This is a genomic window from Bradyrhizobium sp. CFUWI, assembly GCF_056429085.1.
The window spans coordinates 1-55544 of record NZ_JBWJZE010000018.1 but is presented as its reverse complement, the minus strand read 5'-3'; the positions used below and the strand labels follow the sequence as shown (position 1 = coordinate 55544).

Annotated in this window: 57 protein-coding genes and 2 pseudogenes (1 of these 59 running past the window's edge); 39 read left to right on the top strand and 20 right to left on the bottom strand. The window is 65.4% G+C overall.

Annotation, left to right across the window (positions count from 1 at the left end; translation table 11 throughout):
* The 3 genes from AC066S_RS30165 to AC066S_RS30155 all read left to right on the top strand — a co-directional run.
* A protein-coding gene (locus AC066S_RS30165; RefSeq protein ID WP_478271346.1) for an ABC transporter permease crosses the window boundary here: on the top strand, positions 1-460 show its final stretch. 2111 nt of this gene lie to the left of the window's left edge; 460 of the gene's 2571 nt are visible here — the last part of the coding sequence; the start codon falls outside the window, past its left edge; the stop codon is at positions 458-460.
* 281 nt (positions 461-741) lie between these two features.
* A complete protein-coding gene (locus AC066S_RS30160; protein ID WP_126261301.1) occupies positions 742-1533 on the top strand; it encodes a Bax inhibitor-1/YccA family protein in 792 nt (263 codons plus the stop codon).
* A gap of 217 nt (positions 1534-1750) precedes the next feature.
* Positions 1751-2281: an N-acetyltransferase family protein gene (locus AC066S_RS30155; protein WP_478271345.1), complete on the top strand. Its 531-nt coding sequence runs from the start codon at positions 1751-1753 to the stop codon at positions 2279-2281.
* Positions 2282-2429: 148 nt separating this feature from the next.
* On the opposite strand, the gene AC066S_RS30150 is transcribed toward AC066S_RS30155, so the two are convergent.
* The 3 genes from AC066S_RS30150 to acnA all read right to left on the bottom strand — a co-directional run bounded on the left by AC066S_RS30150 (position 2430) and on the right by acnA (position 7089).
* Positions 2430-2798, bottom strand: a complete 369-nt coding sequence (locus AC066S_RS30150) for a DUF2794 domain-containing protein (RefSeq protein ID WP_135171523.1) — start codon at positions 2796-2798, stop codon at positions 2430-2432.
* A 557-nt stretch (positions 2799-3355) separates the two neighbouring features.
* Positions 3356-4132 (bottom strand): DUF1223 domain-containing protein, encoded by a 777-nt coding sequence (locus tag AC066S_RS30145; RefSeq protein ID WP_126261305.1) that lies wholly within the window; start codon positions 4130-4132, stop codon positions 3356-3358.
* A 236-nt stretch (positions 4133-4368) separates the two neighbouring features.
* On the bottom strand, positions 4369-7089 hold the full coding sequence (gene acnA, locus AC066S_RS30140; RefSeq protein ID WP_126261306.1) for an aconitate hydratase AcnA: 2721 nt from the start codon (positions 7087-7089) through the stop codon (positions 4369-4371).
* A gap of 239 nt (positions 7090-7328) precedes the next feature.
* On the opposite strand from acnA, the gene ccmA reads away from it, so the two are divergent.
* The 5 genes from ccmA to AC066S_RS30115 all read left to right on the top strand — a co-directional run bounded on the left by ccmA (position 7329) and on the right by AC066S_RS30115 (position 10517).
* On the top strand, positions 7329-7931 hold the full coding sequence (gene ccmA / locus AC066S_RS30135) for a heme ABC exporter ATP-binding protein CcmA (RefSeq protein WP_478271344.1): 603 nt from the start codon (positions 7329-7331) through the stop codon (positions 7929-7931).
* A gap of 259 nt (positions 7932-8190) precedes the next feature.
* Entirely contained in the window at positions 8191-8859 is a 669-nt protein-coding gene (gene ccmB, locus AC066S_RS30130; RefSeq protein ID WP_478271343.1) for a heme exporter protein CcmB, read from the top strand.
* A 91-nt stretch (positions 8860-8950) separates the two neighbouring features.
* The gene (locus AC066S_RS30125) at positions 8951-9742 is read left to right on the top strand and encodes a heme ABC transporter permease (protein WP_135166913.1); all 792 of its coding nucleotides are present in this window, start codon (positions 8951-8953) and stop codon (positions 9740-9742) included.
* On the top strand, positions 9739-9924 hold the full coding sequence (gene ccmD, locus AC066S_RS30120; RefSeq protein WP_126261308.1) for a heme exporter protein CcmD: 186 nt from the start codon (positions 9739-9741) through the stop codon (positions 9922-9924). The genes AC066S_RS30125 and ccmD overlap by 4 nt, the downstream gene beginning before the upstream one ends.
* Positions 9921-10517, top strand: coding sequence for a DsbE family thiol:disulfide interchange protein (locus tag AC066S_RS30115; protein ID WP_478271342.1), 597 nt, complete (start codon positions 9921-9923; stop codon positions 10515-10517). The genes ccmD and AC066S_RS30115 overlap by 4 nt, the downstream gene beginning before the upstream one ends.
* A 155-nt stretch (positions 10518-10672) precedes the next feature.
* On the opposite strand, the gene AC066S_RS30110 is transcribed toward AC066S_RS30115, so the two are convergent.
* Both AC066S_RS30110 and ftsY read right to left on the bottom strand, forming a co-directional pair.
* The gene (locus AC066S_RS30110) at positions 10673-11275 is read right to left on the bottom strand and encodes a septation protein A (RefSeq protein WP_478271341.1); all 603 of its coding nucleotides are present in this window, start codon (positions 11273-11275) and stop codon (positions 10673-10675) included.
* Positions 11276-11401: 126 nt separating this feature from the next.
* Positions 11402-12349 (bottom strand): signal recognition particle-docking protein FtsY, encoded by a 948-nt coding sequence (ftsY, locus tag AC066S_RS30105; RefSeq protein ID WP_126261311.1) that lies wholly within the window; start codon positions 12347-12349, stop codon positions 11402-11404.
* A 60-nt stretch (positions 12350-12409) separates the two neighbouring features.
* On the opposite strand from ftsY, the gene AC066S_RS30100 reads away from it, so the two are divergent.
* Positions 12410-13111, top strand: a complete 702-nt coding sequence (locus AC066S_RS30100) for an RluA family pseudouridine synthase (protein WP_167767805.1) — start codon at positions 12410-12412, stop codon at positions 13109-13111.
* Between the two features lie 244 nt (positions 13112-13355).
* Positions 13356-14465, top strand: a complete 1110-nt coding sequence (locus tag AC066S_RS30095) for a DUF2336 domain-containing protein (protein ID WP_478271340.1) — start codon at positions 13356-13358, stop codon at positions 14463-14465.
* Between the two features lie 133 nt (positions 14466-14598).
* Here AC066S_RS30095 and mtaB read toward each other — a convergent pair whose 3' ends face one another.
* Complete coding sequence (gene mtaB / locus AC066S_RS30090) at positions 14599-15852, bottom strand: tRNA (N(6)-L-threonylcarbamoyladenosine(37)-C(2))-methylthiotransferase MtaB (RefSeq protein ID WP_478271339.1); 1254 nt, start codon at positions 15850-15852, stop codon at positions 14599-14601.
* Positions 15852-16727: a diaminopimelate epimerase gene (gene dapF / locus AC066S_RS30085; RefSeq protein ID WP_478271338.1), complete on the bottom strand. Its 876-nt coding sequence runs from the start codon at positions 16725-16727 to the stop codon at positions 15852-15854. The genes mtaB and dapF overlap by 1 nt, the downstream gene beginning before the upstream one ends.
* A gap of 249 nt (positions 16728-16976) precedes the next feature.
* On the opposite strand from dapF, the gene AC066S_RS30080 reads away from it, so the two are divergent.
* Together AC066S_RS30080 and AC066S_RS30075 are read left to right on the top strand one after the other, a co-directional pair.
* On the top strand, positions 16977-17744 hold the full coding sequence (locus AC066S_RS30080; protein ID WP_126261316.1) for a GyrI-like domain-containing protein: 768 nt from the start codon (positions 16977-16979) through the stop codon (positions 17742-17744).
* 5 nt (positions 17745-17749) lie between these two features.
* Complete coding sequence (locus tag AC066S_RS30075; protein WP_167767806.1) at positions 17750-18466, top strand: SIMPL domain-containing protein; 717 nt, start codon at positions 17750-17752, stop codon at positions 18464-18466.
* A gap of 150 nt (positions 18467-18616) precedes the next feature.
* On the opposite strand, the gene AC066S_RS30070 is transcribed toward AC066S_RS30075, so the two are convergent.
* Complete coding sequence (locus AC066S_RS30070; RefSeq protein WP_164719046.1) at positions 18617-19681, bottom strand: MBL fold metallo-hydrolase; 1065 nt, start codon at positions 19679-19681, stop codon at positions 18617-18619.
* A 446-nt stretch (positions 19682-20127) separates the two neighbouring features.
* On the opposite strand from AC066S_RS30070, the gene ffh reads away from it, so the two are divergent.
* The 7 genes from ffh (at position 20128) to AC066S_RS30035 (ending at position 26200) form a co-directional block, all read left to right on the top strand.
* Entirely contained in the window at positions 20128-21675 is a 1548-nt protein-coding gene (gene ffh, locus AC066S_RS30065) for a signal recognition particle protein (RefSeq protein ID WP_126261318.1), read from the top strand.
* A gap of 85 nt (positions 21676-21760) precedes the next feature.
* Complete coding sequence (rpsP, locus tag AC066S_RS30060; protein WP_126261319.1) at positions 21761-22093, top strand: 30S ribosomal protein S16; 333 nt, start codon at positions 21761-21763, stop codon at positions 22091-22093.
* Between the two features lie 9 nt (positions 22094-22102).
* Complete coding sequence (gene rimM / locus AC066S_RS30055) at positions 22103-22660, top strand: ribosome maturation factor RimM (RefSeq protein WP_126261320.1); 558 nt, start codon at positions 22103-22105, stop codon at positions 22658-22660.
* Positions 22661-22786: 126 nt separating this feature from the next.
* Positions 22787-23542 carry a tRNA (guanosine(37)-N1)-methyltransferase TrmD gene (gene trmD / locus AC066S_RS30050; protein WP_126261321.1) on the top strand — a complete coding sequence of 252 codons (756 nt, stop codon included), beginning with the start codon at positions 22787-22789 and terminating at the stop codon, positions 23540-23542.
* 110 nt (positions 23543-23652) lie between these two features.
* Positions 23653-24033 (top strand): 50S ribosomal protein L19, encoded by a 381-nt coding sequence (gene rplS, locus AC066S_RS30045; RefSeq protein WP_011083318.1) that lies wholly within the window; start codon positions 23653-23655, stop codon positions 24031-24033.
* Positions 24034-24489: 456 nt separating this feature from the next.
* Complete coding sequence (gene leuC / locus AC066S_RS30040) at positions 24490-25896, top strand: 3-isopropylmalate dehydratase large subunit (RefSeq protein WP_126261322.1); 1407 nt, start codon at positions 24490-24492, stop codon at positions 25894-25896.
* Positions 25897-25990: 94 nt separating this feature from the next.
* A complete protein-coding gene (locus AC066S_RS30035) occupies positions 25991-26200 on the top strand; it encodes a hypothetical protein (protein WP_126261323.1) in 210 nt (69 codons plus the stop codon).
* Between the two features lie 122 nt (positions 26201-26322).
* Here the strand turns inward: AC066S_RS30035 and AC066S_RS30030 are convergent, their stop codons facing one another.
* The gene (locus AC066S_RS30030; RefSeq protein ID WP_478271337.1) at positions 26323-26871 is read right to left on the bottom strand and encodes a hypothetical protein; all 549 of its coding nucleotides are present in this window, start codon (positions 26869-26871) and stop codon (positions 26323-26325) included.
* 178 nt (positions 26872-27049) lie between these two features.
* On the opposite strand from AC066S_RS30030, the gene AC066S_RS30025 reads away from it, so the two are divergent.
* Positions 27050-27343, top strand: coding sequence for a DUF1330 domain-containing protein (locus tag AC066S_RS30025; RefSeq protein ID WP_126261325.1), 294 nt, complete (start codon positions 27050-27052; stop codon positions 27341-27343).
* Positions 27344-27347: 4 nt separating this feature from the next.
* On the opposite strand, the gene AC066S_RS30020 is transcribed toward AC066S_RS30025, so the two are convergent.
* Both AC066S_RS30020 and AC066S_RS30015 read right to left on the bottom strand, forming a co-directional pair.
* Positions 27348-27605 carry a hypothetical protein gene (locus AC066S_RS30020; protein ID WP_478271336.1) on the bottom strand — a complete coding sequence of 86 codons (258 nt, stop codon included), beginning with the start codon at positions 27603-27605 and terminating at the stop codon, positions 27348-27350.
* A 28-nt stretch (positions 27606-27633) separates the two neighbouring features.
* Entirely contained in the window at positions 27634-27915 is a 282-nt protein-coding gene (locus tag AC066S_RS30015; protein WP_167772360.1) for a hypothetical protein, read from the bottom strand.
* A 251-nt stretch (positions 27916-28166) separates the two neighbouring features.
* Here AC066S_RS30015 and AC066S_RS30010 point away from each other — a divergent pair, with 251 nt between their 5' ends.
* The 4 genes from AC066S_RS30010 to AC066S_RS29995 all read left to right on the top strand — a co-directional run bounded on the left by AC066S_RS30010 (position 28167) and on the right by AC066S_RS29995 (position 30894).
* On the top strand, positions 28167-28565 hold the full coding sequence (locus AC066S_RS30010) for a metallopeptidase family protein (protein ID WP_478271335.1): 399 nt from the start codon (positions 28167-28169) through the stop codon (positions 28563-28565).
* A gap of 167 nt (positions 28566-28732) precedes the next feature.
* Positions 28733-29338: a 3-isopropylmalate dehydratase small subunit gene (gene leuD, locus AC066S_RS30005; RefSeq protein WP_027573022.1), complete on the top strand. Its 606-nt coding sequence runs from the start codon at positions 28733-28735 to the stop codon at positions 29336-29338.
* 80 nt (positions 29339-29418) lie between these two features.
* Positions 29419-30204, top strand: a complete 786-nt coding sequence (locus AC066S_RS30000; RefSeq protein WP_478271334.1) for a glycosyltransferase family 32 protein — start codon at positions 29419-29421, stop codon at positions 30202-30204.
* A 270-nt stretch (positions 30205-30474) separates the two neighbouring features.
* Complete coding sequence (locus tag AC066S_RS29995; protein WP_478271333.1) at positions 30475-30894, top strand: hypothetical protein; 420 nt, start codon at positions 30475-30477, stop codon at positions 30892-30894.
* A gap of 18 nt (positions 30895-30912) precedes the next feature.
* Here AC066S_RS29995 and AC066S_RS29990 read toward each other — a convergent pair whose 3' ends face one another.
* Both AC066S_RS29990 and AC066S_RS29985 read right to left on the bottom strand, forming a co-directional pair.
* Positions 30913-32394: a caspase family protein gene (locus AC066S_RS29990; RefSeq protein ID WP_478271332.1), complete on the bottom strand. Its 1482-nt coding sequence runs from the start codon at positions 32392-32394 to the stop codon at positions 30913-30915.
* A gap of 208 nt (positions 32395-32602) precedes the next feature.
* Entirely contained in the window at positions 32603-33484 is an 882-nt protein-coding gene (locus AC066S_RS29985) for an HpcH/HpaI aldolase/citrate lyase family protein (protein ID WP_478271331.1), read from the bottom strand.
* A gap of 111 nt (positions 33485-33595) precedes the next feature.
* On the opposite strand from AC066S_RS29985, the gene AC066S_RS29980 reads away from it, so the two are divergent.
* A complete protein-coding gene (locus AC066S_RS29980; RefSeq protein ID WP_478271330.1) occupies positions 33596-34237 on the top strand; it encodes a carbonic anhydrase in 642 nt (213 codons plus the stop codon).
* A 40-nt stretch (positions 34238-34277) separates the two neighbouring features.
* Here AC066S_RS29980 and AC066S_RS29975 read toward each other — a convergent pair whose 3' ends face one another.
* Complete coding sequence (locus AC066S_RS29975; protein WP_126261333.1) at positions 34278-35312, bottom strand: aspartate-semialdehyde dehydrogenase; 1035 nt, start codon at positions 35310-35312, stop codon at positions 34278-34280.
* A 116-nt stretch (positions 35313-35428) separates the two neighbouring features.
* On the opposite strand from AC066S_RS29975, the gene AC066S_RS29970 reads away from it, so the two are divergent.
* Together AC066S_RS29970 and AC066S_RS29965 are read left to right on the top strand one after the other, a co-directional pair.
* On the top strand, positions 35429-36223 hold the full coding sequence (locus tag AC066S_RS29970) for a hypothetical protein (protein ID WP_126261334.1): 795 nt from the start codon (positions 35429-35431) through the stop codon (positions 36221-36223).
* 156 nt (positions 36224-36379) lie between these two features.
* On the top strand, positions 36380-36769 hold the full coding sequence (locus AC066S_RS29965) for a hypothetical protein (protein WP_126261335.1): 390 nt from the start codon (positions 36380-36382) through the stop codon (positions 36767-36769).
* A gap of 298 nt (positions 36770-37067) precedes the next feature.
* Here the strand turns inward: AC066S_RS29965 and leuB are convergent, their stop codons facing one another.
* Positions 37068-38180 (bottom strand): 3-isopropylmalate dehydrogenase, encoded by a 1113-nt coding sequence (gene leuB, locus AC066S_RS29960; protein WP_478271329.1) that lies wholly within the window; start codon positions 38178-38180, stop codon positions 37068-37070.
* A 229-nt stretch (positions 38181-38409) separates the two neighbouring features.
* Between leuB and AC066S_RS29955 the strand changes: the two genes are divergently transcribed.
* Positions 38410-39597: a YbfB/YjiJ family MFS transporter gene (locus AC066S_RS29955; RefSeq protein WP_478271328.1), complete on the top strand. Its 1188-nt coding sequence runs from the start codon at positions 38410-38412 to the stop codon at positions 39595-39597.
* A gap of 112 nt (positions 39598-39709) precedes the next feature.
* On the opposite strand, the gene AC066S_RS29950 is transcribed toward AC066S_RS29955, so the two are convergent.
* From AC066S_RS29950 to AC066S_RS29935, 4 genes are all read right to left on the bottom strand, one after another.
* Positions 39710-40492 carry a molybdopterin-binding protein gene (locus tag AC066S_RS29950; protein ID WP_478271327.1) on the bottom strand — a complete coding sequence of 261 codons (783 nt, stop codon included), beginning with the start codon at positions 40490-40492 and terminating at the stop codon, positions 39710-39712.
* Positions 40493-40502: 10 nt separating this feature from the next.
* On the bottom strand, positions 40503-41132 hold the full coding sequence (locus AC066S_RS29945; protein WP_126261340.1) for a cytochrome b/b6 domain-containing protein: 630 nt from the start codon (positions 41130-41132) through the stop codon (positions 40503-40505).
* A gap of 195 nt (positions 41133-41327) precedes the next feature.
* Entirely contained in the window at positions 41328-41882 is a 555-nt protein-coding gene (locus tag AC066S_RS29940; protein ID WP_135171698.1) for a fasciclin domain-containing protein, read from the bottom strand.
* A gap of 454 nt (positions 41883-42336) precedes the next feature.
* Entirely contained in the window at positions 42337-43098 is a 762-nt protein-coding gene (locus AC066S_RS29935; RefSeq protein WP_478271326.1) for an SDR family oxidoreductase, read from the bottom strand.
* A gap of 115 nt (positions 43099-43213) precedes the next feature.
* On the opposite strand from AC066S_RS29935, the gene AC066S_RS29930 reads away from it, so the two are divergent.
* Positions 43214-44743: a malonate--CoA ligase gene (locus tag AC066S_RS29930; RefSeq protein ID WP_478271325.1), complete on the top strand. Its 1530-nt coding sequence runs from the start codon at positions 43214-43216 to the stop codon at positions 44741-44743.
* 167 nt (positions 44744-44910) lie between these two features.
* Here the strand turns inward: AC066S_RS29930 and AC066S_RS29925 are convergent.
* Positions 44911-45038: pseudogene (locus AC066S_RS29925) on the bottom strand (sulfite exporter TauE/SafE family protein); the annotation flags it as partial.
* Between the two features lie 379 nt (positions 45039-45417).
* Here AC066S_RS29925 and sdhC point away from each other — a divergent pair.
* The 10 genes and pseudogenes from sdhC to AC066S_RS29875 form a co-directional block, all read left to right on the top strand.
* A complete protein-coding gene (gene sdhC / locus AC066S_RS29920; RefSeq protein ID WP_028133330.1) occupies positions 45418-45816 on the top strand; it encodes a succinate dehydrogenase, cytochrome b556 subunit in 399 nt (132 codons plus the stop codon).
* A complete protein-coding gene (gene sdhD, locus AC066S_RS29915) occupies positions 45813-46229 on the top strand; it encodes a succinate dehydrogenase, hydrophobic membrane anchor protein (protein WP_126261344.1) in 417 nt (138 codons plus the stop codon). Before sdhC ends, sdhD begins: the two co-directional genes overlap by 4 nt.
* Before the next feature lie 3 nt (positions 46230-46232).
* Complete coding sequence (gene sdhA, locus AC066S_RS29910) at positions 46233-48068, top strand: succinate dehydrogenase flavoprotein subunit (protein WP_126261345.1); 1836 nt, start codon at positions 46233-46235, stop codon at positions 48066-48068.
* A gap of 107 nt (positions 48069-48175) precedes the next feature.
* Positions 48176-48958 (top strand): succinate dehydrogenase iron-sulfur subunit, encoded by a 783-nt coding sequence (locus tag AC066S_RS29905; protein WP_126261346.1) that lies wholly within the window; start codon positions 48176-48178, stop codon positions 48956-48958.
* A gap of 189 nt (positions 48959-49147) precedes the next feature.
* Positions 49148-51343, top strand: a complete 2196-nt coding sequence (locus AC066S_RS29900) for a hybrid sensor histidine kinase/response regulator (protein WP_478271324.1) — start codon at positions 49148-49150, stop codon at positions 51341-51343.
* A gap of 52 nt (positions 51344-51395) precedes the next feature.
* A complete protein-coding gene (locus AC066S_RS29895) occupies positions 51396-53351 on the top strand; it encodes an ABC transporter ATP-binding protein/permease (protein WP_478271323.1) in 1956 nt (651 codons plus the stop codon).
* Positions 53352-53519: 168 nt separating this feature from the next.
* A complete protein-coding gene (locus tag AC066S_RS29890; protein WP_478271322.1) occupies positions 53520-54344 on the top strand; it encodes an FkbM family methyltransferase in 825 nt (274 codons plus the stop codon).
* Positions 54345-54368: 24 nt separating this feature from the next.
* Positions 54369-54755 carry a VOC family protein gene (locus AC066S_RS29885; RefSeq protein WP_126261350.1) on the top strand — a complete coding sequence of 129 codons (387 nt, stop codon included), beginning with the start codon at positions 54369-54371 and terminating at the stop codon, positions 54753-54755.
* Positions 54756-54837: 82 nt separating this feature from the next.
* Positions 54838-55080 (top strand): hypothetical protein, encoded by a 243-nt coding sequence (locus AC066S_RS29880; RefSeq protein ID WP_478271321.1) that lies wholly within the window; start codon positions 54838-54840, stop codon positions 55078-55080.
* A gap of 184 nt (positions 55081-55264) precedes the next feature.
* A pseudogene (locus AC066S_RS29875) lies at positions 55265-55544 on the top strand (OmpA family protein); the annotation flags it as partial.

Sequence of the window (55544 nt, the reverse complement as noted above, 5' to 3'; positions counted from 1 at the left end):
CGACGCCTATCCGATGGTGACGAGCGTGCGGGTGCGCGAGGTGATGGAGACGGTCGGCTCGGTGGTGACCAATCTGGCGCTGGCGATTCGTGGCGCCAGCGCGGTGACCCTGATCTCGGCGATCCTGGTGCTGGGCGGGGCGCTCGCCGCCGGTCATCGCCACCGGGTCTACGATGCCGTGATCCTGAAGACGCTGGGCGCGACGCGGCTGCGGCTGCTGGGCGCCTATGCGCTCGAATACCTCCTGATCGGGCTCGCCACCGCGTTGTTCGGCGTGATCGCCGGCAGCGTCGCGGCCTGGATGATCGTGACGCGGCTGATGACGCTGAGCTTCGTCTGGCAGGCCGGCAGCGCGGCCGGGGTCGTGGCGGCCGCGCTCGTCGTCACCGTCGGGCTCGGGCTCGCGGGCACGCTGCTGGCGTTGAACAAAAAGCCCGCCACGGTGTTGCGGAATTTGTGACAAAATGTAGCGGGGGGCTGCACGGATGCGGAATCGCACGATTCCCGCGATTAACCACGACTGCTCGTCAGGTTCGCGTCAGGATTGCCGCCAAGGGCGACATTCAGCCGCGCGTGGAAGGTTGCAGTGAATGTGTTAGTTTCCCACATATCGAGTGGGTTCGGAGCCCCGATCGTTAGCCAAAATTTAGTCGGCTGGTGTCGGTATCCGAGATAGAATTTGACGAACCGGCGGCATGGCGACCCTCGTGCCGGACCGGACCAACCAACGGGAATTCGACCATGTCGGACCTAGACCGTAACTACGCTTCTCCTTTCGGCAGGGCCGCCGGGCGTGTTGACGCCGCGACGGTCGATGCCGGCCTGCGCGCCTATATGCTGCGCATCTACAATTACATGAGCATTGGCCTGGCCATCACCGGCCTTGCCGCGCTCGGCGTCTACATGGCCGCCGTGACCGACGTTCCGACGGCGGACGCGGTCCGCGTCGGCAAGCTGTTCCTGACGCCGTTCGGCTACGCCATGTTCGTCAGCCCCCTGAAGTGGCTGTTCATGCTCGCGCCGCTCGCCATGGTGTTCGTGATCTCGGCGGGCATCAACCGTCTCGCCCCCTCGACCGCCCAGGTCCTGTTCTGGGTGTTCGCGGCGCTGATGGGCATCTCGCTGTCGTCGATCTTCCTGGTGTTCACGCACACCTCGATCGTGCGGGTGTTCTTCATCACCGCGGCGACCTTCGGCGCGCTGAGCCTCTACGGCTACACCACCAAGCGTGACCTGACCGGCATGGGCTCGTTCCTGTTCATGGGCCTGATCGGCATCGTTCTCGCCAGCCTGGTGAACCTGTTCCTGGCCAGCTCGATGCTGCAGTTCATCGTGTCGGTGGTCGGCGTGCTGGTGTTCTCGGGCCTCACCGCCTGGGATACCCAGCGGCTGAAGAACGACTACATCTACGGCTATGCGTCGGCCGGCGGTGACATCGCAGAGCGTTCGGCCATTACCGGCGCGCTGTCGCTGTACCTGAACTTCATCAACCTGTTCACGCTGCTGCTGCAGCTGCTCGGCCAGCGCGAGTAGGCGACGGACCAGAGCGAACGACACCAACCCCGGCCGCGAGGCCGGGGTTTTTGTTTGGGCTGTGGTCTATCCCCGTCATTGCGAGGAGCCCTCGCGACGAAGCAATCCAGAGTCCCTCCGCGGATGCATTTCTGGATTGCTTCGCTTCGCTCGCAATGACGGTGCTGAGGCCGCCGGGGCCCTTCCAGCGCCTCCCGGAACCCTCTAATCTCCCCCCATGTCCGCACCCGAAATCAGGCCCACCACCGAGGCCGACCTTCCCGCCATCACCGCCATCTACCAGCAGGCCGTCCGCGAGGGCACCGCGACGTTCGAGTTGGAGCCGCCCGACCTCGCGGAGATGACGCGCCGCTACCGCACGCTGATCGACGGCGGCTATCCCTATTTCGTCGCCATTCTCAAGGGACGGGTGGCCGGCTACGCCTATGCCGGCGCCTATCGGCCGCGGCCGGCCTATCGCTTCACGGTCGAGAACTCGATCTATCTCGATCCTTCTTTCCACCGCCGCGGTATCGGCTCGTTGCTGCTGGAGCGGCTGGTTGCCGAATGCGAGGCGCGCGGCTTCCGCCAGATGATCGCGGTGATCGGCGATTCCGCCAATGCCGGATCGATCGGCGTGCACACCAGGGGCGGTTTCAAGATGATCGGCACCCATCCCAATGTCGGGCTGAAATTCGGCCGCTGGCTGGATACGGTGATGATGCAGCGCGACCTCGGCGAGGGCGCGACAACGGTGCCGGGGAAGTAGGTCTCGCAGGGTGGGCAAAGCGACTTGTCCGCCGTAGCTCGAAGAGCGAAGGCGGAAGCGTGCCCACGATTTGCGGCGATCGAAAAAGGACGTGGGCACGGCGCTTTGCGCCTTTGCCCACCCTACGCCACTACGGCACTTTGTCCGTCTAAACCACCGCCAGCTTCCGATCGATCACCAGCAGCACCCGCTCCAGCTCGTGGCCGCGGCGCAGGATCAGGCCCGTTGCCGAGATCACGCTGTACATGCCCTGCTTGCGCGCCAGGCGCGGGTCCTTCTCGATGCGATAGATCGGCACTTCCGAGGCGCGGCGATAGACCGAGAAAACGGCGCGGTCCTTCAGGAAGTCGATGGCGTAGTCGCGCCATTCGCCGTCGGCGACCATGCGCCCATACAGATTGAGAATACGGTGCAGCTCGAGCCGGTTGAACGTCACCCTGCTCGGTTGCGCATTCGCGGCGGGGCGCGCCGCCGCGCGCTGCTCGCTCGGATCGGCATCCTCCGACATCAGACTCATGGAGAGCCTCCTCATCGCACACGACTTTACCCCGGTCCCGCGAACCGTCCCCGGAACCGGATCATGACAAGGACATGATTGCGCCAACCGTTCCTCGCCGCAAGGGCCCTAGATGGAACTCGGTGCCTGCTTTCAACCGGTCGAATCGGGTGCGATTTCCGGCACACGCAAAGGTGGAACTCTGTCGCGGCAAACCGTCACGGGATCGTTAGCAGGAATCATAGTATCGCCGCTTTTCCGCCTAGCGACTGCCGCCCTGCACTGCGAAAAGATTCGCGTGCGTTGACCCGGTCCTTTCGGTTCCGGATTCCTCAGCCCCCAGCCCCCCGGGGTCGAACAGGATCGGGTCTGTACGCACGACAAGGAGGGCCAACGCAAGTTGGTCCTTTTTTGTTTGTGGCGGGAGGTTTCCGTTGTCTCAGTCATTCCGGGGCGCACGAAGTGCGAGCCCGGAATCCATTTCTCGTCTCAGCAAGTGGATCGATGGATTCCGGGCTCGCGCCAAGTGGCGCGCCCCGGAATGACGAGAGGCTGATTGTCTTGAGACCTCTGCGCCTTCAATGCAGCGACGTGTACGCTGCGCCGAGCATCGGGCCCGGTCGTTCGCGGCTGCCGTCCTGGACGTAGACCACCGCGCCGTCGACGCCATCGCGCGTGAGGTTCTCGATCGGTACCGTCCAGCTTTCCGGACGGCCGGTCCAGTCACCGACCTTGAGCAGGTTGCGCACCACGTTGTGATAGGTGACCTGCTGTCCGCGATTCTCGCCGCGGGTGATCGCGATCGGCACCGACTTGGCGATCGAGCAGATCCAGACCTCGCCATGCGAGACGGCCGGCTCGTTGCTCGCGGCGACCGACACGTTGATCTGCTTGCCCGCGAGCGACATCGTCACCGGCACGCTCATCACGCCCGTCCCCTTGTCGGTCTTGCCGATCGCATTCTCGATGCCGGCACGATCGCTGCCGACGACATGGGTGGAGCCGTTGACCACGACCTGCGGGGTATAGACCTCGCGGTCGCCGCGCATCTTCGAATAGGCGCGCTGCCGCGCAGAGAAACGCGAATCCGCCAGCGTGTCCTTCCAGCCGAGATAGTCCCAATAATCGATCGGCATGCTCAGCGCGATGATCGACGGATCTTTCGAGAGATCGCCGATGATCTGGTCGGCGGGCGGACAGGACGAGCAGCCCTGCGAGGTAAACAATTCGACAACGGCGCGGGGCTCGGCTTCGGCAGGACGAATGACGGCGACGATCGCACAGATGCCGAGAGCGCCCGACCAGAGAGCACCGGACCAACGTGAAACCAGATGAGAAGCCGTCATTGTTGTCATGTCGAACGCCGCACACCATTGCTCGTGGGAAGGGAGATCTTATCGCCGGATGGTCACCGTAGTCTTACGGGGCGCAGCACACCCGACCGTCCGGGCGAACCGTCCAAAGGGGAGGTTTTCCGCCCGGCGGGCCCATCTGGAGCATGCCGCAAACGCGCGAAGGCGGCCTTGTGATAGGCCGCCTTCGTTCAGTCTTCTACTCACTTCGCAGTGAGCCATCGTTCACAAATCCGCGCTTACGCCGCGAGCTTGCGCAGCACGTAGTGCAGGATACCGCCGTTGCGGTAGTAGTCGAGCTCGTCCAGCGTATCGATGCGGCAGAGCAGCGAAACGCGCTGCAGCGAGCCGTCGCCGGAGACGATCTCCGCGGTCAGCTTCTGGCGCGGCTTGAGGTCGCCGACGAGGCCGCGCAGCGTGACCTTCTCGTCGCCCTTCAGGCCGAGCGAGGACCAGGAGGTGCCGTCCTCGAAGGTCAGCGGCAGCACGCCCATGCCGACCAGGTTGGAGCGATGGATGCGCTCGAAGCTCTGGCAGATCACGGCGCGCACGCCGAGCAGACGCGTGCCCTTGGCCGCCCAGTCGCGCGAGGAGCCGTTGCCGTATTCGGCACCGGCGAACACAACCAGCGGCACCTTCTCTTCCTGATACTTCATCGCGGCGTCGTAGATCGACATCTGCTCGCCGTCGGGCCAGTGCTTGGTGAGGCCGCCTTCCGGAATGTTGCCGTCGGCGCCCTTGAGCATGAAGTTCTTGATGCGGATGTTGGCGAAGGTGCCGCGCATCATCACTTCGTGGTTGCCGCGGCGCGTGCCGTACTGGTTGAAGTCGGCGGGACGCACCTGGTGCTCGCTGAGATATTTGCCCGCGGGCGAGGTGAGCTTGATCGAACCGGCCGGCGAGATGTGGTCAGTGGTGATCTTGTCGCCGAACATGGCGAGGATGCGCGCCTCGACGATATCGGTGACCGGCTCCGGCTCCTTTTTCATGCCGTCGAAATAGGGCGGGTTCTGCACGTAGGTCGAAGACATGTTCCAGCGGTAGGTCTCGCTCTCGACCGTCTTGATCTTGCGCCAATTGGTGTCGCCCTTGAACACGTCGGCATATTTCTTCTTGAAGATCGACGCGGTCACGAACTTCTTCATGAAGGCGTTGATCTCCTTCGTCGTCGGCCAGATGTCCTTCAGGTACACCGGCTTGCCGTCCTTGCCCTCGCCGAGCGGTTCGCTGGCTAGGTTCTTGGTGACGCTGCCGGCAAGCGCGTAGGCAACGACCAGCGGCGGCGAGGCCAGATAGTTGGCCTGCACGTCCGGCGAGACGCGGCCTTCGAAGTTGCGATTGCCGGAGAGCACGGCGGCCGCGACAACGCCGTTGTCGTTGATCGACTTCGAGATCTCCTCAGGCAGCGGACCGGAATTGCCGATGCAGGTGGTGCAGCCGAAGCCGACCAGGTTGAAGCCGACCTTGTCGAGATGGGGCTGCAGGCCGGAATTGGCGAGATATTCCGCAACCACCTGGCTGCCCGGGGCGAGCGAGGTCTTCACCCACGGCTTGGCCTTGAGGCCCTTCGCCGCGGCGTTGCGCGCGAGCAGCCCGGCGCCGATCAAGACGCTCGGATTCGAGGTGTTGGTGCAGGAGGTGATCGCGGCGATCACGACGTCGCCATGACCGATATCGAAATTCTTGCCTTCGACCGGGAAGCGCTTGGTGGGCTCCTCGGCCTTCTTGTACTCGCTGCCGAGCGCAAGCGAGAAGCCCTCCGCGACGGTCGGCAGCGCGATGCGGCCTTCGGGACGCTTCGGGCCCGCCATCGACGGCACGACGTCGCCGAGGTCGAGGGTCAGCGTTTCCGTGAACACCGGATCGGGCGACTTGGCGGTGCGGAACAGGCCCTGCGCCTTGGCATAGGCCTGCACCAGCGCGACGCGCGCCGAGGCGCGGCCGGAGGTCTTGAGGTAGTCGAGCGCGGCGGCGTCCACCGGGAAGAAGCCGCAGGTCGCGCCGTATTCGGGCGCCATGTTGGCGATGGTCGCCTTGTCGGCGACGGAGAGATGGTCGAGGCCGGGGCCGAAGAACTCGACGAACTTGCCGACCACGCCGAGCTTGCGCAGCATCTGCGTCACGGTCAGCACGAGGTCGGTGGCGGTGACGCCTTCCTTCAGCGCGCCCTTCAGCTTGAAGCCGACGACGTTGGGCAGCAGCATCGACAACGGCTGGCCGAGCATGCAGGCTTCCGCCTCGATGCCGCCGACGCCCCAGCCGAGCACGGCCAGACCGTTGACCATGGTGGTGTGGGAATCGGTGCCGACGAGCGAATCGGGATAGGCGACCTCGAAAGTGCCGGTCTTCTTGCCGACCGTCATCTTCTCCTTCTTGGTCCAGACCGTCTGGGCCAGATATTCGAGATTGACCTGGTGGCAGATGCCGGTGCCGGGCGGCACCACGGAGAAGTTCGAGAACGCCTTCTGGCCCCACTTCAGGAACTCGTAGCGCTCCTGGTTCTGCTTGTATTCCTCGGTGACGTTCTTGCCGAAGGCCTTGTTGTCACCGAAAAAGTTCACGATCACGGAGTGGTCGATGACGAGGTCGACCGGCACCAAGGGATTGATCTTTTCGGCATCACCGCCGAGCTTCTGCATGGCGTTGCGCATCGCGGCGAGATCGACCACCGCCGGCACGCCGGTGAAATCCTGCATCAGCACGCGCGCCGGGCGGAACGCGATCTCATGCTCCAGCGACTTCTTGCGCAGCCATTTGGAGACGGCGACGATGTCCTCTTTCTTGACCGAACGGCCGTCCTCGTTGCGCAGCAGGTTCTCGAGCAGGACCTTCATCGAATAGGGAAGTTTGGAAATCCCCTTCAGACCATTCTTCTCGGCCGTGGGCAGGCTGTAATAGACGTAGGTCTTGGCGCCGACCTTGAGGGTCTTTTTGCATTTGAAGCTGTCGAGCGAGGTCATGTAGGAATCCCAATTGTTAGCTATACCCGGCAGGGTATCTTAACACCGTCAGCGTATCAGGCTGGGCCGCTTGCAGGGGCAGGTTGAGTTGCTGCATCAAGTAGTTCCGGGCTTATAGAAGCTTTCTAACCGCGCCGCCACAGCCACAATCGTGCCGCAGCAATCGCGAGCCAAAAATTCCCATGCGCTACCCCAAGTTTTCCTGAGGCCCGGCTTTGACTGAATTGAAACGAGGCGAGATGCGGCTCTCCGGACACGGAGTCGCCTGCGTGCGGGGCGGCCGCCCGGTGTTTGCCGGGCTCGATTTCGCCGCGGTCTCCGGCGAGGCCGTGGCGGTCGTCGGCCGCAACGGCTCGGGCAAGACCTCGCTGCTGCGGCTGATCGCGGGCCTGCTGGTGCCGGCGGGCGGCCAGATCGCGCTCGCGGGCGGCGATGCCGAGCTGACGCTGCCCGAGCAGTGCCATTATCTCGGCCACCGCGATGCCCTGAAGCCGGCCCTCAGCGTCGCTGAAAATCTGACCTTTTGGGCTGATTTCCTGGGCGGCGAGCGCGGTGACGCCGCCGCGACCCTCGCCACCGTCGGGCTCGACCATGCCACCCATCTGCCTGCGGGCTTCCTCTCCGCGGGCCAGCGCCGCCGGCTGTCGCTGGCGCGCCTGCTGACCGTCCGCCGCCCGGTCTGGCTGCTGGACGAGCCGACCAATGCGCTGGACGTTGCCGGCCAGGACATGTTCGGCGGCCTGATGCGCGAGCACCTGTCGCGCGGCGGCCTCATCGTCGCAGCGACCCATGCCCCGCTCGGAATCGAATCGCGGGAGCTGCGGATCGGGGGTGTGGCGTGATTTCAGGGCACCCTCAGCTTTCCGAGCGGCTGGGCACCGGCCTCTCCGTTCCCTCCCCCCTTGTGGGGGAGGGCCAGGGAGAGGGGTGCCACACGGCGTGCTCTGTCGCTTCAAGCCCTTCGGAAGACCGCCCCAAACGGACGTCTCGCCCGGGGCCACCCCTCTCCCCCGCCCTCCCCCGCAAGGGGGGAGGGAGCGCAGCTTGCCGGCGGGGAGAGCCGGGCTCACAAGGCTACCCAACGGCCGGAAGGCGCACCCGATGACCGCCCTGTCCGCCCTCATTCGCCGGGACATCCGGATCGCGCTCCGCGTCGGCGGCGGGGCGCTGATCGGGGTGCTGTTCTTCCTGACCGTGGTGGTGCTGATGCCGTTCGCGGTCGGGCCGGATCTGGCGCTGCTGTCGCGGCTGGGGCCGGCGATCCTCTGGCTCGGCGCGCTGCTGGCGAGCCTGCTGACCCTGGACCGGCTGTTCATGGCCGACCACGAGGACGGCTCGCTCGACCTGATCACGATGAGCCGGACGCCGTTGGAACTCGCCTGTGCCGCCAAGGCGCTGGCGCATTGGCTGGCGGCGGGCCTGCCGCTGATTGTCGCAACCCCCGTGCTCGGCCTCCTGCTCAACCTCGACTTGGTCGCGACCGGGGCGGTGGCGCTGACGCTGCTCGCGGGCACCCCGGCGCTGACGTTCACCGGCATGATCGGCGCGGCGCTGGCGGTGACGCTGCACCGCGGCGGCCTGCTGATGGCGGTGCTGGTGCTGCCGCTGTCGATCCCGGTGCTGATTTTCGGCGTGGCGGCCTCGCAGGCCGTGATCGTCGGTCCGATGACGTTCGGCGCGCCGTTCTCGATCCTGTGCGCGCTGTCGCTGGTCAGCCTCGTGATCGGCCCCTTCGCAGCCGCAGCGAGCCTGCGGCACGGGCTCGATTGAGATGCGCGCGACCGGCCTTGACCCCGATCAACTTTCGCCCCTCGCTTTCGTGCTGATTGCCTGAGCGGCCATCGATGATTATCAGGGTACCATGACACTGATCGACCTCGCCAACCCCACGCGGTTCCTCGCGCTGACAGCGCGGGTCCTGCCGTGGCTCGCGGCCGCGACCGTCGTCCTGCTCGCGATCGGTCTCTATCAAGCCGCGCTCGCGCCCGACGACTACCAGCAGGGCGCGACGGTGAAGATCATGTTCATCCACGTGCCCAATGCCTGGCTGTCGATGTTCGTCTGGGGCGTGATGAGCATCGCTTCGCTGGGCACGCTGGTGTGGCGGCATCCGCTCGCCGACGTCGCCGCCAAGGCGGCGGCGCCGATCGGCGCCGCCTTCACCTTCCTGGCGCTGCTCACCGGCTCGCTGTGGGGCCGGCCGATGTGGGGCACCTATTGGGAATGGGATGCGCGGCTGACCTCGGTGCTGATCCTGTTCCTGATGTATCTCGGCCTGATGGCGCTGTGGCGCGCGGTCGACGATCCCTCGCGCGCGGCACGCGCGGCCGCGGTGCTGACCCTGGTCGGCGCGCTGAATTTGCCGATCATCAAATTCTCGGTGGACTGGTGGAACACGCTGCACCAGCCGGCCTCGGTGATGCGCATGGGCGGATCGGCGCTCGACAAATCGTTCCTGATTCCGCTCCTGGTGATGGCGATCGCCTTCACGCTGCTGTTCGTCACGCTGCATCTGGCGGCGATGCGCAACGAGATCCTGCGCCGCCGGGTCCGCTCCCTGCAGATGATGCAGGCGAGCCGCGTCGCGTTCTCGAGCGAGATGGGCACCGGCTCGCGCGGACAAAACGCGTCGAACGAAGTTGGGGCCGCATGATCATGTCGCTTGGTCCCTATGCATCCTTCATCGTGACGTCCTATGCGGCGGCGGCCCTCGTGGTCGCGATCCTGATCGGCTGGATCGCGCTCGACTATCGCAACCAGACGCAGCGGCTGCGCGAGCTGGAGGAGCGCGGCATCACGCGCCGGTCCGGCCGTAGCGCGACGGAGCTGCGATGAGCGATCAACCCGCCGCCGCAGGGCCGCAGCGCCGCACCTTCCTGATGGTGCTGCCGCTGATCGCCTTCATCGCACTTGCGCTGCTGTTCTGGTTCCGGCTCGGCAGCGGCGATCCCTCGCGGATTCCCTCGGCGCTGATCGGCCGTCCCGCGCCGCAGACCGCGCTGCCGCCGCTGGAGGGATTGCAGGACAACGGCGCCCAGGTGCCCGGCCTCGATCCCGCCGCGTTCAAGGGCAAGGTCAGTCTCGTCAATGTCTGGGCGTCCTGGTGCGTGCCGTGCCACGACGAGGCGCCGCTGCTGACCGAGCTGGCAAAAGACAAGCGCTTCCAGCTGGTCGGCATCAATTACAAGGACGCATCCGACAATGCGCGGCGCTTCCTGGGGCGCTACGGCAACCCGTTCAGCCGCGTCGGCGTCGACGCCAACGGCCGCGCCTCGATCGAATGGGGCGTCTATGGCGTGCCCGAAACATTCGTCGTCGGCCGCGAGGGCACGATTCTCTATAAGCTGGTCGGCCCGATCACGCCGGACAATCTGCAGAAGGTGCTGCTGCCGCAGATGGAGAAGGCGTTGAAGGCTGCCGGAAGCTAGCGCCGCCCTCGTGCCACAGGCTCAACTGTCATCGCCCGACTTGATCGGGCGATCCAGTATTCCAGAGACGTCAGTCGTATACGGAGAAGCTGCGGCGTACTGGATGCCCCGGTCAAGCCGGGGCATGACGGCGGAATGGGGAGCCACGTTTCGTCCTACCCCTTGCTGATGTCCCCCGCCTCGGCCTCGCTCCTCTCCAGCGACACCGGCGCGAGGTGGTAGCGCTTGGTCAGCGGCATCTGGGCGATGGCGAAGATCATGGTCAGCGGGGTGACGCCGAACACCTTGAAGTTCACCCAGAAGTCCGTGCTCTGCGTGCGCCAGATGATCTCGTTCAGCACCGCCATGCCGGCGAAGAACAGCGCCCAGCGCAGCGTGAGGATGCGCCAGCCCTGCGGCGTCAGGTTGAACACCTGGTCGAACATCACGGCGATGAAGGAACGGCCGAACAACAGGCCGCCGCCGAGGATCGCCGCGAACAGGCCGTAGATGATGGTCGGCTTGAGCTTGATGAAGGTCTCGTCGTGCAGCACCAGGGTCAGCGTGCCGAACACCAGCACGATCACGCCCGTCACGATCGCCATGACCGGGATGTGACGCGTCACCACGTAGGACGCGATCATTGCCGCCACGATCGCGACCATGAAGGCGCCGGTGGCGGCAAACAGGTTGAACTTCGCGTTGACGAAGAAGAACACGAGCAGCGGACCGAGCTCGGTCGCCAGTTTGAACAGCGGATGCGGCTGGGTCTTGTCCATTACCTGACCTTCTTTGCTGTCATCCCCCGCGAAAGGCGGGGGATCCAGTATTCCAGAGGCAGCTCGGCTGAACCGAGAAGCTGCGGCGTAGTGGATGCCCGCCTTCGCGGGGCATGACGAGGAAACCTACGACTCGATTCCGGCGATGGCGCGGGCGAAGTCGCGCGCGGTGAACGGCGCGAGATCGTCGACGCCTTCGCCAACGCCGATGAAATGCACCGGCAGCTTGAACTTCTCGGCGAGCGCCACCAGAATGCCGCCGCGCGCGGTGCCGTCGAGCTTGGTCATCACCAGGCCGGTGACCCCGGCGGTGCGGTGGAAGGCCTCGACCTGCGACAGCGCGTTCTGGCCGACGGTGGCGTCCAGCACCAGCAGCACCGCATGCGGCGCGGTCGCATCCACCTTGCGGATCACGCGCACGACCTTTTCGAGCTCGTTCATCAGCTCGGCCTTGTTTTGCAGACGGCCGGCGGTGTCAATCAGCAGCACGTCGACGTTCTGCTCCTTGGCCGCGGTGAGCGCATTGAAGGCAAGGCTTGCGGAGTCCGAGCCTTGCGCGCCCGCGATGACGGGCGTCCTGGTCCGCTCGCCCCACACCTTGAGCTGCTCGATCGCCGCTGCGCGAAAGGTGTCGCCGGCGGCCAACATCACCTTGCGGCCTTCGGATGCGAATTTTTGCGAGAGCTTGCCGATCGTGGTGGTCTTGCCGGAGCCGTTGACGCCGACCACGAGGATGACGAACGGCTTTTTGGCCGCATCGATCTCGAGCGGCTTCGCCACCGGCGCCAGCACCTTCTCGACCTCGGTGGCGACGACGTCCTTGACCTCGTCGGCCGAGATCGCCTTGTCATAGCGGCCGGTGCCGACCGCGTCCGCAATTCGGACCGCGACGGAGGTGCCGAGATCGGCGCGCAGCAGCACGTCCTCGATGTCGTCGAGCATGGCGCGGTCGAGCTTGCGCTTGGTGACGAGGTCGGCGACCGCGGTCCCGAGCGAGGACGAGGTGCGCTTCAGCCCGTTGGACAGGCGGCGCCACCAGCTCAGCTTGGGGGGATCTGACGTGGTATCGTTCATGGCGGGGGTGTGTTAGCCGTTCCGGCCCATAAACGAAAGTCTTGACCGAAAGTCCTGCGATTGCTCGATGTTCCCCAACTGACGGCTGACGAGATCCTGGCCCGCGTGCTCCATCGCGACGGCCTGATGCTGGTCATCGACAAGCCGGCCGGCCTGCCCGTGCATCGCGGCCCCAAGGGCGGTCCCAATCTGGAGGATTCCTTCGACGCGCTGCGCTTCGGCCTGCCGCGGCCGCCGGTGCTGGCCCACCGGCTGGACAAGGACACCTCCGGCTGCCTCGTGCTCGGCCGCCATCGCAAGGCGACCGCCTCGCTCGGCCTGCTGTTCAAGCACGGCAAGATCGGCAAGACCTACTGGACAGTGGTCGAGGGCGGTCCCACTGAAGACGAAGGCACCATCGACTTAGCCCTGGGACGGCTCAACGCCGAGCGCGGCTGGTGGCAGAAGCCGGATCCGGAAGGCCAGAAGGCCGTCACGAATTGGAAGGTGATGGGCCGCGGCGACGGCTTCACCTGGCTTGCCATGGAACCGGTGACGGGACGGACCCATCAATTGCGGGTGCATTCGTCAGCCACCGGCTGGCCGATCTTCGGCGACAACATTTACGGCAACGGCCCGCGCTTCGGCGAGCCGAAGCTGCACCTGCATTCCCGCGAGATCGTGGTGCCGATCTCCCGGAACAAGGAGCCGATCCGCGTCGTGGCGCCGGCCCCGCCGCATATGCATGAGAAGCTGAGGGCTTGCGGGTGGAACGGGGAATAGGTGCCTTTCCTCATGGTGAGGAGGCCGCGTAGCGGCCGTCTCGAACCATGAAGGCCCCAATCGTTGCCGCCATCCTTCGAGACGCCCGCTTTCAGCGGGCTCCTCAGGATGAGGAGCGGTGGTTGGAAGGAGCGTCGCGCTCAGCTACCGCCCCATGGTTTACGAAACCTTCAGTCCTCGTCCCTCATGATCGCGGTTGCTTAGAACAAGCTTCCGTCACTTCGCTCAGGACGAGCAACGCGTCATGTCCACGGCCGGGCTATCGATCATCGACGAGGTCGAATCCGCGATTCGCGCCGGCTCACCGGAAAAAGGCCTGGCAACGGCCCGCCGGGTCACCGATCTGTTCCTCACCTCCGCCGGCAGTTTCGACGACGAGCAGATCGCGCTGTTCGACGAGGTGCTCGATCGCCTGATCGGCACCATCGAGCTGCGCGCGATCGCCGACATGGGCGCACGCATCGCGCTCGCCGAGATCAGCGCGCAGCTGGCGCCGGTCGCGCAGGCGCCGCCCTCCGTGATCCGCCGCCTCGCCGGCAATGACGAGATCCGCATCGCCGGTCCCGTGCTGCAGGAATCCGCCCGCCTCGACGACGGCGAGCTGGTGAAGATCGCCTCCAGCAAGGGCGAGCCGCATCTGCTCGCGATGGCCGGCCGCTGGTGGCTGAAGGAGATCGTCACCGACGCGCTGCTGGCGCGCCGCTATCCCAGCGTCAGCCGCAGGCTCGCCGCCAATCCCGGCGCGCGCGTCTCCGGGACGGGATTTGCGCTCATGGTCGGGCAGGCCGAGGCGGATCCGGAGCTTGCCGTCAGCGTCGGCGTCCGCGTCGACCTGCCGTCGGAGCTGCGCCGCCGATTGCTGCGCTCGGCGACCGATGCCGTGCGCGCCCGCCTGTTGTCGTGCGCACCGCCGCATCTGTTCGAGGAGATCCAGAGCGCGATCGCGGCCATCGCCGTCGGCGTCGAGCGCGAGATGTCGAGCGTGCGCGATTTCGAAGGCGCCAAGCGCGCCATCGCCGGCCTCAAGGCCACCGGCCAGCTCAACGAGGCGACGTTGCTCGGCTTCGCCAGGCAACGCCGTTACGAGGAGACCGCCGCCGCCCTGGCCGCCCTGTCCGGATCGACCGTCGAGGTGATCCGTCCGCTGATGCAGAGCCTGCGCGACGACGGCCTGTTGGTGCCGTGCAAGGCCGCGCAACTCAGCTGGGAAACCGCCATCGCCGTGCTCGAAAGCCGTTTTGCCACCGGCGCGATGAAGCCGGCGGACCTCGCGCGAGCGCAAGCGCACTACGCGCGCATGACGCCGGAGAATGCAAAGCGGACGCTGCGGTTCTGGCAGGTCAGGGCGTCGTAGGGGCGCGCTATTCGCCAAACGAACGGTGTCATCCCCCGCGAAAGCGGGGGATCCAGTATTCCAGAGACGTCGGTGAGATGCAGAAAAGCCGCGGCGTACTGGGTCGCCCGGTCAAGCCGGGCGACGACACCGACTATGTGGTGAGCCGCTCGCCATCGCTGCCGGTCATCTTGCGCGACACCACGCTTCCAACACACTCGCCCGCAATCGCCACCGGCAAATAGTGCTCCGTGCGGCCCTGCTCCTCGCTCTCGATCAACACCTCGCGCGTCGCGCCGATCTCCGCTTGCAGCCGCTTGCGCAGCGCCGCTTCGCCCGCCGCGCGCAGCCGCTTCGCACGTTCCTTGATTGCACCGCCCGCCACCTGCGGCATCCTTGCGGCCGGCGTGCCGGGGCGGGGCGAATAGGGGAAGACGTGCAGGAATGTCAGGCCGCATTCTTCGACGAGATCGAGCGAACGCGAGAACATCTCATTCGTCTCGGTCGGGAAGCCTGCGATGATGTCGGCGCCGAACACGACGTCGGGGCGCAGGCGGCGGACCTGGTCGCAGAACGCGATCGCGTCCTGCCGCGAATGCCGCCGCTTCATGCGCTTCAGGATCATGTCGTCGCCGGATTGCAGCGACAGGTGCAGATGCGGCATCAGGCGCGGATCGTCAGCGACGGCATCGAGCAGATCGGAATCCGCCTCGATCGAATCGATCGAGGAAATGCGCAGGCGCTTCAGCTCCGGCACGTGCCGCAAAATCTGCTTGGTCAGCAGGCCAAGCTTCGGTGCACCCGGCAGGTCGGCGCCGTAGCTGGTGAGGTCGACACCAGTCAGCACGATCTCGGCATGGCCGTGCATGGCCAGCATCCGCACCTGCTCGACCACCGCGCCCATCGGCACCGAGCGCGAATTGCCGCGGCCATAGGGGATGATGCAGAAGGTGCAGCGATGGTCGCAGCCGTTCTGCACCTGCACGAACACGCGCGGCAGGCCGCTCGCATAACCGTCGACGAGATGCGGCGCCATCTCCCTGATCGCCATGATGTCGCTGACGGCAATCTTCTCGTGGGCGCCGAGGTCTAAAGCGCTGCGCGTCTCCTGCCACGCGGAAGCGCGCATCTTGTCGTCATTGCCGAGGACGCGATCGACCTCGGCCATGCCGGCGAACATCGCCGCTTGCGTCTGTGCCGCGCAGCCGGTGACGACGATGCGCGCACCGGGCCGTTCGCGCTTCAACTTGCGGATCGATTGCCGCGCCTGCGCCACCGCCTCGTTGGTGACGGCGCAACTGTTGATGACGATGGTGTCTTCGAGCCCTGCCGCTTCGGCCTCGCGGCGCATCACCTCGGCCTCGAAGGCGTTGAGGCGGCAGCCGAAGGTGACGATGTCGACGGCCATCAAGCGACCGGCGCGAACAGCGCCGGATCGAATCTGCCCTCATATTCGAAGGTCGCGGTGCCCGTCATCAGCACGTGGTCGTCGCGCTCGCGCCATTCGATGCCGAGCTTGCCGCCGGGCAGCGTGATCTCGACATTGCGCTCGGCACGCTTCAGCCGGGCCGCGGCGACCGCCGTGGCGCAGGCCGCCGAGCCGCAGGCCCTGGTCAGGCCGGCACCGCGCTCCCAGGTTCGGATCGTGATGTGCTTGTCATCGACGATATGGGCCAGCGTGATGTTGGCGCGCTCCGGGAAGATCGGATGGTTTTCCAGCAGCGGGCCGAAACGCTCGAGATCGTAGCCGTCGACATCGTCGACCCAGAAGATCGCGTGCGGGTTGCCCATGCTCACCACGGAGGGCGAATGCAGGATCGGATTGTCGATCGGCCCGATCTGCAATTCGATGTAGCGGGTGTCGCGGAACTCTTCCGCCAGCGGGATATCCTGCCAGCCGAACTTCGGCGCACCCATGTCCACGGTGTAGAGATCCGGCGACGGCCCCTGCCAGGCGTTGAGCAGGCCCGCAGCCGTCTGGAACGTCGCCGCGGTCTGCCCGTTCTTCTCGAAGATGCGCCGCACCACACAGCGCATGCCGTTGCCGCAGGCGCCGGCCTCCGAGCCGTCATTGTTGTAGATGCGGATGAAGGCCTCGGTGCCGTCGAGCCGCGGCTTCTGCAGCACCATGAGCTGGTCGTAGGCCACGCCGCCGTTCGCGGACGCCACCGCGCGGGCGTCGTCCGGCGTCACCCGGCCTGCGGAATCGCGCATGTCGACAACGACGATCTCGTTGCCGATGCCGTTCATCTTGGCAAATGCGTGGTTGGCCAGCGCGCTCATGAAAAATCCCGAATTTCGCCCGTCTTATATGGCGATCCTTGCCGGCTTGACCAGTGATTTGCGGTCGGGCGCATGACGCATCTGTCATGGGACGGATTCGGCACTCGCGTGTTAGAACGGCGCCGCTCGCCGCGAACCGGGATGCGGGGCCGGGCTAAAGCCGGATTTGGGCCTTGGTGGGCAAGGTCTTGGTGATTGAGGGCCTTGGTGGTCAAGGCCTTGGTAGGTTAAGGCCTCGGGGAGAATAAAATGATCAGGTTTCGTCGTCTTGCTCTGGCCGCGCTGATCCCGGCAGCGGCCTTGTCGCTTGGCCTGCCTGAGGTTCTGGCACAAGCCCCGAGCCCGGCACCGGCCGCCTCGGCAAGTCCCTCGCCGGCCCCGCCGGCGGCCCCCTCCCCGGCCGCGAGCGCGTCGCCGGCACCTGCGGCCGCACCATCGCCAGCAGCCAGCGCCTCGCCCGCGCCTGCGGCAACGCCGTCGCCCGCAGCCAGTGCCTCACCCAGCCCGGCAACACCGCCGCCAGCCGCCGCCACAACCCCCGCCCCGGTGCAGACCGCCGATCCGTTCGGCCTGGAGACCACGCTCGAGGCCAGGAAGGTCGTCATGGTCAAGGGCACCGCGAACTGGGACTCGGCCTTCGACACGCTGATCGACGCTTTCAAGGCGCTGAACACGCTCCTGGACAAGCAGGGCATCAAGCCGGCCGGCAATGCGATGATCGTCTACACCTCGACCGACGACACCGGTTTCACCTTCCTGGCCGAGATCCCGGTCGAGCAGGACCCCAAGAACCTCGCGAAGGACATGAGCATCGGCAAATCGCCGGAGGGCAAGGTGCTGAAATTCGTCCATCGCGGCTCCTACGACAACATGGACAACACCTACGAGGCGATCACCAATCACCTCGACGACAAGAGGCTGGAAGCCAAGGACACCTTCATCGAGGAATACCTCACCGATCCCCTGAAGACCGCTGAAGACAAGCTCGTGATCAACGTTTTCGTGCCGCTGAAATGAGAGTCATGAAGAACCCTGCCGTCCTTGCCGTGTCCCGTGCCGCCGTTGTTGCCGCCGCGCTGCTGACAGCGCCCGCGCTCGCCGATGATTTTCCGTCCGCCATTTCGGTGAGCGGCGAAGCCAATGTCTCCGTGGCGCCGGATCTCGCGCAGATCGACGCCGGCGTCGCCAACGACGCCAAGACGGCGAAGGAAGCCTCCGACGCCAACAATGCCGCGATGGGCAAGGTGCTGCTGGCGCTGAAGAGCGCTGGCATCGCCGAGAAGGATTACCAGACCTCGCGCCTGTCGCTGCAGCCGCAATACGGCCAGAACAAATCCACCGGCGCATCCCCGGTGGTCGGCTTCCGTGCCAGCAATCGCGTCACCGTCAAGATTCGCGACGTCACCAAGGTCGCCACCATCATCGACACGCTGGTCGGCGCCGGCGCCAACGACATCGGCAACATCTCCTTCGAGGTGACGCAGGCCTCGAAGCTGCTCGACGATGCGCGCGAGCAGGCAGTCGCGGACGCCCGCCGCAAGGCGGAGGTCTATGCCAGGGCCACCGGCGTGACGCTGGGCGCGCCGCTCAGCGTCACCGAGGGCGGCGGCCCGGTGCCGCTGTTCAAGGGCCGCATGGCAGCGCCAATGGCTGCAGCACCGCAGGCGGCGGTGGCACCCGGCGAGGAGACGCTATCGGTGACGGTGAATGTGAGCTGGGCGATCAAGCCGGGACAGTAGGTCTCGTGTCCCGGACGCGCTGCGGCACGCAGTGACGCTGCGCAGAGCCGGGACCCGGTAGGCCACACGGCACATCGCGGCGACATGGGCCCCGGCTCAGCAGCGCATCACTGACGTGCTGCGCTGCGTCCGGGGCACGTGCGGAGAGAGCTAAATCTCCACCACCTGTCCCGGCTGCATCGCCACGAACCGCTCTTGCGGGATCTTCGCGGCATCCAGCGCGTCCACCAGCGCCTTGGCCGGCGCATCGATCGCTTCGTCCGTCAGCTGGAACGTGCCGTGGTGATGCCCGAGCGCGGCCTCGGCGCCGCAATCGGCCAGCGCCTTCACGGCGTCCTCCGGATTCATGTGCTGGTCGCGCATGAACCAGCGCGGCTCGTAGGCGCCGATGGGAAGGATGGCGAGGCGCAGCTTGCCGTGCTTCTCGGCGACGCGGCGAAAATGCCGGCCGTCGCCGTAGCCGGAATCGCAGACGACGTAGATTTTCCCGGCCGGCGTCTCCAGGACGAAACTCGCCCATAGCGCCTTGTTGCGATCGAACATGCCGCGCGCCGTCCAGTGCCGGGTCGGCACCAGATGCGCGGCGATGCCGCCACCGAGCTCGACGCGATCATGCCAGTCGAACGCTTCGACCTTGATGCTCGGATCCCAGCTGCGCATCGTGACGTCGTTGCCGAGCGGAGTGACCACGCGCGGGGCAAAATTCTTGGTGAGCCGCGACAGCGTGGCGATGTCGAGATGATCGTAATGGCCATGCGAGACCAGCACGACGTCGATCTTCGGCAGCTTCTCGAAGGCGATGCCGGGATCGTTGTGCCGCTTCGGCCCGGCCCAGGCGACCGGCGAAACCCGCATCGACCAGACCGGATCGACCAGGATGTTGAGGCCGCCGGCCTGGATCAGCCAGCTGGCATGGCCGACGAAGGAGAGCCGCACCTTGTCGCCGTCGACCCGCTCCGGCGGGGTGTCGGCATGAGGGCTGGGAGCCCAATCCGGCCATGTCGCGCGCCGCCGCTTGCCGCCCAACTGCCAGCGCAGCACCTCACGCAGCGATTTCGGCGGCGCTCCGTCCGGATCGAAAAAGGTGAGGCCGTCGAAATGATCGGAGACCGGGCCGTCATAGGTTTTCATACGGGACATCCAGAGGGAGGGAACACCGACCAGGACGCCGGCCCCGGCAAGCACTCCGAACAGACGGCGGCGGGTGATCGACACGGGGTTTTCAGCGGTGGTAACGGGGGCAGGTCATCAAGTGTATATGGGCGGACCCCGGCGAAAAGGAACCGGCAGCCAAAAAGGCCCTCTTTTCAGGATCTTGCCCTGGCAAAGCCGCCCCGGCACCCTAACTTTCCTTGACTTTTGAGCGGCAGCGGCGTTTAACCCCGCCACTTTCTCGGAAAGGCTTTCTTTTCGACCCGCCGACCGGCCCTTGAGGCCGGAGGTCAACGCCCGACAGCGCTGTGCGCCCTCGGGCGCAAAGGTGTTTGGAAGATCGTTTGGCCAAGGAAGCGGTCATCCCCCGCGAAGGCGGGGGATCCAGTATTCCAGAGGCGGCTCGGGTAGAACCGGACAGCCACGGCGTACTGGATGCCCCGGTCAAGCCGGGGCATGACAGTGGTGAACGCGGCAACCCCTGCGCGAGCAGGACAAGGACAACGGCATTGTTCGACAATCTGTCGGAACGGCTTGGCGGAATTCTCGATCGTCTGACGGGGCGCGGTGCGCTGACCGAAAAGGACGTCGATGCCGCGATGCGCGAGGTGCGCCGCGCGCTGCTGGAGGCCGACGTCGCGCTGGAGGTGGTGCGCAGCTTCACCGAGCGCGTCCGCGAGCAGGCGATCGGCGCCACCGTCGTCAAGTCGGTGACCCCCGGCCAGATGGTGGTCAAGATCGTCCATGACGAGCTGGTCAATACGCTGGGCAGCGAAGGCCAGACCATCGACGTCAATTCCGTGCCGCCGGTGCCGATCATGATGGTCGGCCTGCAAGGCTCGGGTAAGACGACGACCACCGCAAAGCTCGCCCGCCGCCTGGTCCAGCGCGACAAGCGCAAGGTGCTGATGGCTTCGCTCGACGTCTACCGTCCGGCGGCGATGGAGCAGCTTGCCGTGCTCGGCCGCGATCTCGACATTCCGACCCTGCCGATCGTGGCGGGGCAACAGCCGCCGCAGATTGCGAAGCGTGCGCTGGAAGCCGGCAAGCTCGGCGGCTATGACGTCGTGCTGCTCGACACCGCCGGCCGCACCACGCTCGACGAAGAGATGATGGCGGAAGCGGCGGCGATCAAAGCCGCCGCGAACCCGCACGAAGTGCTGCTGGTCGCCGACTCTCTCACCGGCCAGGACGCCGTGAATCTGGCGCGCGCGTTCGACCAGCGCGTCGGCCTCACCGGTATCGTGCTGACACGCGTGGACGGCGACGGCCGCGGCGGCGCCGCGCTGTCGATGCGCGCGGTCACCGGCAAGCCGATCAAGCTGCTCGGCACCGGCGAAAAGACCGATGCGCTGGAAGATTTCCACCCCGATCGTATCGCCGGCCGCATCCTCGGCATGGGCGACGTGGTCTCGCTGGTCGAGCGCGCCGCCGCCAACATCGACGCCGAGAAGGCCGCACGCACCGCCGAGCGCATGCGCAAGGGTCAGTTCGACCTCAACGACATGCGCGAGCAGCTGCTGCAGATGGCCAATATGGGCGGCATCAGCGGCCTGATGGGCATGATGCCCGGCATCTCCAAGATGAAGAACCAGATCGCGGCCGCCGGCATCGACGACAAGATTTTGAAGCGCCAGGTCGCCATCATCGATTCCATGACGCGCGACGAGCGCCGTCATCCGGACCTGTTGAAAGCCAGCCGCAAGAAGCGCATCGCCGCCGGCAGCGGCCAGAGCGTCGAGCAAGTGAACAAGCTGCTCAAGATGCACCGGAACATGGCCGACGTGATGAAGGCCATGGGCTCGGGCAAGCGCGGCCCGCTGGCCGGCATCGCGCAGGCGATGGGCTTTGGCGGCGGCATGAAGATGCCGTCTCCGGAAGAGATGAAGGCGTTGCAGGAGAAGATGCAGAGCGGCGGCGGCCAGGGCCTGCCCAGCCTGCCGAAGGATCTGCCGCCCGGTCTTCGCTCAGGCCTACCGAATGTGCCGGGGCTTACCGGCCTCAGCGGCAAGCCGACCCTTCCCGGGCTCGGCGGTTTTCCCGGCAAGAAGAAATGACGAATTCGTCGCACGGGTCGCAAGTGTCCCGCGTGACGCGAAAATACCGATCAACCGAACAAAACGTACTTTGAAGGAGAACTGAATGTCCGTCGTTATCCGCCTCGCCCGCGCAGGCACCAAGAAGCGTCCCGTCTATCACGTCGTCGTCGCCGACTCCCGCTTTCCGCGCGATGGCCGCTTCATCGAGCGTCTCGGCTATTTCAACCCGCTGCTGCCGAAGGACAACGAGGCGCGCCTCAAGCTCGACCTGGACAAGGTGAAGGCCTGGGTCGCCAAGGGCGCGCAGCCGTCCGACCGCGTGATGCGCTTCCTCGACGCCGCCGGCGTTGCCAAGCGCGAGGCACGCAACAACCCGCAGAAGGCCGTGCCGCGCAAGGAGCGCAAGGCGCAGGCCGAAGCCGCCGCCAAGGGCTAAGGCCAGATCATGTCGGCGCTGGTCTGCGTCGCGCGGATCGGCGCCGCGCATGGTGTGCGCGGTGCGGTCAAATTGTGGACCTTCACCGAAGATCCTTTCGCCGTGAAGCGCTACGGTCCGCTGCTGTCCAAGGACGGCAAGCGCCAGTTCGAAGTCGCACAGGCGCGCGAGGCGAAGGACCATCTGGTCGCGACGTTCAAGGGCGTCACGACCCGCGATGAGGCCGAGCGCCTCAACGGCATCGAGCTCTACGTCGCGCGCGACAAGCTGCCCGCGACGGACGAGGACGAATATTACCACACCGACCTGATCGGGCTCGCCGCCGTCACCACAGACGGCGATGCGCTCGGCCGCGTGCTCGCAATCCACAATTTCGGCGCCGGCGACATTATCGAGATCGCGCCTCTCAAAGGCCCGACGCTGCTGCTGCCGTTCTCCAACGCGGTGGTGCCGGAGGTCGACCTCAAAGGCGGCCGCGTGGTGATTTCGCTGCCTGCGGAGATCGAAGACGAAGACAAGGACAACGATCCCTCCGCGAGTCGTCCCCGCGAACGCGGGGACCCATAACCACAGGCCGAGTTTTTTCGCTAAGCTGATCGCTCCAGCCGTCGCAAAACCGGCCGCGGTGGTTATGGATCCCGGATCAGCGCTCGCTAAGGCTCGCTTGTCCGGGACGACGAGAACTGAGATCCGATGATCGATCCCTCACCCTGGCGCGCGACGGTGCTGACGCTGTTTCCGGAGATGTTTCCGGGACCGCTCGGCGTGAGCCTCGCCGGGCGGGCGCTGGCCACCGGGATCTGGCAGCTTGAGGCGCGCGACATCAGGGCGTCCGCCACCGACCGCCACCGCAGCGTCGATGACACCCCGGCCGGCGGCGGCCCCGGCATGGTGCTGCGCGCGGACGTGCTGGCGGCGGCCATCGATGCGGCGGAGACAGGACCGGAGCGGCCACGCCTGCTCATGAGCCCGAGGGGTCGGCCATTGACCCAGGCCCGCGTCCGGGAGCTCGCCCGGGGGCCCGGCCCGCTGATCGTCTGCGGGCGCTTCGAGGGGGTGGACCAGCGAGTGATCGACGGACGGGGCCTCGAGGAGGTCTCGATCGGCGATTACGTGCTGTCCGGGGGCGAAATCGCAGCTTTGGCCCTGATCGACGCCTGCGTGCGGCTGTTGCCGGGAGTGATGGGCAAGGAAGCCTCGGGAACCGAGGAAAGCTTTTCCGAGGGCCTTCTGGAATACCCCCAATACACCCGCCCGCAGCTATTCGAGGGGGTTCCGATCCCTGAGATCCTGACCTCCGGCGACCATGCCAAGGTGGCAGCCTGGCGGCGGGCGCAATCCGAGGCCCTCACCGAGGCCCGGCGGCCGGATTTATGGGCCCAGATCCCGCCAAAGCCGACGAATCGAGCCGGACGCCAAAAAACGCCAAAAAACAAGACAGACGGGTGACAAACGCTCCGGCTTGCCTTATAGGAGCGGCCAAATCCGCAATGGCTGGATAGACGAATTTTGCGCAGCCCCCCGTTTCCAGGGCTGGGCGCGCCGATGGAGATTTACCCATGAACCTGATCAAGCAGCTCGAGCAAGAGCAATTCGACAAGCTGTCCGCCGGCAAGGACATTCCGGAATTCGGTCCCGGCGACACCGTGATCGTCAACGTGAAGGTCGTCGAAGGCGACCGCACCCGCGTGCAGGCCTATGAAGGCGTCTGCATCGGCCGTTCCGGCGGTGGCCTCAACGAGAGCTTCACCGTGCGCAAGATCTCCTATGGCGAGGGCGTGGAGCGCGTGTTCCCGGTGATGTCGCCGATGATCGACTCGATCAAGGTGGTGCGCCGCGGCAAGGTGCGTCGCGCCAAGCTCTATTACCTCCGCAACCTGCGCGGCAAGTCGGCCCGCATCGTCGAGAAGCAGGACCGCCAGGCGGCCGTCGGCGAGTAAGCTCAGCGACCAGGCAAGTTTCGAAAAGCGCGGGGCACGGCTCCGCGCTTTTTTGTTTGGCCTCATGCCGCGCATGCGGTGCCGCCCCTCACCCTGAGGAGCGCGGAACGCGCGTCTCGAAGGGCGAGGCCGCAGACCGGGCCTTCATCCTTCGAGACGCGCGCAAGAGCGCGCTCCTCAGGATGAGGGTCATGCCCTGATCGCGCATTGAAACCACTCGCGATTTCAATTCGGCCTGCTATATATTCTTGGAATGTTTCCAGATCCGACCAGCCCCTCGTCCGTCCAGCGCATCGTCATCGACGATCGCTCGCGGCTGCCTGGCCGGTTCTTCGGCCGCTTCGCGACCTCGGCAACGTCTGAGCTTATTCGCGCAGCCTGAGAGGCTGCGCTGACGATCTTGTTGCCCGCGCGCACGCGCACATCCGCTACCAACATTCTTCGGAGCTGACGCTCATGTCCAAGCCGACCACATTGTACGACAAGATCTGGAACGACCATCTGGTGCACGAAGCCGAGGACGGCACCTGCCTGCTCTATATCGACCGCCACCTGGTGCACGAGGTGACCTCGCCGCAGGCGTTCGAGGGCCTGCGCGCGACGGGGCGCAAGGTTCACGCGCCGGAGAAGACGCTCGCCGTCGTCGACCACAACGTGCCGACCACCGATCGCACCAAGCCCAATCCCGATCCGGAGAGCATCGAGCAGATCAAGGCGCTGGCCGAGAACGCCAAGGAATTCGGCATCGAATATTACAACGAGTTCGACAAGCGCCAGGGCATCGTCCACGTCATCGGCCCCGAGCAGGGCTTCACCCTGCCCGGCACCACCATCGTCTGCGGTGACAGCCACACCTCGACGCATGGCGCCTTTGGCGCGCTCGCGCACGGCATCGGCACGAGCGAAGTCGAGCACGTGCTGGCGACGCAGACGCTGATCCAGAAGAAGGCGAAGAACATGCGCGTCACCGTCGACGGCAAATTGCCGGACGGCGTGACGGGCAAGGACATCATCCTGGCCATCATCGGCGAGATCGGCACCGCCGGCGGCACCGGCTACGTGCTGGAATATGCCGGCGAAGCGATCCGTGCGCTCAGCATGGAAGGCCGCATGACGGTCTGCAACATGTCGATCGAAGGCGGCGCCCGCGCCGGTCTCGTTGCGCCCGACCAGAAGGCGTTCGACTTCCTGCGCGGCCGCCCAAAGGCACCGAAGGGTGCGGACTGGGATGCGGCCATGCGCTATTGGGAGAAACTGCGCTCCGACGACGGCGCGCATTTCGACCACGAGCTGCGCCTCGATGCTGCAAAACTGCCGCCGATCGTGACCTGGGGCACCAGCCCCGAGGACGTCATCTCGGTGACCGGCATCGTGCCCGATCCCGACAAGATCGCCGACGAAGCCAAACGCATCTCCAAGCATCGCGCGCTGAAGTACATGGGCCTGGCCGCAGGCACCAAGATCACCGACATCAAGCTCGATCGCGTCTTCATCGGCTCCTGCACCAACGGCCGCATCGAAGATTTGCGCGCGGCGGCGAAGATCGCGGAAGGCAAGACCGTTTCAGCAAACGTCAACGCCATGGTCGTGCCGGGCTCCGGGATCGTGAAGGAGCAGGCCGAAGCCGAGGGTCTCGACAAGATCTTCATCAAGGCCGGTTTCGAATGGCGCGAGCCGGGCTGCTCGATGTGCCTTGCGATGAACCCGGACAAGCTGGCTCCGGAAGAGCGCTGCGCCTCGACCTCGAACCGCAACTTCGAGGGACGCCAGGGTTTCAAGGGCCGCACCCACCTCGTCTCGCCGGCGATGGCGGCGGCGGCGGCGATCGCCGGTCACTTCGTCGATGTCAGGGACTGGCGCTAAGCCACTGCCTGCAATTGTAGCGATCGCGGCAAACCGCCGTTAATCGATCGCCTGACACTCTCGTCCTCGCGATGATTTCGCGAGGACGCGCGCCATGGCCAACAAGCCTGAATATGTCGACCTGATCAGCGAGGCCACGCGCCAGCGCCGCCGGCGCGCCGCGCCCTTGCGCATCGTCGCCAAGCCGGAGGTCGAGGAGACCTCGAAGCTCAGCCGCTGGCCGCCGGCGATGTTCAAGCAGTGGAAGCTGGACAATCTGATGCGGTGGAAAGCTTCGTCGTGGAAGCTGAAGGACTGGCTGTAGGCAGCCTCCCCGTCATGCCCGGGCTCGTCCCGGGCATCCACGATCTTCATGCGCGCGCCACGAACGTGGATGGCCGGGACAAGCCCGGCCATGACGAATGCGGAGCCGGCAATTCACTCACATCACCAATACCGGTACGGATAGTGCCAGCGATGCCAGCGGCAGATGCGGCGCGGGCCGTCATAGGTCCAGATGATCCGGCAGCGGCGCGGATGATGGTAATAGGGATAATAGCCGCCGACATAATAGCGCCGGTGGAAGTGGCGATGGCCGTAGTGCGGCCGATAGATCCCGTAGCGATGAAATCCGCCATAGCGGTGAACGCCACCATAGCGATAGCCGCCGCCGTGGAAGGCCGGCGCGGCGCGGAAGCCGCCGATGCGAGCGCCATGAAAATGTCCGCCACCGCCGCGGAAACCGCCGATATGTGCGCCGCCACCGCGGAAGCAACCGCCGCCGTGAAAATGTCCGCCTCCGCCGTGTCCGCCGCCGTGGCGAACCTGCGTGACGAGGTCATCGGTCGCCGCCTTGGTCACGGGTGACGTCGACGGATTGATCAAGGTCAGCGCTTCAGCCCGACGCGCGGTCCCCGCCGACAGCATCAGCGTCGCGGCGGCCGCAATCCCGAGCAGGCGCATCGGGCCTGCCCTGAGACCTCTTCTCCTCAGCATGGAATCCTCCCTGAATCCGGACAGCGGAGTTGCGATGCTCGTTCCCGGCCCGCGTCGTCCCTGTTCAATTGCAGTCGCTCCCGGGGTTAAATTGCGGACAGCGATCTGAACGCGCCATGAATGAACGAAGCCGGGCTCCGCGCTGCGGCGCCGCGCCACTCCGAAAGGAAGCTTGGAGATGACTGTCTACGCGATTGCACAATTGAAGATGACGGAGCGCGCGGCCTATGACCGCTACCAGGCGCGGTTCTTCGATGTGTTCAGGAAGTTCGATGGACGGCTGCTCGCCGCCGATGAGCGCCCGCGCGTGCTCGAAGGGGCCTGGCCGCACGACAAGCTTGTCATGATGTCGTTTCCCGACGAGGCCGCCTTCCTCGCCTTCTCGAGCTCACCCGAGTACGAGGAGATCTCGCGCGACCGCAAGGCCGGCGCGCAGGCGACCGTGCTGCTGGTGAAGGGATTTGCCGGCTAGCGGCTCACCAGAACGGCCCGTAGCCGAACACGAAGGGGGCGGGCACGCCGTAGGGATAGGGACGGTAATGGACGGGCCGCGCGTAATAGCGGGGATCACGGCGAAGGGCAGGCCGCACGACGTAGGTTCGCGCGGGTCGCCGCACATCGAACACCGCGATCCCGGCCGTGGCCTCCGGGATCGCCACCCCTGGCGTCGCGGACGCGCGCGGCACGCTGGCGGCAAGCGCGGCGACAATCACCAATAAAACCCGTCTCGCCATTGCTATCCCACCGGGCTCCCGCTCCGGCTTAGCCGCGGCGCCAGTAGCAGCTCACACGCGGCACGATCACCGTGCCGCTCGGCCGAAATTCCTGCACATAGGTCGCGTTGCAGACGCGGACCGCATCGGGACCGGGATTGTAGCGCGGATAGACGCCGTCAGGCGCGTAATAGGGCGTGACGCGCAGGCGCGCGGGCGGGCGCTTGCGCGGCGGCGGGATGTCGTCCGGCGCGACCAGCTGCGCCAGCCTGACACCGGGGGCCGCCGTCTGCGCTTCCGCGCCAACGCAAAACTGCGAAAACAACCCCATGCACAGTAGCGTCAGCGCTGTTTTTGCTCGCATTTTTTCGCCCACCTGAACCGTCTTGGTCGAGCCCCACGCTCCCCGTTTTGGCGGCGCCCGTCAACCTCGCCACGCTTATAAAGCGGGATGCATCGCCAAGGAACCCGCGCTGGAGCCCGTTTCAATGGAATTGAAACGGGCTCCAGATTCTTGGTTTGACGCGTTTTCTTCACGCGAACCGGTATCCACTTCGCTCGAAAACGCTTTAGAACAACCCCATGTGGACGGAATTGAAAGCGCCCTCGCTGGCCGAGATGGAAGCGACGGCGCACGAGATCTTCGAGGGCCTGCCGGCGGAGTTTCGCGCCCTGTGCGAAGGCGTGATCATCCGCGTCGACGACTTCCCGACCGAGGAGGTCCTGGACGAGATGGACTGCGAGAGCGAGTTCGACCTGCTCGGCCTGTTCCAGGGCGTCGGCCTGCCGCAGCAGAGCCTCGGCGACGTGGCGCGGCTGCCCAACATGGTCTGGCTCTACCGCCGGCCGATCCTGGACTATTGGGCCGAGCACGACGAAAGCCTCGACCACATCGTCCGCCACGTCCTGATCCACGAGATCGGCCACCATTTTGGTCTCTCGGACGACGATATGGCCGCGATCGAGGCGCGGGCGGAGTAGGAAGCGTCGAGGGAGGTGCGCTCCCTCCCCCGCTTGCGGGAGAGGGAGCGCAACTCCTCCGCGGCTTGATCCCGCCAGGCAGGCTAGCCCTGCCCAATTCGGCCTAGGATTTCCGCGCCAACCGCGATAAATACGCCTTCCCTGAACACCTGCGGGAAAGCGCAACCATGGACAAGTTCACCACGCTGGAAGGCGTCGCGGCGCCGCTGAAGATCATCAATGTCGACACCGACATGATCATTCCGAAGCAGTACCTCAAGACCATCAAGCGCACCGGCCTTGGCAAGGGGCTCTTCTCCGAGCAGCGCTACAAGGACGACGGCAGCGAGAACCCGGATTTCGTGCTCAACCAGCCCGCCTATCGCAACGCGAAGGTGCTGGTCGCCGGCGACAATTTCGGCTGCGGCTCGAGCCGCGAGCACGCGCCCTGGGCGCTGCTCGACTTCGGCATCCGCTGCGTGATCTCGACCTCGTTCGGCGACATCTTCTACAACAACTGCTTCAAGAACGGCATTCTGCCGATCCGCGTCAGCCAGGAAGACCTCGACAAGCTGTTCGACGACGCCGAGCGCGGCGCCAACGCGACGCTGACGATCGACCTGCCGAACCAGGAGATCCGCGGGCCCGACGGCGGCAAGGTCAAGTTCGAGATCGACCCGTTCCGCAAGCACTGCCTGATCAACGGCCTCGACGACATCGGCCTCACCATGGAGAAGAAGGCCTCGATCGACAGCTATGAGGACAAGCTCAAGCGCGAACGCGCCTGGGCCTGATTGCCGATTTTGGTTCGAGCCCCGGTGCCGTCCGCGCCGGGGCTATTTCTTTGCCCTCGTCATCCCGTATAGCTTTGCGCATGCTCCCCGAGATCGTCACCTTCTGGCACGGCCCGATGGATGCGCTGCGCCAGACCTGTCTGCGTTCGCAGTTAGCTGCCGGCCACAGGGTCACGGTCTATAGCTTCGACACCATTCCCGGCCTTCCCGCCGGAATCGCCAACGCGGACGCCGAGGCGATCCTGCCGCACGCATTCTCCGAACGCTTGCGGCCGCCGCAGCCGGACGGCAGCTGGCGCGACTGGACCATTCTGCAGTTCAGCGACTTCTTCCGCATGAAGCTGATGGCGAAAGGCCTCGGCCTCTGGCTCGATGCCGACGTGCTGCTGCTCAAACCGGTCGAGATCGATCCGGCAAAGCCCTACTTCGCCTGGGAGCGGCCGCGCCAGCTCGGCAATTCCGTGATCTATCTGCCGCCCGGGCACGGCATCGTCGCCGCCTTCGAGGAGCTGATGGAGCAGGAGGAGCTGACACCCAACTGGCTGTCGCTGCGCCACCGCGTCACCTTCATGATGCGCCGCCTGCGCGGCGGCTCGAACCGTCTTGCGGACATCCGCGTCGCGATCTACGGACCCGCCGCGCTGACCGCGCTGGCGCGCCGCACCGGCGAGCTCGGATGCGCGCTGCCGAAGCAATCGTTCTACGCCGTGCATGCCGAGCCGAAACTGTTCTTCGACCCCTCGAGCTATCTCGGCCTCGTCACCAACCCGGAGATCATCGGCCTGCACATCTCGCCCAAGGGCCGTGGCGGCGAAAAGCCGATTCCGGGCAGCCTCTATGCCTGGGCGACGGAGCGGTTTGTGTAGCTGCCGCGCTGGAGGTGCGCTCCCTCTCCCGCTTGCGGGAGAGGGTTGGGGAGGGGTGTTTCCGCAATGGGACAATCCCCAAGAGGAGAAAACCCTCACCCGACGCGCCGGACGATGCTTCGCATCGCCCGCGACGCGTCGACCTCTCCCGCAAGCGGGAGAGGTGCAGCGGAGACCGCTTTTCAGCATTCCAAGTTTGATCCAGCGCAACGCGCCGCTGCAACATTGTGCTTAATTCGCTCCAATTCCGCCGTCCGAAGGGAGCTTTCCATGAGCACCGCAAGCAGGCCTTATCCCGTCGTCCAGGACCTCATCGAGTCCTTTGCCGGCTGGCTGAAGCACCGCCGCGAGATAAACGAGATGCGTCAGCTCGATCGTGCCGATTTCGACCGGATCGCGAACGACTTGAGGATCGCGCCAGACGATCTGGAGGAACTGGTCCGCCACGGCCAGCATTCAGCCGACGAGCTGCCCAAAATGCTGGAACAGCTCGGCATCAGCGCCGAAGGCCTCGGCCGCGCGCAGCCACTGCTGCTCCGCGACCTGGAGCGGGTCTGCTCGCTCTGCGGGCACAAGGGCCAATGCGATCGCGATCTCGCCGACGGCACCGCCGCGGCGAATTATCACGGCTATTGCGCCAATGCCTCGACCCTGGAGTCGCTCGAGCGCACCGACGTCGTGCCACGCTGAGGCGCGACTCGTAGGAAATTACTTGCCGGCCACGAAATAGAAGTCCTGCCGGCCGGAGATCGAGCCGTAGCTGAACGGCTTTTGTCTGCGGCCGGTTGCCTCCATGACGTCGTCGCGAACGAAGTCGAACAGCCTGCGGACTTCGAGGCCCGGCGTCGGAACATTCTTGACGAAGGCGGTTGCGAACGGACTGTTGCTCCCATCACCGTCGAGCGCGGTCTCGCCATCCTTGGCGGCATAGACCACCAGCGTACCCGCCTCCGGCTCGACAGGGGCCAGACCTCGCGACACCGAACGCGACGCCACCGTCATCGTGCGCTTCATCTGGGCTGCGAACGGGTTATCCCGGCAAGCATCGAGGATGACGAGGCGCAGCTTCCTGGCGCGCTCCGCAGCATTGAGAACCTGATCGACCGGCACGGCTTCAAACGCGATCTCGCGATCCGCGGCGATCTTCGCATCCGTCGGGATGAGATAATTGATGCCGCCGACCTCCATGCCGTGTCCGGCATAATACACGACGGCCCAGTCCGCCGTCTCCGCACGTGCCGCGAACTCGCGCAAGGCATTCACCAGGGCATCCTTGCGCAGATCGGTCAGCAGCGTGACGGCTTCGAACCCGGTGAGCTTCAGCACGTCGGCGACGAGGCTTGCATCGCGCACGGGGTTTGGCAGGGCGGCGACGTTTTCATAGGCCGAGTTGCCGATGACGAGAGCGATGCGGCGATCAGTGTTCGCAGCCCCGGGCGCCGTGACAAGCGGAGCGAGGCCGGTCTTCTCCACCAAGATCGTTGCTGGTCGCGGCGAAGGCAGGACGGCAAGCCGCTCCCGTGCCTTGTCCAGGGCCCATCTCGTGGCGGTATGGGCTAGTCCAAGCGTGGCGTTGAAGTCGGCCCTCGCCTTGGCGAAATCGCCGCGCTTCTCGTAAGCCAATCCACGGTTGAGATAGGCGTTCGCATAGGTGGAATCCGCGCGTATCGCTTCGGTGTAGTCCGCGATGGCACGGTCGGTCTCGCCCTTGCGGCCATAGGCGTTGCCACGGTTGAAATACGCGTTCGCATTGATCGGCTGCAGGCGCACTGCTTCGGTATAATCGGCAATGGCGCGATCGGTGTGGCCCTTGTTGCTGTAGGTATTGGCCCGATTGTAATAGGCGTTCGCGTAGGCCGGATCGAGCCGGATGGTCGCCGAATAGTCCGCGATCGCACGCTCCGTATCGCCCTTGCTGCTGTAAGAATTGCCGCGGTTGTAGTAAGCGTTTGCATGCGCAGGATCGAGCCGGATCGTCGCGGTGTAGTCGGCTATGGCGCGGTCGGCATCGCCGTTCGCGGCATAAGCGTTTCCGCGATCGTAGTACGCATTCGCGTCCTTGGGATCTCGACGTATCGCCTCGGAGGCGGTGGCAATCGCAGCGCTCGCCTCGCTTTTGACGCGGTCATTGGCGGCTGCAGGCCCGGCGAGAACAAGAAGTGCAAGGCAATAGAATAATTTGCGAAGCATATGAAAGCCCACGCGCGATATCGGGGACTGAGAGCGTTATTTAAACGACGCAAATTTATCGAAGCAACCTGCCGGACTGTGTGATCTAAATCACAGGAATACAGCCGCACGTATTCGCTGACGTGACGACGCTGCCGCTGAATTCGCAGCGGGGCCGCGAGCAGCAGGCGTTCGGCCACGGATACAGAGCGGCCGCGACGGGGACGCCTCAACCCTTGCCCATCGCGGCGATTGCGTCCGCGATGGCGATCGTGCGCCTGGCCATGTCGGCGTGCAGGCGCTCCACCATCGCGCCATCGAGGCGGATCGCACCGCGCGAGGCGTTCCCCGGCAGCTCGAACGCCGCGATGATCTTTCGGGCACGCGCGACCTCCTCCTCGGGCGGGGTGAAGATCGCGTTGCAGGCGTCGATCTGCGAGGGATGGATCAGCGTCTTGCCGTCGAAGCCGAGATCGCGCGCTTGCGCGCATTCGGTGGCGAAGCCGTCGGAATTGGCGATGTCGCTGTATGGGCCGTCGAGAATCTCGAGCCCATGGGCGCGCGTCGCCAGGATGCAATGGGTGATCATCGGAATCATCGCGGCGCGGCCGGGCAGCATCCTGATCCGGGTCTCGCGCGAGATGTCGTTGGGGCCGAACACGAAACCGGCGAGGCGCCGCGATGGATCGCGCCCGGCCTCGGCCAGCTCCTCCGCGTGCAGCACGGCGCGCGCGGTCTCGATCATGGCCCAGACCTTCACCGTGGGCGCGGCGCCGAGCTCGGTGAGGCGGAGGCCGATCGTGTCGAGATCCTCGATGCTTGAAACTTTTGGAACCAGGATGCCATCGGGCGAGGCCTTGGCGGCCATCGCGACGTCGTCGGCCCACCAGGGCGTGTCGAGGCCGTTGGTGCGGATCAGGATCTCGCGCTTGCCAAAGCCCTTGGCTGCGATCGCGGCGGCGATGCCGTCGCGCGCCAGCGCCTTGGCGTCCGGCGCGACGGAATCCTCCAGATCCAGGATCAGGCCGTCGGCGGGGAGATTGCGCGCCTTTTCCAGCGCACGGGGATTGGAGCCGGGCATGAACAGATGGCTGCGGCGCGGGCGGGTCATGCGAGCGTTCCTTCCGGTTTCCTCGAACCTATTCTGGCCGGAGCCGATAGCACTTGGCCTGCCCATTCGAAAGGCTTGTTCGCCCCGGCGGTATATGATTAGGCATGGGCCATGATGACATTCCCGAAGCATTTGCTGGAAGGCTACAAGGCCTTCGCAACCCAGCGGCTGCCGACAGAGCAGAGCCGCTATCGCGAGCTGTCGGTGAAGGGGCAGTTCCCGGAAGTGATGGTGATCGGCTGCTGCGACAGCCGCGTCTCGCCCGAAGTGATCTTCGACGTCGGCCCGGGCGAATTGTTCGTGGTCCGCAACATCGCCAACCTGGTGCCGGTGTATCAGCCCGACGGCACCGCCCATGGCGTCTCGGCGGCGCTGGAATATGCGGTGACGGTGCTGAAGGTGAAGCACATCGTGGTGCTCGGCCACGCGCAGTGCGGCGGCATCCGCGCCTTCGTCGACAAGATCGAGCCGCTGACGCCGGGCGACTTCATCGGCAAATGGATGCAGATGTTCATCAAGCCCGGCGAGGTGGTGGAGCAGCGCGACCACGAAACCATGGCGCAATTCGTCGAGCGCATCGAGAAGGCCGCAGTGTTCCGCAGCCTGGAAAACCTGATGACCTTCCCGTTCGTGCGCAAGGCCGTGGAGTCAGGGCAGATGCAGACCCACGGCGCCTATTTCGGCGTCGCGGAGGGATCGCTGTTCGTGCTGGACAAGGTCGCGAAGGAATTCAAGAAGGCGAATGGCGAGTAACGAATGGTCCACTCGCTATTCGCCACTCACCATTCGCCGCTTACGCCGCCTGCTTCTTCGCGGTGATCAGCTTGCGGTTGATCAGGACTTCCGCGATCTGGATCGCGTTGAGGGCTGCGCCCTTGCGCAAATTGTCTGACACGCACCACAGCACGAGACCGTTCTCCACCGTGGCGTCCTCGCGGATGCGGCTGATGTAGGTCGCGTCCTCACCGGCCGCCTCATACGGCGTGGCGTAGCCGCCGGGCTCCTGCTTGTCGATGACGAGGCAGCCCGGCGAGGTGCGCAGGATATTGCGGGCTTCGTCCGCGCTGATCGGGTTCTCGAACTCGATGTTGACGGCCTCGGAATGGCCGACGAACACCGGCACGCGCACGCAGGTGGCGGTGAGCTTGATCTTGGGATCAAGAATCTTCTTGGTCTCCGCCATCATCTTCCACTCTTCCTTGGTGTAGCCGTCCTCCATGAAGACGTCGATCTGGGGAATGACGTTGAAGGCGATGCGCGCGGGAAACTTCTTATTGACGATCTCGCTGTTGGTGTAGACGGCCTTGGTCTGCGAGAACAACTCGTCCATCGCGTCCTTGCCGGCGCCCGAGACCGATTGATAGGTCGAGACCACGACGCGCTTGATACCGGCCTTGTCGTGCAGCGGCTTGAGCGCCACAACGAGCTGCGCGGTCGAGCAGTTCGGGTTGGCGATGATGTTCTTCTTCTTGAAGCCTTCGGTCGCGGCCGCATTCACCTCGGGCACGATCAGCGGCACGTCCGGATCCATGCGCCAGGCCGAGGAATTGTCGATCACGACAGCGCCGGCGGCGCCGATCTTCGGCGACCATTCCTTCGACACCGCGCCGCCCGCCGACATCAGGCAGATGTCGACGTCGGAGAAGTCGTAATGCTCGAGCGCTTTGACCTTCAGGGTGCGGTCGCCATAGGAGACCTCGACGCCCATGCTGCGGCGTGACGCCAGGGCCACAACCTCGTCCGCGGGAAATTTGCGCTCATCCAGGATGTTGAGCATTTCCCGTCCGACATTGCCGGTCGCGCCGACGACTGCGACTTTGTAACCCATCGTTCACTCTCCGGTGAAAAAGCCCGTTCCTGAAGCTGACGCTTAAACAGGAAGAGCAGCGCTTCTATGCGAGAACCGGCCTCAAGACAACGTGGGACCATGCCGGAACGCCGTGGATGCAGTCGCCCGAGGCCAGCACGGCCGCAATCTCGACCCGGACCAGTCTCCATCTGGCATTGGCGGCCTTCGCCGACGAAGTCGTCGGCACGCTGGCGAGGCTGTTCGCCTATGTGGGGACGCTCGCTTTGTTTGCCATCCTGGGCCTTGCGGCGCTGGGCCAATTACCTGATCTGCGCGACGATGAGCTGCCGCCGAAACCCACCTGGAGCGTGGCCGATCGCTCGCATCCGGCCTTCGCCCTCAGCCGGCTTGATTCGTCAGAGAAAACAGCCTCTTACATCATCCTCCGGCATCCCGAAGGCGGCCGACGCGACGTCATGCGCTGGACCGGCGAAGCGGACAAGGTGCTGGCCGAGCTCGAGATTTACCGGCAGGGCGGCGAATTCGACGTGACCCGTCCTGTAGCGATGGACCTTGCCGTCCAGATGGGCCTGAACGCGGCGACCCCGCTCGAGCAGGCCGGTCTGATCGAGACCAAATTCGGCCCCGTGGCGCTGTTCCGGCCGGTCGCCGCAGCGGAGGGCGCGCGGGCCTGCCTCGGCTACCTCAAGCGCAGCGAGGAGCCCGCCTTGCAGATCTCCGGCTTCTCCTGCCAGGGCGACACCCTGCCCGCCCAGCGCGCGGCCATCGCCTGCACGCTGAACCGGCTGACGCTCTTGACCTCCGGCAACGAGCCGAAGCTGGCGGGCCTGTTCGCCAAGGCCGAGCTGAAACGCCGTGCTTGCGACCTTGCCGGCTCTCAGGACTGGCTGCTGGGCGCCGCGAATGCGCAATTGCGCGGGGCGCTTTGAGCGACATCAAGCTCAAGTGGCTGGTATTGATGCAACTTTTGCCGGCGCACACGATTATTCCGCGCCGGTGTGACCCAATAGACCTAGTTGCGCCGACCCCGGCCGGGCTAGTATGGGGTGAAATCGACTGGCGGTGCGCCGCTTGAAGGGGACGTGATGAGCTCGAAATTCTCTGCCAAATTGGCGACCTTGTTTGCTGCGGGCGCCGTGATTGCCATGTCCTCTGCCGTGTTCCTGGCGACGCCGGCCTCGGCCGACAACAAGACCAAGCGCTATGACGAGCGCGGCCGGCCCTATTACGGCCCGAGCGGCCCCAACGCCGTCTACCAGCAGGGCCGCACCCGCATCTATGTCAGCAAGCGCTCCTGGCTCGACGGCGGCACCGAGGTCAACCCGGGCGACCGCAAGTTCACCGACTACGCCTTCCCGCCGGCCGTGGGCTATCCGTCCTTCGCGCGCGAGAACCTCAACCGCCCGATCGACCGCCAGCCGCTCTCGCCGCCGCAGGACGTCGGCGGCTATCCGCAGAACTTCCCGCTGTACTGAGCGGACGCAAGACTACCCGAATCAAAATGGCCGGGCTCACGCCCGGCCGTTTTCGTTTTTCTCGCACCGTCATTCCGGGATGGTCCGAAGGACCAGACCCGGAATCTCGAGATTCCGGGTTCGGCTCTTCGAGCCGCCCCGGAATGACCGCGAGTGCGTAGGGTGGGCAAAGGCGCGAAGCGCCGTGCCCACGATCTCTCTCGGTCGCAAAAGATACGTGGGCACGCTTCCGCCGTCGCTCTTCGAGCTATGGCGGACAAGTCGCTTTGCCCACCCTACGAGAGCGGTGCTTACCGCCTTACGCGTGCAGCTTCTGCAATTCCTTCAGGATCGCTTCGCCCATCTGCGTGGTGGACGCGGCCGTGGTGCCTTCCGACTTGATGTCGGCGGTGCGCAGGCCGCTGGCGAGCACCGCGGCGATCGCGGCGTCGACCTTGTCGGCGAGATCGCCCATGTCGAAGGAATAGCGCAGCGCCATGCCGAAGGACGAGATCATCGCGATCGGATTGGCGAGGCCCTTGCCGGCGATGTCAGGGGCCGAACCGTGCACGGGCTCGTACAGCGCCTTGCGCTTCTTGGTCTTCACATCCACCTCGCCGAGCGAAGCCGACGGCAGCATGCCGAGCGAGCCCGTCAGCATCGCCGCGATGTCGGACAGCATGTCGCCGAACAGATTGTCGGTGACGATGACGTCGAACTGCTTCGGCCATTTCACCAGCATCATGCCGCCGGAATCGGCGAGCTGATGCTCGAGCGTGACATCAGGATATTCGCGCTTGTGGACGGCCGTCATGACCTCGTTCCAGAGCACGCCCGACTTCATGACGTTGCGCTTCTCCATCGACGTCACCTTGTTCTTGCGCTTCCTGGCAAGCTCGAAGGCGACGCGGCCGATGCGCTCGATCTCATAGGTGTCGTAGACCTGGGTATCGATGGCGCGCTTCTGGCCGTTGCCGAGATCGGTGATGGTCTTGGGCTCGCCGAAATAGACGCCGCCGGTGAGCTCGCGCACGATCATGATGTCGAGGCCCTCGACCGCCTCGCGCTTCAGGCTCGAGGCCTCGGCCAGCGCCGGATAGCACACGGCGGGACGCAGGTTCGCGAACAGAGCGAGATCCTTGCGCAGGCGCAAGAGACCGGCTTCCGGGCGCACCTCGTAGGGAACCGCATCCCATTTCGGGCCGCCGACCGCGCCGAAGATCACGGCGTCGGCGTCTTTCGCCTTGGCCATGTCGCCCTCGGAGATCGACACCTTGTGCGCGTCATAGGCGGAGCCGCCGACAAGGCCGGTGTCGGTCTCGAAGCTGGCGATTCCGGCCGAATTGAGCCAGTCGAGCAGCCGCTTCACCTCGCCCATCACTTCGGGGCCGATACCGTCGCCGGGAAGCAGCAGCAGTTTGTGGGTCGCCATGGTCGTTCTTCCTCCGTTTCGTCATGGCCGGGCTTGTCCCGGCCATCCACGTCTTGCCTCGAGTGCAGAAGAACGTGGATGCCCGGCACAAGACCGGGCATGACGGCATCTCGTGAATTTCGGCCGGAGTGCTAGAGCGGCGTTGCGCGCTTGGCAAGACACCATTGCCGGGGTGCGGCTGTGCAAGGCGGGCGGGGCCTGCCACACTGCGATACGCCGGAGTACCCCCTTGCACGCCCCTGATCGCGCCCCGCCCTACGCGCATCCCGCGCGGCTGATCCTGACGCTGTCGCTGGCCGCCACCGTCGGGCTCGGCATCGGCCGCTTTGCCTATGCGCTGGTGCTGCCCGACATGCGGGAGGACCTCGGGTGGTCGTACTCGGCGGCCGGATTCATGAACACCATCAACGCCGTCGGCTATCTCGTGGGCGCGCTTGCGGCGTCCCGCCTGATCCAGCGCGTCGGCTGGTCGGCCGCGATCCGCGGCGGAACCCTGGCCTGCGTTGCCGCGCTCGCGACTTGCGCGCTGACGGGGAATTTCGTCGCGCTGAGCCTGGCGCGGCTCGTGCTGGGCCTCGGCGCCGCGGCCGGCTTCGTCGCCGGCGGCGCGCTCGCCGCCACCATTGCCCAGACGCAGCCCGCGCGGGCCAATTTCCTGCTCAGCCTGTTCTATGCCGGACCCGGCATCGGCATTCTGTCCTCCGGGCTGATCGCCCCGTTCACGCTGCAATATTTCGGGCCGGGCTCGTGGTGGATCGTGTGGTGGGCGCTGACGCTGCTCTCAGTCGCGATGACGATCCCGCTGTTCCTGATCCGGATCGAGAGCAATGTCCGCTTCTCGGAAGGCGGTCACGCGACGTTCGCGATCCTGCCCGTGCTGATCTACCTCGCGAGCTACTTCCTGTTCGGCGCAGGCTACATCGCCTACATGACCTTCATGATCGCCTATGTGCGCGACGGCGGCGGCGGGGCCGCGGCGCAGGCGGGATTTTGGGGCCTCATTGGTCTCAGCGCCTTCGTCACGCCCTGGGCCTGGCGCGGCGTGCTGGCGCTCGATCGCGGCGGGCTCGCCACCGCCATCATCCTCGGCACCAACGCACTGGGTGCCGCCTTGCCGATGCTCGGGCATTCGCCGGCATGGCTCGCGGTCTCGGCGATCGTGTTCGGCGTCGCCTTCTTCGCCGTGGTCGGCTCGACCACTGCCTTCGTGCGCTTCAACTATCCGCCGGAGGTGTGGCCGACCGCGATCGCGGCGATGACGATCTCGTTCGGCGTCGGCCAGACGCTGGGACCGATCGTGGTCGGCGCGATCACGGATGCGCTGGGAAGCTTGAGCTACGCGCTCAATGTCTCGGCGGGGTTGCTGGCGCTGGGCGCGGTGGCGGCGCTGTGCCAGCGGAAGGTGGGGCCGGGCTAGGTTGTCATTCCGGGGCGCGCGTAGCGCGAACCCGGAATCCATTCATCCACCGGTACTGCGGCCCGATGGATTCCGGGCTCTCGCTTCGCGAGCCCCGGAATGACTGCCTCGATCAGCTTCCGCTGAACGAATTGTACCCCTGGTCTTCCCAATAGCCGCCCTTGTAGTCGTTGGTGACCTCCATCGAGACCACGTATTTCGGGTTCTTGAAGCCGAGCTTGGTCGGCACGCGGATCTTCATGGGGAAGCCGTAGGCGCGCGGCAATATCTCGTTCGCATATTTGAACGTCATCTGGGTCTGCGGATGCAGCGCGCTGCGCATGTCCAGGGGCGAATTGTAGCCGTCCTTGTCAGCGCACTGGAACCAGACATATTTCGCGCGCGTGTCGGCGCCGATCAGCTTGAGGAAATCGCGCAAGGGCGCACCGGTCCAGCTGCCGATCGCGCTCCAGCCCTCGACGCAGATGTGACGCGTGATCTGCGTGACCTGCGGCAGCTTGTGGAGCTCGTCCAGCGTCCACGACTTCTTGTTGTCGACGAGGCCGCGCACCTCGAGGTTCCAGTCTGCGGCCGAGATATCGGGCGCGTCGTCGAGATCGTAATAGGCGTTAAACGGAAACGGCTTCGTGATCGCGCTCTCGGGGAAGGTCGGCGCAAGTGCGTCGGGATTGAAGATGAAGGCCTGCACCGCGTCGTTGAACTTCGAGACCTTGGCGAGCATGGTTTCGGCCGAGGACGAGTCGATGACGTCGCAGCCGGTGAGCAGCGTCAGCGCCCCGAGACTGGCACCGCCTGCGATGAAGCGGCGGCGGGTGACATCAGGCATCGTCTTGAGGGAGTCCTTGATCAGGAGCCGCTTGTCGACGCCGGGGATCAGAAATGAGCGCTTTGCCATAGTCTCCTCCTCAGCGGCCGATGATCATGGCGCGCAGGCTCTTCGGCACGAGCAGCGCGAGCAGGACATGGATGACGAGGAATGCGCAGATCGCGGCCATGCAGAAGAAGTGGACATAGCGCGCGGCCGGATAATCGCCGAACAGCATCACGAGGTAATAGAGCTGCACCGGTTTCCATATCGCAAGCCCGGACAACACGATCAGCACGCCGACCACGATGATGCCGGCATAGAGCAGGCGCTGCACGTAATTGTAGACGGTGAGATCGTCATGGCCGAGCTTGAAGGTCAGCGCCGCCCTGACGTCGTGAAGCACGCCGGACGCCGTGATCGGCAGCAGCTTCCTGCGGAAGCGGCCAGTGACGATACCGGTGACGAGATAGGCGAGACCGTTGATCATCAGCAGCCACATCGCCGCAAAGTGCCAGAGCAGGCCGCCGCCGAGCCAGCCGCCGAGCGTATACTCGCGCGGGAAGGTGAAGCCGAACAGCGGCGAGGCGTTGTAGATCTGCCAGCCCGACAGGATCATCAGGATCATGGCAAGCGCGTTGATCCAATGCATGACCCGCACCCAGGCCGGCTGGATCACTTTGGCCGGATTAGCCCTGACCTGCGCGTCGGTGACTGTGAGGCTCGCCATGATGGTTCCGTCCTGGTCGTTCCGTCCTGGGACCGTGTGTCGGGGATTATACGCCCGGTCGCCGGTTTTCGTTACGCCCTGCTGGCCATCGAATCGATGCCGCGAGGCTATTGTGGTCACAAAAAAGCGAGCCGGGCATCCCCGGCTCGCCGTCTCGAAGCATCCTGTTCGGGGATGAAACAGGATCGCGTGGTGTTACGTCGCCGGCATCAGCACGGTGTCGACCACATGGATGACGCCGTTCGACTGGTTGACGTTGGAGATCGTCACCATCGAGGTGCCGCCCTTGGCATCGACGATCCAGACCTTGCCGTCCATCTTCTTGACCGTCAGCTCCTCGCCCTCGGCGGTCTTCAGCTTCTTGCCGTCGGTGAGGTCGGAGGCCCCGAGCTTGCCGGGCACGACATGGTAGGTGAGGATCTTGGTCAGCGTCGCCTTGTTCTCGGGCTTGACCAGATTGTCGACGGTGCCGGCCGGCAGCTTGCCGAAAGCGGCGTTGGTCGGCGCGAACACCGTGAACGGGCCCTTGCTTTCCAGCGTCGGCACCAGGCCGGCGGCCTTCACCGCCGCCACCAGCGTGGTGTGATCCTTCGAATTGACCGCGTTCTGGACGATGTTCTTCGAGGGGAACATCGCGGCGCCGCCGACCATGACGGTCTTCTCCTCGGCGCTCACGGGCGCGACGACGGTCGCGGTGATGGCCAGGGCGCTGAAGGCGGCGGCAGCGAGATAGGCAAGGCGCTTCGACATGGAGATCTCCCGATTGAATTGGTGCCGGCGATGGCCGGCGTTCAAGTTTGGCAACAACGACGCCTGCGACAGTTTGACGTGAAGCAGGAACGCGTCGTTGATGGTCAGAACTACGGGAGGGTCTGCGATGGGGTTTCGGGAAATAACTTATCGTGATGCGTGAAACTATAGGGGTGGATGTTCGTGTAGCCGCTCCACCGTCATTGCGAGGAGCGAAGCGACGAAGCAATCCAGATTGTCTCCGCGGACACATTCCTGGATTGCTTCGCTACGCTCGCAATGACGAACTCGCGGCTACGGCCGTGGCTAGTCCCTGCTCGGCCGTAGGGTGGGCAAAGCGACTTGTCCGCCATAGCTCGAAGAGCGACGGCGGAAGCGTGCCCACCAAGCGCAAATGGAGAGAGATGGTGGGCACGGCACTCGCGCCTTTGCCCACCCTACGGCAGCGCTCGTCTCAATCCCTGTTGTTCGGCGTCTGGATGAAGCCGCGATTGTGCGTCGGACTGATCAGCACTTCGTTAATGCAAACGCGCGCCGGCATGCTGGCGATGAATGCGATGGTGCGGCCGAGGTCTTCCGGTTGCAGCATCTTCGCCTGCTCCTCCTTGCTCGGCACCACCGGGCGCAGCTCCAGGATCGGCGTCGCGACCTCGCCCGGCATCAGGCAGCAGGCGCGCAGGCCGTTGACGCATTCGTCCATGTTGAAGGAATGGGTCAGCGCCAGCACCGCATGCTTGGTGGTGGTGTAGGCCGGGCCCGGCATCTTCGAGACGTGGCGGCCGGCCCAGGACGAGACGTTGATGATCGCGCCGTCCTGCTGCTTGCGCATCGTCGGCAGCACCGCGCGCATGCAATAGAGCACGCCGTTGAGGTTGACCTGGACCAGCTTGTCCCAGCCCTCCAGCTCCATGTCCTTCCAGCTGCGCTTGGGAATGTTGATGCCGGCATTGTTGACGAGCAGGTCGATCCGGCCGTGCCTGGCGACGATCTGGTCGGCGGCCTTCTGGGCTTCGGCGGCGTTGGAGACGTCGAGTGCAATGGCCTCGGCGGCTCCGCCCGCCTTGATGATCTTCGCCACCACATTATCCAGGGCGGACTGGCGGCGACCCGAAACCACCACCACCCAGCCGTCGGCAGCCAGCGCCTCGGCGCCGGCCTCTCCGATTCCGCTGCCACCGCCCGTGACCCAGGCTACGCGTTTCCCGTTCTTGGTCATGCAAACTGTCTCCGTTGCTTCATCGGGGCGGTTTTTGCTAATCCAGCCCTCGGTTTTGACCGGCCTTGTCCAACAAGCCTTGTCGTACAAGTCCCTGCGGTCGAGGAAATCTTGCATGAACCCAGCAGCTAACGCCAACCTGTTTTCCCGCCTGTTCGACGGCCTCGACGACCCCAAGCGCCTCGCGATCGAGACGCATGACGGCGGGCGCATCAGCTATGGCGATCTGATCGCGCGGGCTGGGCAGATGGCCAATGTGCTGGTCGCGCGCGGCGTGAAGCCCGGTGACCGCGTCGCGGTTCAGGTCGAAAAATCCGTCGCCAACATCGTGCTGTATCTCGGCACGGTGCGGGCCGGCGCGGTCTATCTGCCGCTCAACACCGCCTATACGCTGAACGAGCTGGATTACTTCATCGGCGACGCCGAGCCGTCGCTTGTGGTGTGCGATCCCGCCAAGGCCGAAGGCCTCGCCCCGATCGCGGCCAAGGTGAACGCCAGGGTCGAGACGCTCGGCCCCGACGGCAAGGGCTCGCTGACCGTGGCTGCCGACAAGGCCAGCGGCGAGTTCACCACGGTGCCGCGGGCAAACGACGATCTCGCCGCGATCCTCTACACCTCGGGCACGACCGGCCGCTCCAAGGGCGCGATGCTCAGCCACGACAATCTCGCCTCGAACTCGCTCTCGCTGGTCGGCTACTGGCGCTTCACCGACAAGGACGTCTTGATCCACGCGCTGCCGATCTATCACACCCATGGGCTGTTCGTGGCGACCAACGTGACGCTGTTCGCGCGGGCGTCGATGATCTTCCTGCCGAAGCTCGATCCGGACCTGATCATCAAGCTGATGGCGCGCGCCACCGTGCTGATGGGCGTGCCGACCTTCTACACGCGGCTGCTGCAAAATCCGGCGCTGTCGCACGAGACCACGAAACACATGCGGCTGTTCATCTCGGGCTCGGCGCCGCTGCTGGCCGAGACCCATCGCGAATGGTCGGCGCGCACCGGGCACGCGGTGCTCGAGCGCTACGGCATGACCGAGACCAACATGAACACGTCGAACCCCTATGACGGCGAGCGGGTGCCCGGCGCGGTCGGCTTTCCGTTGCCGGGCATCTCCGTGCGCGTGACCGAGCCCGAAACGGGGAAAGAATTGCCGCGCGACGAGATCGGCATGATCGAGGTGAAGGGCCCGAACGTCTTCAAGGGCTATTGGCGCATGCCGGAGAAGACCAGGGCCGAATTTCGCCCCGACGGCTTCTTCATCACCGGCGATCTCGGCAAGATCGACGCCAAGGGCTACGTCCACATTCTCGGCCGCGGCAAGGATCTCGTCATCTCGGGCGGCTTCAACGTCTACCCGAAGGAAATCGAGAGCGAGATCGACGCCATGCCCGGCGTGATCGAGTCCGCCGTGATCGGCGTGCCGCATGCCGATTTCGGCGAAGGCGTCACCGCGGTCCTGGTGCGCCAGCCCGGCGCGAGCATCGACGAAGCCGCGGTCCTGAAGAGCCTGGATGGTCGCCTCGCCAAGTTCAAGATGCCCAAGCGCGTCTTCGTCGTCGACGAGTTGCCGCGCAACACCATGGGCAAGGTGCAGAAGAATATTTTGCGCGAGACGTACAAGGATATTTACGCGAAGAAGTGAGGGGGACTCGCTCTCTCGGCGTCATTGCGAGGAGCTCTTGCGACGAAGCAATCCAATCTTTCGCGGAGACAGCCTGGATTGCTTCGCTGCGCTCGCAATGACGGGGGTTGTGGCGGCTACTGTCCGCCCAACAAGCTCAGCACAAACCGGCTGCCGACGATGAACAGTTAGCAGCCGAACGCCACTTCCAGCCGGCGCTTCGACATCGGGCGCGCCGCCCTCACGCCCAGCGGCGCGGTGACGAGGCCCATCGGCTCACCAGCACGGCGCCGATCAGCGAGACGTAACCGAGCGGGTGGAATGCGGCGTGCGCATATCCAAACCCCGGTCGCGCGGGGACACCGGAATGGCGTGCGCCGGCGTGGGTTGGCGCCACGGCTGGGCGACCAGCCAGTTTTCGCGGCAGGGCCCGTTTAGATGCGTTCCAACAGTAATTTCAACGGACCTCGCTCCGCGCACAATAAGTGAAGATATATTCATTACTTTGTTGGCGGACGAACGTGCTGGTATACCAAGGCCCTGATTGGCCTTGCATCATCAACGCTCTAGAGCTGAACGACCGTTCGATTTATGGCGATTTGGTGATTGCGCGGGCCAAATCGACTCCGTAAATAGAGCCGACCTTTCCGATCCCCGCGCGCCCCCTGTTGGGCCGCAATACAACATCAAAGCCCATGACCGCACGGATCGAACGACCGCTCTCACCACACATGCAAGTCTACCGCTGGACGCTGACGATGGCGCTGTCCATCGTCCATCGCGCCACCGGCATCGCCCTTTACGTCGGCACGCTGCTGCTGGTCTGGTGGCTGGTTGCGGCGGCCTCCGGCCCGGCCGCCTATGCCCACGTCCAGGCCTTCGCCGGCAGCATCATCGGCCGGCTGATCGTGTTCGGCTACACCTGGGCGCTGATGCACCACATGCTCAGCGGCATCCGGCATTTCGTCTGGGACCTCGGCTACGGTTTCAAGGCCAACGAGCGGGAGGCGCTGACCTGGGGCGCGCTGATCGGCGGCATCGCGCTGACCGTGTTGGTCTGGATCATCGCCTATGCGATCGGAGGCGGACGATGAGTTTCGACGAATCCCACGGCTCTCCGAAGCGTTCCTCGATGCGGACCCCGCTCGGGCGCGTCCGCAATCTCGGCGCAGCGCATTCGGGCACGTCTGATTTCTGGCGCCAGCGCATCACCGGCGTCGCCATGACGCTGCTGATGATCCCGGTGCTGGTGATCATCATGATGCTGCTCGGCCGCAACCAGGTCGGCGCGGCGCAGATCCTCAGCTCGATTCCCGTCGCGGTGATCCTGCTGCTGTTCATCTTCGCCAGCGCCTGGCACATGAAGATCGGCATGCAGGTGGTGATCGAGGACTACGTCCATAACGAGAAGCTGAAGCTCGTCTCGATCATGTTCAACAACTTCTTCTCGGTCGCCGTGGCGCTCGCCTCGACTTATGCGATCCTGAAGCTGTCCTCCGGAGTGTAACCCATGGCCACCACAACGAATGGCTCGGGCAACGGCGCTCCCGCCACCAACGGCAAAGCCTATCCGATCGAAGACCACACCTACGACGTCGTCGTGGTCGGCGCCGGCGGCGCGGGCCTGCGCGCCGTCGTCGGCTGCAGCGAGGCTGGCCTGCGCACGGCCTGCATCACCAAGGTGTTCCCGACCCGCTCGCACACCGTCGCGGCGCAGGGCGGCATCTCCGCCTCGCTCGGCAACATGCACAAGGACGACTGGCGCTGGCACATGTACGACACCGTGAAGGGGTCGGACTGGCTGGGGGACCAGGACGCGATCGAATACATGGTGCGCAACGCGCCCGCGGCGGTCTACGAGCTCGAGCATTGGGGCGTGCCGTTCTCGCGCACCGAAGACGGCAAGATCTATCAGCGCCCGTTCGGCGGCATGACCATGGACTTCGGCAAGGGTCAGGCGCAGCGCACCTGCGCCGCCGCCGACCGTACCGGCCACGCCATGCTGCACACGATGTACGGCCAGTCGCTGCGCCACGCGGCCGAGTTCTTCATCGAGTTCTTCGCCATCGACCTGATCATGGACGACCAGGGCGCCTGCCGCGGCGTGATCGCGCTCAAGCTCGACGACGGCACGCTGCATCGCTTCCGCGCCCAGACCACGATCCTGGCGACCGGCGGCTATGGCCGCGTCTACGCCTCCTGCACCTCGGCCCATACCTGCACCGGCGACGGTGGCGGCATGGTGCTGCGTGCCGGCCTGCCGCTCCAGGACATGGAGTTCGTCCAGTTCCACCCGACCGGCATCTACGGCGCGGGCTGCCTCGTCACCGAGGGCGCGCGCGGCGAAGGCGGCTACCTCGTCAATTCCGAGGGCGAGCGCTTCATGGAGCGCTATGCGCCTTCGGCCAAGGACCTCGCCTCGCGCGACGTCGTCTCGCGCGCGATGACCATCGAGATCCGCGAGGGGCGCGGCGTCGGCAAGAAGAAGGACCACATCTTCCTGCATCTCGACCATCTCGATCCCGCGGTGCTGGCCGAGCGGCTGCCCGGCATCTCCGAGTCCGCAAAAATCTTCGCCAATGTCGACGTGACGCGCGAGCCGATCCCGATCGTGCCGACCACGCACTACAACATGGGCGGCATTCCCACCAACTACCACGGCGAAGTGCTGACCAAGAGGGACGGCGACGACAATGCCGTGGTTCCCGGCCTGATGGCGTTGGGCGAAGCTGCCTGCGTCTCCGTGCATGGCGCCAACCGGCTCGGCTCCAACTCGCTGATCGACCTCGTCGTGTTCGGCCGCGCCGCGGCGCTACGCTGCGCCGAGAAGCTGACGCCCAACGCCGAGCAACCGGAACTGCCGGCGAACTCGGCGGAAAAGGCGCTCAGCCGCCTCGATCATTACCGCTACGCCTCCGGCGGCACCCCGACCGCAAAGCTGCGTGAAGGCATGCAGCACGTGATGCAGAACAATTGCGCGGTGTTCCGCACCGGCGAGGTGCTGAGCGAAGGCCAGAACCTGATCGCGAAGGTCCACAGCGGCATCACCGACATCGCCGTGTCCGACCGCTCGCTGGTGTGGAATTCCGACCTCGTCGAGACGCTGGAGTTCGACAACCTGATCGTGCAGGCGGTGGTGACGATGAACTCGGCCGCCAACCGCACCGAGAGCCGCGGCGCGCATGCCCGCGAGGACTTCTCCGAACGCGACGACAAGAACTGGATGAAGCACACCCTGGCCTGGCTCGACGATGCCGGCAAGGTCAAGATCGACTACCGCCCGGTCCACGACTACACCATGACCAACGACGTGCAGTACATCCCGCCGAAGGCGCGCGTGTACTGAGCGAACATTAGCCGTCATTCCGGGATGGTCCGAAGGACCAGACCCGGAATCTCGAGATTCCGGGCTCGATGCTGCGCACCGCCCCGGAATGACGAAAGGTTAGAGCAATGGTTGAATTCGCACTTCCGAAGAACTCCAAGATTTCCGGCGGCAAGACCTGGCCGAAGCCCCCGGGCGCGACCGAGCTGCGCGAATTCCGGGTCTATCGCTGGAATCCGGACGACGGCAAGAATCCGAGCGTCGACACCTATTACGTCGACACCAACGATTGCGGCCCGATGGTGCTGGACGGCCTGATCTGGATCAAGAACCACATCGACCCGTCGCTGACCTTCCGCCGCTCCTGCCGCGAAGGCGTCTGCGGCTCCTGCGCCATGAACATCGACGGCCAGAACACGCTGGCCTGCACCCGCTCGATGCACGACGTGAAGGACGGCGCGGTGAAGATCAATCCGCTGCCGCATCAGCCGGTGGTGAAGGACCTCGTCCCCGACCTCACCAATTTCTACGCGCAATACGCCTCGGTCGAGCCGTGGCTGAAGACGACCTCGCCGACGCCGCAGAAGGAATGGCGCCAGAGCCACGAGGACCGCGAGAAGCTCGACGGCCTCTACGAATGCATCCTCTGCGCCTGCTGCTCGACCTCGTGCCCGAGCTATTGGTGGAACAGCGAACGCTATCTCGGCCCCGCCGCGCTGCTCCAGGCCAACCGCTGGGTGTCCGATTCGCGCGATGAAGCGACCGGCGAGCGGCTCGACAATCTCGAGGATCCGTTCCGGCTCTATCGCTGCCACACCATCATGAACTGCGCCAAGGCCTGCCCGAAGGGACTCAACCCCGCCGAAGCCATCGCCGAGCTCAAGCTCAAGATGGTCGAGCGCCAGGTCTGAAGACGACGTTCATGCTTCGCGTGCCGGCCGGACCGGCCGGGACGTTCCGAGATCGCGGTCAATTCGAGTAGAATTTTCTCCGGCCCGCGGGGCGTGCAAATTTTTCTGATCGCAACCTGCGGTTCCCGCACAAGCTGCTTCCTTCCTCGCGCGAGATTCAGTTAAGCTGCCGTCAGGGACGGAGCGACTGTGCAGAGGGCGCAACGCAACTCGCTGAGGCTGTTGCAGTGGATGATGGCGGCATCCCTGGCGCTGCCGGTTGCGCTGTTCGCGATCGCGGCCACGATCTCCTACACCTCGACCAGGGACATCGCCGACCGGGAGATCGAGCGCACGCTCGACGTCGCGCATGAGCACGCGCTCAAGGTGTTCGAGACCATCGATCGCAGCCTGGCCGAACTCAACGAGGTGGTCCGCGGCCTGTCCGACGATACCATCCGCGCGCGCGAGCCGGCGCTGCACCGCCGCCTGAAGCGGCTGACCGATTCGCTGCCACAGCTGAAATCGGCCTGGATCTTCGACGCGGACGGAAAGGCGCTGGTCAACAGCCTCGTCTCGCCGCCGCCGGAGCTGAGCTTTGCGGACCGCGACTATTTCTACGCCCATGTCGACCAAGCCATCGGCACATTCATCGGCACCGCCTTGACGCCGCGTCCGCCCTACCAGGGCGCGCGCTTCTTCGGAATGAGCCGCCGCCGCGATTCCGACGACGGCCGCTTCATCGGGGTGATCCAGGCCTCGGTCCTCCCCGAATATTTCGAGAGCTTCTACGCCCGCATCGGATCGGATCCCGGCAGCTTCTTCGCGATGGGCCGCACCGACGGCGCGATGCTCACGCATTTCCCGCGGCTCGACCGCGACATCAGGCTCGATCCGACCGGACCGGTCGGCCGCCAGATCGCGGCGCGCCCCGAGCACGGCCTCATCACCATCGCCTGGCCGTCGGACGGGATCGAGCGTCGGATCGGCTACCGACGCGTCGCGGAATATCCGATCTATGTCAGCGCCGGGCTCGAGACCTCGGCGATCCGCGCGCGCTGGCTGGCCACGATCGGCCAGCATCTGGTGTTCGGCCTTCCTGCCACCGCGCTGCTGTTTCTGCTGCTGGCGCTGGCGTTGCGGCGAACCCAGCAGATTCAGGCCGAAGCCGCCAAGCGGCGCGAGGCCGAGGAGGCGCTCAAGCATAGCCAGCGCCTGGAGGCGCTCGGACAGCTCACCGGCGGCGTCGCGCACGATTTCAACAATCTGCTGACGGTGATCCGCGCTTCCGTCGACCTGCTGAACCGGCCGCAACTGACGGAGGAGCGGCGCCAGCGCTACATCACGGCCATTGCGGACGCCGTGGGCCGCGCGGCCAAGCTGACCTCGCAGCTACTCGCCTTTGCGCGGCGTCAGACCCTGAAGCCGGAGGTGTTCGACGTCGGCGAACGCATGCAGTCGCTGCGCGACATGCTTGCGCCCCTGCTCGGACCGGCCATCGAGATCGCCATGCGCCTGCCCGCCGAGCCCTGCCTCGTCCGTGCCGATGCCGGCCAGTTCGAGACGGCGCTGATCAACATGGCAACCAATGCGCGCGACGCCATGCAGGGCAAGGGCAGGATCACCTTCAAGGTCGAGCCCGCGACCACCGTTCCGGATACGCTGGCGGGCGCGGGCGGCCAGAACTTGGACAGCCAGAACGTAGGCCGCCAGAACTTGGGCAGCCAGAGCTCGGCCAACCATGGCTTCGTCAGCGTCACCGTCAGCGACACCGGCATCGGCATTCCCGCCGCCCGATTGGGGCGCATCTTCGAGCCGTTCTTCACCACCAAGCAGGTCGGCCACGGCACCGGCCTTGGCCTGTCCCAGGTGTTCGGCTTCGCCAGGCAATCCGGCGGCGAGGTGACGGTCGCGAGCGAGGTGGGGCGCGGCAGCACCTTCTCGCTCTATCTGCCGCGCGTACCGCCGGAGCTGCTGCCGCAGCGGCAGGCGCCCAATACCGCGCCGGCCGTGGCCGGCAGCGGCATGTCGGTGCTGGTGGTCGAGGACAATATCGAGCTTGCCAATTTCGCCGCAGATGGCCTCACCGAGCTCGGCTACAGCATCACGCTGGTCGACAATGCGACCGACGCCCTCGCGGAGCTCGTCCTGGATGCGGACCGCTTCGACGTCGTGTTCTCCGACGTGGTGATGCCGGGGATGACCGGGCTCGATCTTGCGCAGGCCATCTGCGACCGCGGCATCGACGTGCCGGTCGTGCTGACCACGGGCTACAGCCAGGCCCTGTCACAAGAGGGCGTGACCGGCTTCGATCTGGTGCAAAAACCCTATTCGATCGAGGAATTGTCGCGCGTTCTGCATCGCGCAGCCCGGATCCGGCGCGTCAGGGACGGTGCCGCCGAATAGACCGCTCCGGGAACCCGAGGGAACCGGTTGATTTCTCTCGCGTTGTCCGCGCATGGACAAGCCGGCCGCCAAGCGCGAACAGCACCAGCCGCCGATCGTCGGGATCAAGGGCGAGAACGGCGCCGAGATCGAACCGCCACCGCCGGAGCTGCTCGAGCCCGATCCGGAGCTTTCGCCCGAGGAGGCCGAGCAGGCCCGCAAGGATTATCTGCTGACGCGGTTCTGGATCAGCGCGCGCGGCTTCTGGGGACGCAGCGGCGACCGCCTCGCCTGGCCGTTCTCGATCGGCCTCGGCCTCTTGATCATTCTCACCGTCGGCTTCCAGTACGGCATCAATGTCTGGAACCGCGCGATCTTCGATGCGATCGAAAAGCGCGATGCGGCCAGCGTCTTCCATCTCACCGCGATGTTCATTCCGCTCGCGATCGGCAGCATCGTGCTCGGCGTGGCGCAGGTGTTCGCGCGGATGGGCATTCAGCGGCGCTGGCGGGCCTGGCTGACGGCGAGCGTGCTGACGCGGTGGCTCGCCAGCGGACGGTACTACCAGCTCAATCTCGTCGGCGGCGATCACAAAAACCCCGAATACCGGATCGCGGAGGATTTGCGCGTCGCGACCGATTCGCCGGTCGATTTCCTGGCCGGCGTCACCTCGGCGCTGCTGTCGGCGGCGACCTTCATCGTCGTGCTCTGGACCATCGGCGGCGCGCTCACCGTCACGCTCGGCGGCACGAGCATCACCATTCCGGGCTTCCTCGTGATCGCCGCGATGCTCTATGCCGCAATCGCCTCGAGCTCCATCCTGGTGATCGGCCGCAGCTTCGTGCAGGTGTCCGAGGACAAGAACCAGGCCGAAGCCGATTTCCGCTACACGCTGACGCGCGTGCGCGAGAACGGCGAGAGCATCGCGCTGCTCGGCGGCGAGGAGGAGGAGCGCGACGGCATCGACCGCAACTTCAGCAGCGTGATCCGGCAATGGGCCCGGCTCGCAGGCCAGCACATGCGCACCACGCTGGTGTCGCAGGGCTCGAGCCTCGTTGCGCCCGTGGTCCCTCTCCTGCTCTGCGCGCCGAAATTCCTCGACGGCAGCATGACGCTGGGACAGGTGATGCAGGCGGCCTCCGCCTTCACCATCGTGCAGAGCGCGTTCGGCTGGCTGGTCGACAATTATCCGCGGCTCGCCGACTGGAATGCCTGCGCGCGCCGCATCGCCTCGCTGATGATGTCGCTCGACGGCCTGGAGCGCGCCGAGCAGGGCGATGGTCTTGGCCGCATCAAGCGCGGCGAGACTCGCAACGACGCCATGCTGGAGATGAAGGATCTCTCGGTCACGCTCGATGACGGCACCGCGGTGGTCGGCGAGACCGAAGTGGTGATCGAGCCCGGCGAGCGGCTCTTGGTGGCCGGCGAATCCGGCACCGGCAAGAGCACGCTAGTGCGTGCCATCGCCGGCCTCTGGCCCTGGGGCGGCGGCAGCGTGAACTTTCACCCCGACCGGCGGCTGTTCATGCTGCCGCAGCGGCCTTACGTGCCCTCGGGGTCGCTGCGCCGCGCCGTCGCCTATCCCGGCGCCGCCGATCACTGGACCGTGGACGAGATCGGCGAAGCCCTGCACAAGGTCGGGCTCGATCATCTCAAGGAGAAGATCGAGGAGGAAGGTCCCTGGGACCAGACGCTGTCGGGCGGCGAGAAGCAGCGCCTCGCCTTCGCGCGGCTCCTGCTGCACAGCCCCGACATCATCGTGCTCGACGAGGCGACCTCGGCGCTCGACGAAAAGAGCCAGGAAACGATGATGAAGCTGGTCACCGACGAGCTGCCGAAGGCGACCATCGTCAGCGTCGCGCATCGCGCGGAGCTCGAGGCCTTCCACAGCCGCAAGATCGTGCTGGAGCGCCGCAAGGGCGGCGCCAAGCTGGTCAGCGACATCGACCTGATCCCGCGCAAGGGCAAGCGCCGGCTGCTCGGGCGATTCCTGCGGCAGCGCAAGGCGCCGAAGAAGAGGGCGGCGTAGCAGACGTTCTCTCCGTCGTCCCGGACAAGCGCAGCGAAGCGGAGCGCAGATCCGGGATCCATCCCCCAGGGAGTACTCTTGCAAAGACTCGCAGTGGTCTGTGATGGAGCGTTGGAGTCCTCCTCAAAACCGGCTATGCATGCGCCGCCTGCAATGAGGATCTGCTGCTTGACGACTGACAATGCCCCTTCGTCCGCGCCGTTCGGCGCGTTTGCGCCGAACGCGGCGCAGGCCGCGATCATTCGCCTCGCGACGCAATCGGGGCTGAAGCGCGGCGCATTCCGCCCGTGGATGTCGCGGCTGGTGAACCTGCTGCGGAGCGGCCCCGTCGACGTGCAATATCAGGGCGCCTCGTTCCGGCTCTATCACCAGGGCAGCGCGACCGAGCGCGGCGCATTGTTCAATCCCGATTACAATCTCGACGAGCTCGACTTCCTGCGCCAGCACACCCGTCCGGGCGGCGTGTTCGTCGATGTCGGCGCCAATGTCGGCACGTTCGCGCTGGTGATGGCGCAACAGGTCGGCAGCGCCGGCAAGGTGATCGCGATCGAGCCGCATCCGCTGACGTTTGGACGGCTCTCCTTCAATCAAGCCGCGTCGAAAGCTGCGCAGGTGCGCCTGGTGCAGGCCGCGGCCGGCGACAGCGACGGCGAGCTGATGATCGAGAGCGGCGGCGGCAATCTCGGCGCCACCCACGTCGTCACCGGCACCGCCGGCACCGACGCGATCAAGGTGCCGTCGCGGCGGCTGACGCGCATCCTCGACGAGGCCGGCGTTACCCAGATCGATTCGCTCAAGATCGACGTCGAGGGTTTTGAAGACCGCGTGCTGATCGGCTTCTTCCGCGACGCGCCGCCGTCGCTGTGGCCGCGCGCGGTGGTGATCGAGCACCTGTCACAGAACGAGTGGCAGCAGGATTGTATCGCCGACATGGTCGCACGCGGCTTTACGATCGTGCGTAAGACACGAAGCAATACGTTCCTGTCACGCTGAAGACGACGAACTGGGAGAATGACGATGATTGATCACCTGGGATTCTCGGTCTCCGACTACGAGCGCGCGAAAACCTTCTACACCAAGGCGCTGGCGCCGCTCGGCTACGGCCTGATCATGGAAGTGACCGCCGAGCAGACCGGACACGCTGCGGCCGCAGGCTTCGGCGCCGATGGCAAGCCGGACTTCTGGTTCGGCGCGGAAGGCGCCATGAACAAGCCCGTGCATATCGCCATTCGTGCTGAAGACCGCGCCACGGTCGATGCCTTCTACAAGGCGGCGATCGCAGCCGGCGGACGCGACAATGGCCCGCCCGGCATCCGACCGCACTACCACCCGAACTATTATGGCGCCTTCGTGCTCGACCCTGATGGTCACAACATCGAGGCCGTCTGCCACGCGCCGGGATAAGGCAGACCCTGCGCGATGCGATAGGGAACATCGGCGCGGCATTATCGTTGTCTTTCTCCGGACAACTATCTCGATGATGCCGATGCCGATCGAACCGCCCGAGATTCCACCGTCGACACCCGGCACGCCGACCGAGCCGCCGCCGGGAATTCCGCCCGGCAATCCGCAACCCGAAATCACGCCGCCGGTGCGCGAGCCCGGCGAATCCCCGCGGCCCGACGAATTGCCCGGCCGCATGCCCGAAGAGATTCCATCGCGCGGACCGAACGGCCCGCTCACGCCCAATCCTGCAACGGATGCAAATTCAACGCAGGATCGCGCGTGAAGCGAGATCGCATGCGTGGCGATTGCAAGCTGCGTCTGAATGCGCAATGAACGTCATCATAGTGAGTCGATTTCCGTGCAGAAATAAATCGGGCCGCGACCGCTTCGCCTGCCACAATCCGGCCTAACGCGTAGCCGTTCATCAACACACTTCGTCAAAGAACCTTCCGGGGAAGTTCACCACCATGACCAATCTTCGTTTCGTGCTGCTTGCCACGACGGCTCTGACCGCGATGCAATTCGCAGGCTCTGCATCGCAAGCGCAAAGTGCGCCGCCGCTCGTGGTCGCGCAGGCCCAGCCGCAAGACACGGGCCCTGACGGAAAACCGAAGCAGCCGCCGAAGGGACCGCCAGCAGCGGCGCCGCCTGCCGCGCCCGCGCGGCCCGCCGCACCGCCGCCCGCGGCTGCACCTCCGCCCGCTGCGCCGCCGCCCGCGGCCGCACCGCAGCGCCCGGCCGCGCCAC

Coding starts and splice junctions, on each gene's coding strand:
- AC066S_RS30080 (WP_126261316.1), top strand. CDS start 16,977: ATGATCAGGTTTCGTCGTCTTGCTCTGGCCGCGCTGATCCCGGCAGCG.
- AC066S_RS30155 (WP_478271345.1), top strand. CDS start 1,751: ATGTCCGCACCCGAAATCAGGCCCACCACCGAGGCCGACCTTCCCGCC.
- rplS (WP_011083318.1), top strand. CDS start 23,653: ATGAACCTGATCAAGCAGCTCGAGCAAGAGCAATTCGACAAGCTGTCC.
- sdhA (WP_126261345.1), top strand. CDS start 46,233: ATGGCCACCACAACGAATGGCTCGGGCAACGGCGCTCCCGCCACCAAC.
- AC066S_RS29935 (WP_478271326.1), bottom strand. CDS start 43,098: ATGACCAAGAACGGGAAACGCGTAGCCTGGGTCACGGGCGGTGGCAGC.
- acnA (WP_126261306.1), bottom strand. CDS start 7,089: ATGACCTCGCTCGACAGCTTCAAATGCAAAAAGACCCTCAAGGTCGGC.
- AC066S_RS29930 (WP_478271325.1), top strand. CDS start 43,214: ATGAACCCAGCAGCTAACGCCAACCTGTTTTCCCGCCTGTTCGACGGC.
- AC066S_RS29980 (WP_478271330.1), top strand. CDS start 33,596: ATGATGACATTCCCGAAGCATTTGCTGGAAGGCTACAAGGCCTTCGCA.
- AC066S_RS30125 (WP_135166913.1), top strand. CDS start 8,951: ATGACACTGATCGACCTCGCCAACCCCACGCGGTTCCTCGCGCTGACA.
- AC066S_RS29995 (WP_478271333.1), top strand. CDS start 30,475: ATGAGCACCGCAAGCAGGCCTTATCCCGTCGTCCAGGACCTCATCGAG.
- AC066S_RS30160 (WP_126261301.1), top strand. CDS start 742: ATGTCGGACCTAGACCGTAACTACGCTTCTCCTTTCGGCAGGGCCGCC.
- leuD (WP_027573022.1), top strand. CDS start 28,733: ATGGACAAGTTCACCACGCTGGAAGGCGTCGCGGCGCCGCTGAAGATC.
- AC066S_RS30020 (WP_478271336.1), bottom strand. CDS start 27,605: ATGGCGAGACGGGTTTTATTGGTGATTGTCGCCGCGCTTGCCGCCAGC.
- AC066S_RS30110 (WP_478271341.1), bottom strand. CDS start 11,275: ATGGACAAGACCCAGCCGCATCCGCTGTTCAAACTGGCGACCGAGCTC.
- AC066S_RS29905 (WP_126261346.1), top strand. CDS start 48,176: ATGGTTGAATTCGCACTTCCGAAGAACTCCAAGATTTCCGGCGGCAAG.
- AC066S_RS30145 (WP_126261305.1), bottom strand. CDS start 4,132: ATGACAACAATGACGGCTTCTCATCTGGTTTCACGTTGGTCCGGTGCT.
- AC066S_RS30015 (WP_167772360.1), bottom strand. CDS start 27,915: ATGGGGTTGTTTTCGCAGTTTTGCGTTGGCGCGGAAGCGCAGACGGCG.
- AC066S_RS29945 (WP_126261340.1), bottom strand. CDS start 41,132: ATGGCGAGCCTCACAGTCACCGACGCGCAGGTCAGGGCTAATCCGGCC.
- trmD (WP_126261321.1), top strand. CDS start 22,787: ATGATCGATCCCTCACCCTGGCGCGCGACGGTGCTGACGCTGTTTCCG.
- AC066S_RS29940 (WP_135171698.1), bottom strand. CDS start 41,882: ATGTCGAAGCGCCTTGCCTATCTCGCTGCCGCCGCCTTCAGCGCCCTG.
- AC066S_RS30150 (WP_135171523.1), bottom strand. CDS start 2,798: ATGAGTCTGATGTCGGAGGATGCCGATCCGAGCGAGCAGCGCGCGGCG.
- rpsP (WP_126261319.1), top strand. CDS start 21,761: ATGTCCGTCGTTATCCGCCTCGCCCGCGCAGGCACCAAGAAGCGTCCC.
- AC066S_RS30030 (WP_478271337.1), bottom strand. CDS start 26,871: ATGCTGAGGAGAAGAGGTCTCAGGGCAGGCCCGATGCGCCTGCTCGGG.
- AC066S_RS29950 (WP_478271327.1), bottom strand. CDS start 40,492: ATGGCAAAGCGCTCATTTCTGATCCCCGGCGTCGACAAGCGGCTCCTG.
- AC066S_RS29895 (WP_478271323.1), top strand. CDS start 51,396: ATGGACAAGCCGGCCGCCAAGCGCGAACAGCACCAGCCGCCGATCGTC.
- ccmB (WP_478271343.1), top strand. CDS start 8,191: ATGACCGCCCTGTCCGCCCTCATTCGCCGGGACATCCGGATCGCGCTC.
- sdhD (WP_126261344.1), top strand. CDS start 45,813: ATGAGTTTCGACGAATCCCACGGCTCTCCGAAGCGTTCCTCGATGCGG.
- AC066S_RS30095 (WP_478271340.1), top strand. CDS start 13,356: ATGTCCACGGCCGGGCTATCGATCATCGACGAGGTCGAATCCGCGATT.
- AC066S_RS29990 (WP_478271332.1), bottom strand. CDS start 32,394: ATGCTTCGCAAATTATTCTATTGCCTTGCACTTCTTGTTCTCGCCGGG.
- rimM (WP_126261320.1), top strand. CDS start 22,103: ATGTCGGCGCTGGTCTGCGTCGCGCGGATCGGCGCCGCGCATGGTGTG.
- leuC (WP_126261322.1), top strand. CDS start 24,490: ATGTCCAAGCCGACCACATTGTACGACAAGATCTGGAACGACCATCTG.
- AC066S_RS30075 (WP_167767806.1), top strand. CDS start 17,750: ATGAAGAACCCTGCCGTCCTTGCCGTGTCCCGTGCCGCCGTTGTTGCC.
- AC066S_RS29970 (WP_126261334.1), top strand. CDS start 35,429: ATGCAGTCGCCCGAGGCCAGCACGGCCGCAATCTCGACCCGGACCAGT.
- mtaB (WP_478271339.1), bottom strand. CDS start 15,852: ATGGCCGTCGACATCGTCACCTTCGGCTGCCGCCTCAACGCCTTCGAG.
- ftsY (WP_126261311.1), bottom strand. CDS start 12,349: ATGAACGATACCACGTCAGATCCCCCCAAGCTGAGCTGGTGGCGCCGC.
- ccmD (WP_126261308.1), top strand. CDS start 9,739: ATGATCATGTCGCTTGGTCCCTATGCATCCTTCATCGTGACGTCCTAT.
- leuB (WP_478271329.1), bottom strand. CDS start 38,180: ATGGCGACCCACAAACTGCTGCTGCTTCCCGGCGACGGTATCGGCCCC.
- AC066S_RS30000 (WP_478271334.1), top strand. CDS start 29,419: ATGCTCCCCGAGATCGTCACCTTCTGGCACGGCCCGATGGATGCGCTG.
- AC066S_RS30115 (WP_478271342.1), top strand. CDS start 9,921: ATGAGCGATCAACCCGCCGCCGCAGGGCCGCAGCGCCGCACCTTCCTG.
- dapF (WP_478271338.1), bottom strand. CDS start 16,727: ATGAGCGCGCTGGCCAACCACGCATTTGCCAAGATGAACGGCATCGGC.
- AC066S_RS29880 (WP_478271321.1), top strand. CDS start 54,838: ATGCCGATCGAACCGCCCGAGATTCCACCGTCGACACCCGGCACGCCG.
- AC066S_RS29985 (WP_478271331.1), bottom strand. CDS start 33,484: ATGACCCGCCCGCGCCGCAGCCATCTGTTCATGCCCGGCTCCAATCCC.
- AC066S_RS30035 (WP_126261323.1), top strand. CDS start 25,991: ATGGCCAACAAGCCTGAATATGTCGACCTGATCAGCGAGGCCACGCGC.
- AC066S_RS30025 (WP_126261325.1), top strand. CDS start 27,050: ATGACTGTCTACGCGATTGCACAATTGAAGATGACGGAGCGCGCGGCC.
- AC066S_RS30010 (WP_478271335.1), top strand. CDS start 28,167: ATGTGGACGGAATTGAAAGCGCCCTCGCTGGCCGAGATGGAAGCGACG.
- AC066S_RS29975 (WP_126261333.1), bottom strand. CDS start 35,312: ATGGGTTACAAAGTCGCAGTCGTCGGCGCGACCGGCAATGTCGGACGG.
- sdhC (WP_028133330.1), top strand. CDS start 45,418: ATGACCGCACGGATCGAACGACCGCTCTCACCACACATGCAAGTCTAC.
- ccmA (WP_478271344.1), top strand. CDS start 7,329: ATGCGGCTCTCCGGACACGGAGTCGCCTGCGTGCGGGGCGGCCGCCCG.
- AC066S_RS29965 (WP_126261335.1), top strand. CDS start 36,380: ATGAGCTCGAAATTCTCTGCCAAATTGGCGACCTTGTTTGCTGCGGGC.
- AC066S_RS29885 (WP_126261350.1), top strand. CDS start 54,369: ATGATTGATCACCTGGGATTCTCGGTCTCCGACTACGAGCGCGCGAAA.